Raw genomic sequence first — 54755 nt, 5'->3', positions numbered from 1 at the left:
CCAGGCCGGGGACGCGACGGGCGTCGGCACGGGCCACTGCCGGTCGCAGCAGGGCCTTGCTGGGTTCGCAGGCCCAGAAAGAGCACTCCCCGCCGAGCAGTTCACGCTCCACGATCACGGTGGTCAGTCCTGCGGCACGGGTGCGTTCGGCCACGTTCTCGCCGACCGGTCCAGCTCCCACGACGACCACGTCGTAGGTGCGGGAGGTCTCCTCCATCACTGCTCCTGTCACTCCGTCGGTTGTGCTGCGCTCTGGGGGACCGTCCCGCAGGGCCCGCTGCTCGGCCGTCTCTTCCGGCTGCTGGTTCTCAGCGGCCGGGGAGGCGCGTGGTGATCTCCTGGAGGACCCAGCCGTTGCCGTCGGGGTCGTGGAAGGCGGCGAAGGAGCCGTAGCTCGCGCGTTCGGGGTGGGGGCCGCTGACTCGGCCCTCTTCCGTGCCGCGGTGGAAGACGCCGCCGGCGTCGTGGAAGATCTCGCCGATGTCGATGCCGCGGGCGGCGATGTCGGCGTGGGCGGCCTCGATGTCGGAGACGATGAGGTGCAGCCCCTGTACGGAGCCCGGTGCGGCCGTGGTGACGCCGGTGCCGAAGAGGATGGAGCACTGGGAGCCGGGCGGTGTCAGGTGTACGACGCGGTAGGTGTCGTCGGCGACGTAGTCGACGTCGAGGCGGAATCCCAGGTTCTCGTAGAAGGCCTTGGCGCGGTCGACGTCGGAGACGGGCAGCACCACGACTTCGAGTTTCAGATCCATCTGTGCTTTCACTCTCATGGGCGGAGGCGCCGCACCATCAATGCGGTCACCTGTTCAACTTGTGACGAAATGCTGTCAGCGAAGCGCGTCACCTGTCAAGGTGGTGACGCATCACGGGAAACGGCATGCCCGTGCACCGGGGTGCACGGGCATGCCGATCGGTGTCAGGCCGCTGCCTGCTCGGTCCAGGCCAGCTCCAGCGCCCGGGTGAACATCTCCGCCGACTGGACACCGCTGACTCCGTAGCGCCGGTCCAGCACGAAGAAGGGGACCCCGCCGGCTCCCAGTTCGGCGGCGAGGCGCTCATCGGCCCGCACCTGTTCGGCGTACGCCTCCGGATCGTCGAGCACCTCGCGTGCCTCCTCCGCGTCGAGCCCTGCCTCGGCGGCGACGTCCAGCAGGGTCTGCCGGTCGTAGATCGAACGCTCCTGTGCGAAGTTCGCCCGGAAGGCGAGGTCCAGCAGCCGGTCCTGAAGGCCGTGGGTCCTGGCGAAGTGGATCAGGCGGTGGACGTCGAAGGTGTTGCCGAAGACACGACCTCCGATGCGGAAGTCCAGTCCCACGGAGGCCGCCATGGCCGCGGCCTGCTCCTCCCTGGCGACCTGCTGCTCGCGGGTGCGCCCGTACTGGGCCGCGACCGCGTCGATGATCGGCACGTTGCCGTTCTCGGCCTGCGGGTTGAGTTCGTAAGACCGGTGGACCACCTCCACCTGATCGCGGTGCGCGAAGGCGGCGAGCCCCCGGTCGAAGCGTGCTCTGCCGACGTAGCACCACGGGCAGGCGATGTTGGCCCAGATCTCGACTCGCATATCGGTGTCTCCCTTGTGAGGGCCGTACGCGGTGAGTCCGCGGCACGGCGATGGGGGCGCCCGTCCCGGCTCGATTCGGCTGGGCTGGGCCGGTGGCATGTTATCGCAAATAGGCGACCGGTCGGCTAGAGTAAACGTCGACCGTCCGGGCGTCCACCCGCCAGGAGCCCTGGCGTCCGGTGGGGGCGACGCGCTGTACGCGGCGGAAATGCCCTGACCGAGGGCGATGCCCCACCGAGGATGGCCCCACAGTCCGATCGATGAGGAAGTCCATGCCGAAGACCGCGAAACCGGCCGCTCCCACCCCCGTCGACTTCTGGTTCGACCCGGTGTGCCCTTGGGCCTGGATGGCATCCAGATGGGTGCTGGAAGTGCAGAAGGTGCGGAACATCGAGATCCGCTGGCACATCATGAGCCTGGCAGTGCTCAACGAGTCACGAATGGACCAACTGCCCGAGAACTACCGGGAACTCATGGGCAAGGCCTGGGCCCCGGTGCAGGTGGTGACCGCCGCCTGGCAGAAGCACGGCCCCGAAGTCCTCGGCCGCCTCTACACGGCGCTCGGCACCCGTATCCACAACCGCGGCGAGGGTCCGACGCGTGAGGTCATCGCCGTCGCGCTGGAGGAAGCGGGTCTGCCCGCGGAGCTGATCGCGTACGCCGACCAGGAGCAGTTCGAGTTCGACGCCGCGTTGCGCGCCTCCCACAAGGAGGGCATCGACAAGGTCGGCCAGGACGTCGGCACCCCGGTCATCGCGCTGCCCTCCCCGGAGGGCGGGCAGATCGCCTTCTTCGGCCCCGTCGTCACCCCCTCGCCCCAGGGGGAGGACGCGGTACGCCTGTGGGACGGGATCTTCGCCATCGCGTCGACGCCCGGCTTCTACGAGCTGAAGCGCACCCGCATGGTCGGTCCGGACTTCAGCAACCTGTCGTAGCCGCGAACGGTGCCCGCCGCCGCAGTGCGAGTTCGGCGGCAGGCGCGCGCGGACAGGTGGGACTCCACAGACGCTTACCTCGCCCGCGATTCAACCGCGAACCAGAGCATCGGTCCCGAGTTACGTGCGACAATGCAATACGGCCGGCTGACGATCGAAGACCAGGAGGAAAGGGTGAGCGACATCCCACTCCCGGCGCCAGGTGAGGGCACCGAGCCCTCCCTGTTGCTGGACGACCAGCTCTGTTTCACGCTGTATGCCGCCTCGCGGGCGGTGACCAGCGTCTATCGCCCCCTTCTGGACGCCGTCGGCCTGACCTATCCCCAGTACCTGGTCATGCTCGTGCTCTGGCAGCACCGCACGGTCGCCGTCAAGGACCTGGTCGCCATGCTGCACCTGGACTACGGAACGCTCACGCCTCTCATCAAGCGCCTGGAGGCGAACGGCCTGCTCGAACGGCGGCGTCGCCAGGACGATGAGCGGGTGGTCGAAGTGACCCTGACGCCCCAGGGTGTCGCACTGCGCGACCGGATTCGCGACGTCCCCCTGGCGATCGGGGAGGCCATGGGGCTGACTGTCGACGAGATCGACACCGCGCGGGATCTGTTGCGTCGGCTCACCGTCAACGTAGCCGCCTTCGTGGATGGATCCGCCCGAACGAACACCGAGCTCTGAGCCCCCGACGGGGGACGCGCCGCCGCGGCGCCCTCTTGTGTGTCGCGGGGGCTGGACCGAGGGGCGGGACCGCTGGACGTGGTCCCGCCCCTCGGCCGTCATGACGCCTTTCCCCGGCTCACAGGCGAACGCGCCGGCCTCCGGGGCGCTGGGCCGCCGGAGTTGCGGCAAGCCGGTGGTGGTGCCGAGGGTGAGAAGAGACGACCTGAGCGTGCGCCGCACCGCGGCCGTGGTCGGCGGGCGGTCCCTGGGGTGTGACGAGCATGGTGGTGCGGAGACATGGTGATCGATCTCTGCCGGCGTGTTCGTGCGGCCCTTAAATAGTCGACCGGTTGACTAGTAGTCGATCGGCTAGTAGCTTCCAGCACTGAACCCCCACCCCCACTGTGGAGATCAGCATGAGCATTCAGAAGGTCGCAGTAGTCACCGGCGCATCGCAGGGCCTGGGCGCCGCCATCGTCGACGCCTATCGCAAGGCCGGCCACGCCGTCGTTGCCACCTCGCGCAATATCGCCCCCGCCGACGACTCCGGCATCCTCACCGTCCAGGGGGACATCGCCGACCCCGCCACCGCCGAGCGCGTCATCGCCGCCGCTGTGGACCGGTTCGGCCGCGTCGACACTCTGGTCAACAACGCCGGCATCTTCGTGGCCAAGCCCTTCACCGAGTACACCCTCGAGGACTACGCGGCGGTCGTCGGTGTGAACCTCGACGGGTTCTTCCGTATCACCCAGCTCGCCGTCGAGCAGATGCTCTCCCAGGGTGGCGGACACGTCGTCAACATCACCACCAGCCTCGTCGACAACGCCGACTCCCGGGTCCCGTCCGTGATGGCCTCGCTGACCAAGGGTGGTCTGCAGTCCGCCACCAAGTCCCTGGCCATCGAGTACGCGACGCGCGGCATCCGCGTCAACGCCGTCTCGCCCGGCACCATCAGGACGCCCATGCATCACGAAGACACCCATGAGTTCCTCGCCGGTCTGCACCCCGTCGGCCGACTGGGCGAGCCGAGTGACGTCGCGGACGCGGTGATCTACCTGGAGAACGCCCCGTTCGTCACCGGCGAGATCCTCCATGTCGACGGCGGCATGAGCGCCGGCCACTGACACACGGTTGCACGGAAGCCCTTACGCAGGCCGCCCGCTTGCGTAAGGGCTTCCGTGCAACCGTCACGGGGGGGCCCGACCATCGGGCCGCGAACTCGACCACCTCGGACCAGCTCTCATCTCCGAGGTCGTGCGGCCACCTGGGCGCCGGCCGTGCCTGTTCAGTCCGTCAGGACGCCGTGCAGCAGCAGGTCGATGAGTGCTGTGGCGAGGCCGCGTCGCCGCTCGGTGTCGGTCATCACGCTGACACCGCCGAGCGCCATGAGTACGTCCTGCGCCTGCACCCGCGGCCGGACGACGCCCTCCCCCTGACCGGCGGCGAGAAGATGCCGCACCGCCTCGACGAGGTCCGCGCGGGTCTGCAGCCGCTCGCCGTCATCGGTCAGCACGACGCGCAGCGCGTCGGCCATGCCGTGCTTGGCCGCCATGAAGTCGATGAAGCGCTCCATCCAGGTCCGCAGCGCTTCCCCGGCAGGCCGGTCCGCCGACAGCTGCGGCGCCGCCTCGCACAGCAGCCGTACTTCCTGCCGGTACGCCGCCTCGATCAGCAGCTCCTTGGAGGGGAACCGGCGGTAGAGCGTGCCGACGCCTACGCCGGCGGCGCGGGCGATCTCCTTGACCGAGGCGTCCGTGCCTTCCCGGGCGAAGGCCTCCGCCGCGGCCTTCAGCAGCCTGTCCTCGTTGCGTTGCGCGTCCGCGCGCAGCGGCCTGTCCTGCCGCCCGTCGCCGTCCCGGTCCTTGCCGGCCAAGTTCTGTCTCCCTTCCGGCGAGCTTGTAACCGGAACCAGTTCCGGTTATCGTCTCAAGCGGAACTGGTTCCGGTTGAAAGGCTACCCCGACGACGGCTCCGCGAGCGGTCGTTGCACCGGTCGTCCGTCAGCGGCCTGCTCACGGCGCCCGAAGCCACATGACGAAGGCCGACCCGCACCGCGTGCCCTCGGCTTCCACATCCTGCGGCCCCGAAGCCGCGTCCACCGCACGGAGAGGCGACGACACATGTCCGCACGACTGAAGAACACGGTGGCTCTGGTGACCGGAGCGAGCAGCGGCATCGGCGAGGCGACCGCGCGCGGCCTCGCGGCGGAAGGCGCTGTCGTCGCCGTCCTCGGACGGCGACGCGAGCGGCTGGAAGCGCTCGCGGACACGATCCGGGCGGATGGCGGCACGGCCCTCGTGGCGCAGGCCGACGTCACCGACCGGCACCAGGCGGAAGCCGCGGTGGAGAGTGTGGTGGCCGAGTTCGGCCGCCTGGACACGGTCGTCAACAATGCCGGATACATGGGCGCCGGACAGGCGGTCGATTCACCGCTGGAGGAGTGGGACCGCATGCTCGAGGTCAATGTCCACGGAGTCCTGTACGTCACGCACGCCGCGCTGCCGTTCCTCCTGCGCGCCGCCCAGGACTCGCCGCGGGGCGTGGCGGATCTGGTCAACATCAGCAGCACCGGGGGCCGGGTCGCCCGTCCCGGAACAGCCGTCTACAACCTGACGAAGTTCGGCGTCAACGGCTTCACCGAAGCACTGCGGCAGGAGGTGAGCCAGAAGCGCGTACGGGTGAGCGTGGTCGAGCCCGGCACGGTGCAGACCGAGCTGAGCACGCACCTGCGCGACGGCATACGCCAGGCCATCGAGCGGCAGATCGCGGACATCGAACTCCTGCGGCCCGAGGACATCGCCGACGCCGTCTCCTACATCGTGACGCGGGACCGGCGGGTCGCCGTCAACGAGATCCTCGTGCGCGCCGGCGAGCAGACCTGGTGAAGGCCCGCGGCGCGAGCGCCCGCGGATCCCGGCAGCGGGCGTGACAGGGAAGAGGGGGCGGGCGTACGGGTTGCTCAGGTGGCGACCTTCTGGAAGGCGATGGCGAGCTCTCTGAGGTCCAGGCCCGCCAAGTGGTCGAGAAAGTACCTGCGAACGGCGGACAGATTGGTCGGCCACGCTTCCTGGAGGCGGGTGAGGCCCGCGTCGGTGAGGTGCGCGTGCCAGCTGCGGCCGTCGCGCTCGCACTGGCTGCGCCGGACGAAGCCCTCGGTTTCCAGCCGGCCCACGACCCGGGTCATGCCGCTGAGCGACATCTCGCAGGCGCTCGCGAGGTCTCCCATGTGCAGCCGCCGTGCGGGCGCCTCCGACAGGTGCATCAGAGTCAGGTACTCGGTGTTGGACAGCCGCTGCTCACGCGTCATGTCGGCGTCGATGGCGCGGGGCAGGGCGTAGATGAGACCGGGCAGAGACCGGACGACGGCTTCTTCGTCCGCTGTGAGCGGTCGCACGGGGTCTTCCTTGGCCGACATGGGCTTCGGGGTCATGGCGACACAACCTCACTTCGCACCGTTCTCGGGTCGCTCCGAGGTCTGTGGATTGCTTGCCCAAGCAACCGTATAGGACGTAGGTGGCCGAGGCCACCTGTGTCGCCCTCGGAGCACCACACCGGCCGGCGCGCGGGCAGGCGTGCCGACCGCTTGGGCGAGGTGTTCCGGTCGCCGCAGGGCGAGGCGACGCGTCGCCCCTGCGGTCGTGCCCGGCCGGCCGTCGTCGGGCCCCCGGGCCCCCGGATCGCGAAACCTCGGATCGCGCCAGGTGAACCGGTGGTCAACTCCTGCTCGGGCAAGGCGCGGGACGGTTACCGCTCGTGTCGTGACCCCTCGCGGGCGGCCGGTTCCCGGCACTTACACTGTGCCCATGGCGGACCCCACGACGATCAAGCCTCTCAGCCGTGACGAGGAGGCTTTCCTGCGCGCTCTTGGCAGGGTGATCACGCAACTGTCCCGCGTCGTCGACGCCGACATGCTCAAGGAGCAGTCGATCACCAGCGGTGAGTACATGGTCCTGGTCCACCTCTCGGAAGCACCCGACAACCAACTGCGCATGAGTGAGCTGGCCCAGGCCTGCGGGCTCTCTCTCAGTGGCATGACCCGAGTGGTCAACCGTCTGGAGAAGCGATCGCTCGTGCTCCGGCAGAAGTCTCCCGATGACGGACGGGCCTGGCTCGTGTCCCTCACCAGTTCCGGCTGGACCCAGCTGAAGCAGGCCTGGCCCACGAATCTCGCGAGCGTGCGACGTCACATCTTCTCCCGCCTGGAGGGTTGTGACATCCCCGCGGCCACGCAGGTGCTCGAGCGCATAGCGCTTGGCTAGGAGCTCTGATGCGGATCAAGCAGCGCCCTCGGCTGCCCGGCGTGACCCTCTGCGTGTGCGCGGCGACACCTTTTTGAAGGGTGAGGTACGTGCCGTCGAGGTGACGGACTTCCCGTAGGGCGCGCTGGGGGTCTGCTTCTTGTCGTGTCGTTCGTCACCTGTCAGAATGGTGACATGATGCATTCCTTCAAGTGTGGTGCCCCGGTGCTGGACTTCGTGGGCACCCTGCGCGCGCGGCGCAACGCGGTGCCCACCGAGATGCTCACCTCTCCGGAGAGCCTCGAGGTCTGGTTCCGTGAGTCGGGTCTTGTCGACGTGGACGTGTCGTGCACTCCGGCGGACCTGGAGCAGGCGATCGCCCTCCGTGAGGCGGTCTATCTGCTCGTCGCGGCCACGTTGGCGGACGACGCCTACGACGCCCATGCTCTGGCGCTGGTCAACGACGCGGCGCGGATGCCGTCCGCCGTTCCGCAGCTCACCCGGCGCGGGAGCCGTCGGGTGGAGGCGACGCCACAGCAGGCGTTGTCGTCGATCGCCCGGCAGGCCGTGGAACTGCTCGGCGGACCCGACGCGGCGTTGCTGAAGGAGTGCAGCAGGGGCGAGTGCACGCAGGTCTATCTCGACCGATCGCACGGCAGCCGCCGGGAGTGGTGTGCCATGGACCCGTGCGGAAACCGGATCAAGGCCGCTGCCTATCGGGCGCGCAAGCGGACGCAGGCGCGGTCGGCCTCGCCGGTACGCTCGGGCCGGTAGACGCTGACGCGGGCCGCGCCGTACACGGCGCGCGACCGCTCCGGACGCTGGAGGCGTCACGTCGCCGAGGCCGGCGCGGCCCGCGCGAACGGCTGCCCGGTCGACGGGGCGTCCGGCCGGCGGACGGCGGCATCGGTGGTTGGTGGTGAGCCTCAGACCTGAGCCGGCATCTGGGCGCCCAGCAGGGCCAGGCAGTTGGCCCACAGGCTGCCGAGCAGGGAGGTGTTGTTGTAGAGCTTCGCGAACAGCACCTGGCCCTCGAGCTGGGCGACGACCGACTGGGCGGCCGCGCGCGTATCCGTCACAGCCACCTCCCCGCGGGCCTGCGCCTCGGCGATGACCTTGCCCACCATCTCTGCCTGGGCCTCGAAGATCTCCTGGAGCCGTTCCCGTACGGCCTCGGTCTGATTGCTCATCTCCAGGGAGAGATTGCCGAACAGGCAGCCGGAAATCGCTCCGCAGCTCTCCTGGCCGGCCCGCTGAGTGGCCTCCGTGGCCTCGAACAGCTGCCGCAGCCGCTCAAGCGGCTCGGCATCCCCGTCGAGGATTCGAGCCCACGCGCGTCGCTCCTCGGCCCAGTGTTCGTCGATGACCGCGAGGGCGAGGGCCTCCTTCGACTCGAAGAAGTAGTAGAAGCTGCCCTTGGGCACGCCCGCCGCCTTGCAGATCTCGGCCACGCCCAGAGCGGAGTAGCCGCGCTGCTCGATCAGTGAGTGCGCAGCGGTCAGAATCTTTTCCTTCGCATCACTTGTCCTGCCCATGCCTGCAGTATATGACCGATCGACTATCGCCGGTAGGGGGGGCATCATCCCTGCTGACGTGACGGTCGCCGACTCTAGGAGGCGGAGCCTCCCAGCAGGAAGGAAGCCGGTCGTGGCGGAGGCGGGGGGCTCGGAGGCACCCTGGGCACGTGGTGATCAGGGTGAGCGCTGCGTCCGGGACCGCCCGTGACCGTGCGGCTGCCCGGACCGGGCCGTCGTGCCCGCGCCGACGCCCGCGACGCACGGCCTCACGCGTCCTGCCGCAGCAGATGACCCGGCGGCGCCGCGAAGCCGCGCCGGGCCAGCGGCGCATGCACCCTGCGCCGTCACTGACGCTTCGAGGATCGCAGAGGTACACCGCGTGACCGCAACGCCGTCCCCAGGCCTTCCGCACGCCGCGAGCCGGCCGCCGCGTTCGCCGTGGCTCCACGTCGCCCAGGCCGCCGCGGCGCTGGCGGCCGGCATGGGCGTCGGCCGCTTCGTGTACACCCCGATCCTGCCGCTGATGCACGTCCAGGCGGGCCTGTCGGCCGGGGCCGGAGCCAACCTGGCGACCGCCAACTACGCGGGGTACTTGATCGGGGCCCTGGCCGGGACGCTGCTGCCGGCCCTGGTGCGTTCCACAGCCGTGCTGCGTGGCTGCATGGTCGCGCTCGTCGCCTCTCTCGCGGCGATGCCCCTGACACGCACCCCTGTCGTGTGGCTCCTCCTGCGCCTGGGGGCCGGAGCCTTCAGCGCGCTGATCTTCGTGATCGCCGTCAGCTCACTGCTCAGTCATCTGCGCGACCACCCGGCCCAGCTGCCCGGCTGGGCGTTCGGCGGGGTCGGCGCCGGTATCGCCCTGTCGGGCGTGCTCGTCCTGATACTGCGTACGGTCGGCGACTGGCAGACGGCGTGGTGGGCCTCCGCGGCCCTGGCGGTCGCGCTGACCGCGGCGGCCTGGCAGCTGCGGCCCGAGCCGAGCGCACGGCCGGCCGGTTCCGCGCCCGTCTCCGGAGCACCGCACCGGGCGGCCGGTCCGCGTACCCGTCGCTGGTTCGGCGCCCTGTTCGCCTCCTACACCCTGGAGGGCGTCGGCTACATCATCGCCGGCACCTTCCTGGTCGCGGCCGTCGAACAGACCTCACCCGGCTGGATCGGCAGCGGCTCATGGGTGCTGGTGGGGCTGGCGGCCATCCCGTCCTCCGCGCTCTGGGCGGCGCTGGGGCGCCGCTGGTCCCGCCCGGATCTGCTGCTGGCCGCGCTGGCCGTGCAGGCCGTGGGCATCGCGCTGCCGGCGCTGGTCGGCGGGGTGGCGTCCGCACTGATCTCCGCGGCGCTCTTCGGCGGCACCTTCATCGGCGTCAGCACGCTGGCTCTCGGAGCGGGCGCGCACCTGCGGTTCCCCCGTGCCGTGGCGCTCCTGACCGCCGGCTACTCGGTCGGGCAGATCCTGGGCCCGCTCGCCGCCGCCCCACTGCTCCACCACGGCTATCATCAGGCGCTCCTCCTGGCCGCTGTCGTCGTCCTGGCCGCTGCTCTCGCCGCCTTCGTCCTGCGTATCGGATTCCCCCACCACCTGCCCGGCCCGGGACGACAGGGAGTGCAGCGGGAACCGGCCCCTGGACATCAGCTCGCCTCTGTGGATGCCCGCGAGGCCCGGTCGGCCGAGTGACCGCGCCGGGCCGGTCGGCCACTCGGCGACTTCGGGGCGGCTCGCGGCAGGAAGTGACGTACCGTCAGGTCGTGCCGTGTCGACGCCCTCAAGTGATCACATTCACAGGGAGTTCCCGGCCGTCACGGAATGAGCCGACGTCGACGGTGGTTGTCCCAAAGCACCTGCGCCCCACCTGGCCGTACGGCGTGCCGTGTCCGCCGCCGGGGGGTATCACACGTCGACACCTCCACGGGAGAAGTCATGAAGCGACGCCAGTCCGACGACGAGTCCCCTCGACTGCGCCGCATCCGTCTTCCCGGTACGGTCATGCGTCTTCCCGGTACGGTCATGCCGGCCCCGCCGACAACTGCCCGGCCACCGCGAGACGACAAGGACACGGGTCCCTGCCTGTCGCGCACGGCCGGGTCCGTCGCGGACTGACGTCCTCGGGCCCCGAGCCGGCGCCCGGCCGCCGGCTCAGGGCCGGGTGATGGGCATGTTCACCGACACCGTCTTGCCCATGCCGTTGGGGGAGCTGTTCCACATGTCGGCCAGAGTCTCGACGATGAGCAGGCCGCGGCCGTGTTCCGCTTCCGCGTTCTCCTCCTCGGCCAGTGCCAGGGGCGACGGAACCGGTGGGTTGCTGTCCGAATCGCGTACCTCCAGGCGTATGTGATCCGCGAACACCCGAAGACGTACGTCGACGTCGCTGCCGGCGTGCACGAGCGCGTTGGTGACGGTCTCCGAGACGACCAACTCCAGCGCGTCCGACATGCTCTCCAGCCCCCATGAACTCAGGCGGTCGTGCACGAACCTGCGTGCGGTCCTGACCCCGCGCAGGTCGTGGCGCTGAATGCGCATGCACCCCACCTGAGGCTCGCCCTGGTCCCTCGCTCCCTGGTACAGGGCCAGCAGCAGGACGGCGTCATCGCGTCGCTGCCAGGCGGCGGACACCTCGGAGATGACCAGGTCCGCCAGCCGCTCGAGATCGGGAGCGGACCCCGGCGCGCCCGCGCCGAGCAGCGCCCGGCCGCGGGCGTCGGCATCGGCCGGGTCCCAGCCGACGAGACCGTTGGTGTACAGCATCAGGAGCGCACCCGACTCCAGGGTGTGCTCACGTCCTTGGAAAGCGCGCCCCGAGCACACGCCCAGAGGAACGTTGGCCGGCGCGTCCAGGACGCCGATCCTCCCGTCGGGTCCCCGCACCAGGGGCGGCGGATGCCCGGCGAGAGCCACCTCGGCGGTGCCGTCCGTGGTGTCCAGGGCGACGACGCAGCAGGTCACCGTCAGATCCGTATGCAGTCGCCCGAGCAGTCTGCCGGTGCGCTCGATCACCGCGGCCGGGCGGTGCCCCTCGGTGGCGTACGAAGCCGTGGCGGTGCGCACCTGCCCCATCACGGCGGCGCTCTCCATGGCGTGGCCCTCCACGTCACCGACGACCAGCACCGCCCGGCCGTTCGCCACCTTGATCACGTCGTACCAGTCGCCCCCCACCTTGGACGTGACCGTGGCGGGCTGGTACCGGGCCGTGGTGATCAGGCGCGGCAGATCGGGGAGCACGGGAGGCAGGAGAGTCCTCTGCAGACATTCGGCGACGGCGTGCTGCCGCGCGCTCAGTTGGACGCGGTCCACCGCCCCGCCCAGCAGGCCCGCCATCATGTCGAGGACGGCCCTTTCCTCGGGCGGGAAGTCGCGCGGGGCGTCGAAGGCCAGACAGCAGATGCCGACAACCTGCGGTTTGCCGGCCCCGGGCAGATCGACGAGGCGGCCGTCGCCCCTCAGCGGCACGTACGCCACGGTGTGGGGCTCCCCGGCGGAGAGGCTGCCGGCGGTCGGCAGAGGGTCTTCGGAGACGAACAGCGGCCGCCCGCGGAACGCCTCGGTCGCCGGTGTGTGCTCACTCATACGAAGGCCATGGAGGCCGCGGACGATGTCCGAGGAGGCCCCGCAGTGGCCCAGCACCCACAGACGGCCCTCGGCGGCGGAGGCCAGCACCAGGGCCTGGGCGCGCAGCGGGGCCATGACGCAGTATTGGGCCGCCGCGACGACCTCGTCCATGGTCATGGCCCGGTTGACCAGATCGGCCAGACGCCGCAACGGGTACATCATGCTCGTCCCCGAGGAACCCGGCGTGCCGTGCACGCCCCAGCCGGGCGTGCACACGCTCGTGTCGATGCGGGACTCCGGGGGGATCAACAGGGGCGTCGGGCCTGCCGCCACCGTGACGCCGTCCTCGACGAGCGCGGCGAGGGCGGCTGCCAGTTCGTCGCCGATGTCCCTGAGACCGTCCTGCTCGGTGGTCGAGAAGGTGCCGAGGTCCTCCGAGCGCAGCACGGTCAGGGCACCGAAGCGCCGGTCACCGGCGATGACCGGCGCTGACATCGCTATGTACGGATAGGGCTTGACATGTTTCTGGTCCGGCTCGGCGGGATCCGGGTCGACGAGAACGGCCGTGGTCCCCGACTCGACGGCGCGCACCGTGGCACGGGGTGCGCCCAGCATCATCCGTCCGGCGAAGGTGAAGAGCGACGGCGGACTTCCGGCGGCCAGGGCCAGCCGGAGTTCGCCACGGCGTTCGTCGAGCAGGTAGACCGCCGCCGTGACGGCGTTCAACCGGTGCATGGCCCTCCGGACGGCGCTGTGGAGCACCTCCGCGAGATCCGCGCCGCCAATCACAGGGCCGCCGCTGCGATTCCGGCCTGGCACTGGTTCGGTGCTGGTCACGAGAGAACTGCCTCCAGCGCGAAGAGGTGGTGTCGGGAGGGGATCTGCCCCGTTTCTCGCGTTCAGGCGACGAGCAATCATCTGCCGGCTGGTCCGGCTCCAATCCTGCACCGTCGGCTGGTGTCACACCACTCGCCGTCCGGCGCCCACCATCGGCTCGCGACGGTCGCCGTCCGGTTCGGTGCGCCTCCCTCCACAAGCGGCCGGAACCCTTTCCGGGAGCCAGGCACGACGGGAGCACCAGGCGGGCCGAGGGCTGCGGCAGCATGTGTGGCCGACAGTGTCGTGTCAGTCGTCCCACAAGGGGCCCGATCGGACCGCATCGCCGGCGACAGAGACGCCCTGCCCCGGTGCCGGTCGTACCGAGAAGCCCCTACTGGCCGCTGACGCGTCCCTCCGCGAACGCCACGGCGTCCTGGTGGCCGAACAGCCCCGGCAGCCCTCCGGTGTGGAGGAACACGGTCTTCTCCCCGGGCCTGATGTTCCCGTCGCGCACGGCGGAGACGAGCCCCGCCATCGCGCGGCCGGTGTAGACGGGATCGAGGATGAGCCCCTCGGTCCGCGCGGCGAGCGACAGGGCGGCAGCCACCTCGTCGGTGAACACGCCGTACCCCTCACCGATGTGGTCGTGACGAATCCTGAGCAGCTCGGGGGTGAGGTCCGCCGAGGCCAGCGGGGCGGCGAACGCGCACACCGCGTCCGCGATCCCCGTACGGGCCCCGGTGTCCACCCCCAGCACGCGGTCCGCTCCGAGACCCGCCACGAGTCCCGCCATCGTGCCGCCGGAGCCCGCGGCCACCACGGTGTGCCGCAGCCCGGGCACCTCGGCCTCGAGCTCCTCGGCGCATCGCAGGTATCCGCGCGCGCCGAGGGTGCTCGAGCCCCCGAACGGAATCAAGGCGGGCCGCTTCCCCGCACGGCGCAGCTGTTCGGCGACGACGGCCGCCTCCTCCGACAGAGCGGCGGCGTCGACGTCGCCGGCCCAGACGACACGCGCACCCAGCAGACCGTCGAGCACCAGGTTGCCCGAGTGCGACGTGCGTGCGGACCCCGGGAAGACCAGCACGCACTCAAGGCCCAGACGGGCGGCCGCCGCGGCGGTCAGGCGAGCATGGTTGCTCTGCGCGGCACCCGTGGTCACCAGCGTGTCGGCCCCCTCGGCACGGGCGGCCCCCACGGTCCATTCGAGCTTGCGGATCTTGTTTCCGCCGCCGCCGAGTCCGGTCAGATCGTCCCGCTTGACCCACAGGTCATCGGGGTGCAGGCCGATGGCGGTGGCCAGACGGGGGAGCGGCTCGACAGGGGTGGGAAAGGTGCCGAGGCCGACACGTGGGGGAGGGAGGGTGGTCACCGCTGCTCCTTGTGGGTGGGTGTGTCAGGGATGTGTCCGGCGCACCGGACGGCGTTCCGCCCGCCCGAGCATCCGGAAGACGTCGATGTGCGGAACCATCAGGGGCGAAGGTTCCTGCGTCGTGCCGTGCGGGCGGACCCTGTGATGGCGGCGCACCCGGGGTCGGTCACCGGCGGGCGGCGCAGCCCAGCAGATGCCTACCGCTTGTTCGGGTCGTCCTCGGGCAGCCACGCCTCGGGGGCATGGATGCCCAGGTCCGCGAGGTGGTCCGTCAGCGCGTCGACCGTGCTCAGGACGGCGGTGCGGGTCTCGTCGCGCCGCCATACCAGGGACCAGGTCCAGTAGACCTGCGGGTCCACCACGGGGCGTGCGACCAGATCGGGCGGGAGCGGGGTGGTCTGAGACTTCGGCGAGTTGAGGATCGGTCGGGCCGATCGGCGCACATGGTCGAAGAACGCCGGCCCGGTGACGCCGCCGTCGGAAATGTGCACCGCACGGGCGCCTGTGTCCCGAACCAGTCGCTCCGCGTAGGCGTTCCAGGAAGGCCAGGCAGTGGCGTCGTCGTCCAGCAGCACCGCGATGTCCTGGGCACGGACGGCGGAGGCGTCATGGCCGGCGCAGACCGCGTACAGTCGATCGGCGCCGAGGAGCCGGGAGTCGAGCCGCCGTGCGGCCAGGTCCTCCCGGCGGATCCAGCACACCGCGAGGTCGAGGCTGCCGTCCGCGACCCGGGCGGCCTGTGTGTGCGAAGGAGCGACCCAGGCGTCGACATGTACACGTGCCACGGCCGAGGTCCGCGCGGTGAGGTCCGGGGGCAGCCAGCTGACGTGGCCGAGCCGGACCGGCTCGGAACCGGCGATCCTCGCCGCGAGGGAACGCAGCTCGTCGGCGCTGTCCACCAGCGCACGCGTACGCGGGAGGAGCGCGGCTCCGGCCGGTGTCAGGCTGACCGAGCGGCGATCCCGGTCGAACAGTCGCACCCCGAGATCGCGTTCCAGCGCCTTGATCTGCTGGGACAAGGACGGCCCGGCGATCAGGAGCCGGCTCGCGGCGCGGCCGAAGTTCAGCTCCTCGGCGACCGCGAGGAAATACCGCAACTGGCGCAGTTCCACGGGATCATGGTACGTGTGCCGAGAGGACGCCCTGTCGGCGGAGGCGCTCGGCTCCGGGGGTGCGCGCCGAGGCTCTGCGTCCCTCACACCAGGCAGGCCAGGTTCTGCAGGATCCGAGCGGCTGGCTCCGCCGTCGCGTGACGATGGCCCGTCCCCGCCCACAGATTGATCCGCTCCGGATCGCCGGCCGCCGCCGCGGCGCTGCGCAGCGGGCTCGTCAGGTGGTGCAGGGCGGGGTAACCGTCCGGGGCCAGGGCGCTGAACCGGTCGGTGAAGTCGTTGCCCAGTGCGCGTGCCGGGCGGCCGGTGAACGCCCGCGTCACCACGGTCCCACGGCCTTGCGGGTCGGCAAGCGCCTTCCGGTACGGCTCCGACGTCCCGGCTTCGTCGGCGCGCAGCAGGACGGTGTCCACCATGACCGCGGAGGCCCCGGCCGCGAGCGCCTCGGCCACGGCGTGCGGTGTGCCGATGCCGCCCGCGGCGACGAGCGGCACGGACACCTCCTTGCGCACCGCCTGCAGCAGGTCGGGCAGGGGCACGGCGGGCGGCGTGCGCTGCGGGGTCCACGTGCCCGAGTGGCCGCCCGCGGCCGAAGCCTGTACGGCCAGTACGTCGACGCCCGCTTCCGCGGCCGCGCGCGCCTCCACCGGCGAGGTGACCGTCTGGACCACGAGTGTTCCGACCCTCCGGAAGGCGGTGACGACCGAGGCCTCCGGAAGGCCGAAGGTGAAGCTGACGACCGGTACGGGGGAGGAGAGCAGAAGATCGAGCTTGTCCGCCCAGTGGTCGTCGTCCTCGACGGGCCGGGTGTGCGCAGGGTCCAGACCGTAGGAGCGGAACTCCGGTGCGATCGCGTCGGCGAAGGCCCGGAAGGCCCCGGGATCCACCGGTACGCGGTTCGGAGTGAACAGGTTCACCCCGAAGCCGACGCCCGCGGAGCGGACGCGGGCGATCTGTCCGCGCAGCGCCTCAGCGGTCTTGTAGCCGGCGGCGATGAAGCCGAGGCCGCCGGCACCGGCCGCCGCGACGACCAGTTCGGGCGTGGTCGGACTGCCTGCCATCGGTGCCGCCAGAACCGGCGTCTCGAGTCCGAGATCGGTGAGCGATGAAGCCATCGGGGATCTCCTGCTCCTTCCCATGAAGAACGGCGCGACGGCCGCGGTCCGTGTTCGCCGGCCCGCGCGGCGGCGGGAGGCGACCCCGGCGCGACGGGCTTCCCGGCACTTGGGAGGCAGGTGTTGTCACGCCGTTGAGGTCACCATGCGCCACCCATCGAGGTCTTTCCATGACGTGCTTTCTCTCCACTGAGAGGTTCGGGCTCCTACCGCAGGTGGCGGACACGGACGGGCCCGTCCTCGGGCTTTTCCACGGGAGGGCACCTAACGGGTCGGGTCGCGTCGGTCTCCGTCAGCGGCGTGGTCGGCGGACCCGGCAGTGCTCTGGGTGCCGAGCATGTCGAGGAGGACCATGGCGTCGTGGTCCGCGCTCCCCGCCTCGGCGTAGTAGGCGACGAGCCGGTGTCCGGGAGTGCCGTCGAGCTGCATCGACTGGTAGCCGAGGGTCAGGCCGCCGACCTTCGGGTGGTGGAAGTGCTTGGTGCCGGGGCGGTGGGGCCTGACGTCGTAGCGCTCCCACAGGCGGGCGAAGTCGGCGCTCTTCAGCAGCAACTCGCCGACGAGCCGGGCGAGGTCGGGGGCATCGGGGTCGGTGCCCGCCAGGGCTCGAAGCCGTGCGACGCAGCCGCGGATCCGGGTGTCCCACTCGGGGAACACATCGCGGGCGGCGGGGTGGAGGAAGTAGTAGCGGGCGAGCTTGCGCTGCCTCGCCGGCCAGTCGTCGATGCCGGCGTAGAGCTGTAGCCCGCCGGGGTTGGCGGCGAGTATGTCCGACGTCTACGGCCCCTACCCCAACGAGGAACTCGTGGGCCGGGCTCTGGCCGGCCGCCGCGACCGTGCGGTGATCGCCACCAAGGTCGGATTGGAGGCAATCGACGCTACCGCCGACGCCGGTGGTTCTCCACTGGTCAGGCCGCACGGGAGGCCCCAGCACGTGCGTGCGGCCATCGACGCCGGTCTGCGCCGCCTGGGCACCGACCATGTCGACCTCTACCAGCTCCACCGCGTCGACCCCGAGGTCCCGATCGAGGAGACCTGGGGTGCCCTGGCGGAGGCCGTCACGGCCGGCAGGGCGCGCTACCTGGGCCTGTCCGAGGTCGACGTCGAGCAGATCCGGCGCGCCGAGGCCGTGCGCCCGGTCACCACCGCGCAGTCCGAGTTCTCCTTGTGGACCCGCGACGTCCAGGCCGAGGTCCTGCCCTACTGCGTCCAGCGGGGCATCGGGTTGCTGTCGTACTCGCCTCTGGGCCGTGGCTTCCTCGCCGGCCGCTTCGCCTCCTTCGACGAACTGCCGGACAAGGACCAGCGGCGACGTCTGCCGCGTTTCCAGCAGGACAACCTGCGAGCCAATCTCGACATCGCGGCCGGGGTCCGCGGTGTCGCCGACCGGATCGGCGCCACCCCGGCACAGGTGGCCCTGGCCTGGCTGGTCGCCCAGGGCCCGCACATCGTGCCGATCCCCGGCACCAAGACACCGAGGTACCTCGCCGACAACGCGGCCGCCGCGGACCTCCGGCTGTCTCCCGACGACCTTGCCGACCTCGACGCCGTCCCGGCACCCGTCGGCGCCCGCTACTGACCGGCCGGACCGTGTACCAGCCCGCGAGTGGAGCCTTGGCCGGTCACGGCGCGCACCCGTGCCGTCCGTCTCCCACCACCTCGGACGGGCGGCGCGTGCCGCCGAAGCCTGTAACGGTCCGTCCGCGTGGGCCACTTCTGACGGCCGGCGCGGACGGCTGGGCGGCGACCGGCGGCGGTCGGTCACTTGACGACTTCGAACAGCCGGTCCGCGAGAACGGCCGCTGAATGAGGGTTCTGCCCGGTGATCAGGTTCCGGTCCTCCACCATGTACGGCTCCCAGATCGGGCCGCGGCTGAAGTCGATGCCGACCTTGTCCTTGAGCTCGGTCTCCAACAGCCATGGCGCCCTGGGAGCCAGTCCGACGGCCTCTTCCTCCTCGTCGGTGAAACAGGTGACCCGGTAGCCCTTGAAGGGTGACTCGCCGTGGATCCGCGTGGAGAGGATCGCCGCAGGCGCATGGCACACGATGGCCAGTGGCTTGCCCGAAGCGAGCTGCGCCGTCAGCAGGCGGCCGGCATCGGCGTCGAACGCCAGGTCCGCCATCGGGCCGTGACCACCGGGCAGATAGACGGCGTCATAGTCCTCCAGGCGGACGTCCGACAGCTTGAGCGGACGCCGCAGCACCTCGGCGGAGCGGATGATGCCCTCCAGTTCCAGGGCTCCCTCCTCACCGCCCGCCATGGAGGGACGCAGGCTCATCATGTCGACGTTCGGGACGGCGCCGCCGGGGGTTGCGACCACGACCTCGTGACCGGCCTCCGTGATCTTCTTGTACGGCAGCGCGAACTCTTCGGCCCAGTAACCCGTCGCGTACCTGGAGCCGTCCTTGAGCACCCAGTACGTCGCGCCGCTCACGATGAAGAGGACTTTCGCCATGGCAACTACCTCCTGGCCGCCCAACAGCGCGCGAACACGGGTGTGGCGGGGAATCGGCTCACCTGCGCTGAGCCGGGGATGTGAGGAGCTTTTCACTCATTCCACGCCCGGCGTCACGGTGCGGCAAGTCGGTCCGCAGCCCTTCCACCGCGCCGCATCCGGCCCGTCTCCCGGCCGGGGAGGGACCGCGACTCCGTACCGGACGATCAGTGGGCCGCCCCGGCGGGTGCGGCCGCGGCGGCGGACCGGGCCGCGACGACCGCCCGGCCGCGCTCCGACGCGGGGACGAACTGCCCCGCCGCGCGCCGGTAGAGGTCGACGTAGGGGGCGAAACGCCCGGCCGAGCCGCTGATCACGGCCAGCATGAGCGGAAGTCCGTAGTGGGCCGTGCGGATCACCGACTGGGGTGAGCCGCCGACACCGACCCACGTGGTCAGGCGTCCGGACTCGGTGGTGGGAAAGACCTCGGCGTTGTGCAGAGGGGCCCGCACGGTGCCCTTCCAGGTGACCGGCTTCTCCTCCAGCAGCCGGACGAAGAGGTCGAGCTTCTCCTCGACCAGCGTGTCGTAGTCGCTCAGGTCGTAGCCGAACAAGGGGAACGACTCCGTGGAGGAGCCGCGGCCGAGGATGACCTCGGCCCGGCCGCCGGAAAGCGCGTCGACCGTCGCGAAGCGCTGGTACACCCGGACGGGATCGTCCGAGCTCAGGACGGTCACACCGGAGGAGAGCCGGATGCGTCGGGTGCGGGTGGCGATGCCGGCCAGCACGGTCTCGGGGGTGGAGACGGCGTATTCGGGGCGGTGGTGCTCGCCGAGCGCGAGGACGTCCACGCCGAGGTCGTCCGCGAACACGGCCTCGTCGACGAGCTGCCGGATCGCCCGCGCGTGGGAGACGAGGACGCCGGAGTCGTCCTCGGGCACTTCACCGAACGTGTCCAGACCGAACACGGGATCAGACATGGGTGGACTCCTTGGTGAGCAGTTCCCGTACGCGCGGGGCGACTTCGTGGCCCAGCAGTTCGATGGTGCGGGCGCGGGTCCGGCGCGGCAGGTGCATGATGTCGTACTTGAAGTCCGTGGCGGGCGGCACGCAGCACGGAGTGCGGACTGCCGCTCACCCCGATCCAGGTGGGCCCTACGGGGATGCATCGAGGACGCCGACATCAACCGCGACGGCGCGGCCGCCGCCCTGCGCGAAGGCCCCCTGCATCGCACACCGTGCGCCGGTGTGCGATGCAGGGGGCCCGTACGTTCCGGCCTGAGGCCGGAACACGTGTCAGGTGGCCGGAGAGGTGTCGCGGGATGAGCGTCGCGCCAGCTGGGCGGTGACCGTCTCCAGGAGTTCGTCGGAGAACTGCCGGTCCTCCACCGCCCGGGACATGAGCACGGCGCCGACCAGGGCGCTGAGCGTGACCATCGCCTCCGCCCGGGCGTCCTCGGCGTCGCCGTCCAGGCCGGCGATCAGGTCCAGGTAGGTGCGGACCTGCTTCTCGTACGCCTGCTTGAAATGCTGGTCGCCGCGACCGGCGGCGGCACCGAGGGAGACCAGCGCGCAACCCGTGGCCGGTGCGTCCCGATGCCGCTTGGCGAGGTAGGCGTCGATGAGGCCCGCTCGCGGGTCGTCCTCGTTCTTCCGTGCGGACCGCTCCATCTTCGCGGTGCCTTCCGCGAGGGCGAACGCCGCGGCCTGGAGGATCAGATCGTCCCGCGACCGGAAGTGTTTGTAGAAACCGCCGTGGGTCAGTCCCGCCTCGTTCATGAGCTCCGCGACGCCGGGGCGGGTCACGCCCTCGGCACGGATCTTGCGTGAGGCGATCCGCAGCACCCGTTCGCGGGTCGCCGCCTTCTCCGCCTGCGAATGGCCCATCTCGACCTGCCGTTCGTGGGGGTGGCGCAGTGCGGCCACCGTACAACTGGATGACATACATCATACGTCGACTCCCTGGGAAACGGGATTTCCCCATCCGTCATTTGACTTTCAGGATGACGACCGTAATCTGAAATCAGGATGTTGCTCATCATCCAGATCGGAGCAGAACCGTGACCACCACGACCTACGACCCCCGGCGCACGGCCGTCTTGCTGGTCGACCCCTTCAACGACTTCCTCTCGGAGGGCGGCAAGATCTGGCCGCGTCTGGAGCCGGTGGCGCGGGAGGTGGGGCTGCTGGAGCACCTGCGCCGCGTGGTCGCCTCCGCCCGCGAGAGCGGCGTCCGAGTGGTGTTCGTCCCGCACCGCCGTTGGGAGCCGGGTGACTACGAGACATGGGAGCACCCCAACCCGACCCAGCTCGGCATCATGGAACGCCACAGCTTCGCCCGCGGCACCTGGGGCGGCGAGTTCCACCCGGACTTCCAGCCGCAACCGGGCGAGGCCGTCGTCCAGGAGCACTGGGCGCAGAGCGGGTTCGCCAACACGGATCTGGACTTCCGGCTCAAGCAGCACGGCATCAGCCACGTCGTGCTCGTGGGCCTGCTGGCGAACACCTGCATCGAGTCCACCGGCCGTTTCGCCATGGAGCTCGGCTACCACGTGACGCTGGTGCGCGACGCCACCGCGGCGTATCTCCCCGAGATGATGCGCGCGGCGCACGAGCTGAACGGGCCCACCTACGCCCACGCCATCACGACCACCGAAGAGCTCACCACCGCTTTCAAGGGAGCACGCGCATGACCACCCTCACCGGAGACCTGCTGATCGGGGCGTCCCGGGTGCCCGCGACCGCGGGAACCATGAAGGCGTTCGACCCCGCCACCGCAGAGTTCGCCGAGCCGGAGTTCGCCTTCGGCGGCGCGTCCGAGGTCGACCGTGCGGTCCGCCTCGCCGACGAGGCGTTCGACAGCTACAGCCACACCGGGCTCGCCGAGCGGGCGGCGTTCCTCGATCTCATCGCCGACAAGCTCGAGGCGGCCAAGGACGAACTGGCCGCACGTCTGGCCCTGGAAACAGGCCTGCCCGCAGCCCAGTTCGAGGGTGAGGCCGTCCGTTCCGCCGGTGTCTTCCGCAAGTTCGCCACCGTCGTCCGGCAGGGCCGGTTCCTGCAGACGACCATCGATCCGGCACAGCCGGAGCGGCAGCCCGCGCCGCGCCTGGACCACCGGCTGCAGAAGGTGGCCCTCGGCCCCGTGGTGGTCTTCGGCGCGAGCAACTTCCCGATCTCCTACTCGGTGGCGGGCGGCGACACCGCTTCCGCCCTGGCGGCCGGATGCCCCGTCATCGTCAAGGCCCACAACGCTCACCCGGGCGCCTCCGAGATCGAGGGCAGGGTCATCCAGGAGGCCGTAGCCGAGGCGGGGCTGCACGAAGGCGTCTTCTCCCTCCTGCGTGGCGCGGGCAACGAGATCGGTGAGGCACTCGTGGACCACCCCCTGGTACGGGCGGTCACCTTCACCGGATCCGAGGCCGGCGGCATGGCCCTCTACCGCCGGGCCCAGCAGCGCCCGGACCCGATCCCCGTGTTCACCGAGATGACCAGCGTCAACCCCACGTTCGTCCTGCCCGGCGCTCTCGCGGCGCGTGGCGCGGAGATCGGCGCCGGCCTCGTGCAGCGCGCCATGTACAACGTCGGACAGGCCTGCCTGAAGCCCGCCGTCCTCCTCGCCGTCGACGGTCCCGGCTTCGGCGAACTGCGCGGCGCGGCGGGCGCCGAGATCGAGAAGGTGAGCGCGCGGACCATGCTCACGCCCGGCATCCACGACGCGTACACCCGAGGCGCGCAGCGCCTGGAGAACGGCGGCGCGACCCGCGTCGCCGCGGGGCCGGCCCCGGCCGCCGCCTGCGACGGCCAGTCCCTGCTGTACGAGGTCAGCGGGGAGCGGCTGCTGGCCGAACCCGCGCTGCGCGAGGAGGTCTTCGGACCCGCCGTCCTGCTCGTCAGGCTGACCGGGCCGGAGCAGTTGATCGAGGCCGCGCGGGCCTTCCGTGGACAGCTGTCGGCCACCCTGCACGCGGAGGCGGCCGATCGCGCCACCGCCGAGCAGCTGCTGCCGATCCTGGAGCGCCGCACGGGCCGCATCGTGTTCAACGCCTTCTCGATACCGCAGGAGGTCTCCTACGCCTCCACGCACGGCGGCCCGTTCCCGGCCACGTCCGACAGCCGGTTCACCTCCGTGGGCATGGGCGCCATCGAGCGCTTCGTGCGGCCGGTCACGTACCAGAACTTCCCCGACGAGCTGCTGCCGGAGCCGCTGCGCGAGGCCAACCCGCTGCACCTGTGGCGGGTCGTCGACGGCGAACTCACCCAGGACTGACCGGATCGCCCCGGCCCCGTCCGCTCGCCGGGCGGGGCCGGGGCATCGGCGAGAAGAAAGGAATCCTTCCGTGACCGTCACCGACCTGGCAGCCGACAGCAACGAGTCCAAGGCCCGCAACGAGGTCCGCATGAGGCTGCTCGGCGCCTGGCAACTCGTGTCGTACACCGCCGCCGACGCCGGCGGAGAGGTCGTCCAGCCGCTCGGGCCGGCCCCGTACGGCCTGATCATCTACACCCCCGAGGGATACATGTCCGCTCAGCTCGGGCGAGATGACCGGCCGCACCTGAGCTCGGGGCGCCTGGAGGACGCGGCGAGCGACGAACTCGCCCTGGCGGCGGTCGGCTACGTCGCCTACGGCGGCCCGTACGAGGTGGTCGATGCCGACACGGTGGAGCACCACGTCACGACCAGCCTCTTCCCGAACTGGATCGGCCGGTCCCAGGTTCGGAAGGTGCAGTTCGCCGGGTCGTTCCTGCAGCTCAGCGTGGCCACTCCCACCCGCATCTGGGGTGCCGAGCGCACGGCCGTCCTCGTCTGGAACAGGCTGGCCTGACCACGGCCCGCACCCGGTCGTCCCGCAGCCGGCGACGGGCCCCGAGGCTTCCGGGTGCCGACATGCTCGGGGACCCGTATGGTGTTCAGAACTTGGCGTACCGGTGGAGCGCGGGCTTTTCGTAGCGCACACGCGCCGGCAAGGGACCGGGTCGATCCCCTGCCGGCGCAGGCACTCGCAGGGGGGCGCACAAGGCAGGACCGTCATGACTTCTCGAGTGGAGCCACGCGACGGAGAGGTCGTCCGGCAGGCACACTTCACACTCCGCGTGAACGGGCAAGAGCATCCGGTAGACATCGACACACGCACGACCCTGCTGGACGCCCTGCGGGACAGGCTGGGCCTCACCGGTACCAAGAAGGGCTGCGACGCCGGCACCTGCGGTGCGTGCACCGTTCACGTGAACCGCAGACGCGTCCTGTCCTGCCTGACTCTCGCGGCGCAGTGCCATGACCGCGAGGTCACCACCATCGAGGGGATCGGCGACGGCGCGACGCCGCATCCGCTGCAGGACGCGTTCCTCAGGCACGACGCCTTCCAGTGCGGCTACTGCACCCCCGGACAGATCGTGTCCGCTCTCGCGCTGATGGCCGAGCGCAGGACGGGATCCGCAGCGGAGATCCGCGAGTACATGAGCGGGAACATCTGCCGCTGCGGCGCGTACCAGAACATCGTCTCCGCCATACAGGAGGTGGCTGGTGGTCATGGTCCGGCCGTTTGAGTACACGTGGACCGACGACATCCCCACAGCGCTGGCCGAAGCGGGGGCCGACGGTTCCGCCGCCTACCTCGCCGGCGGGACGACCCAGCTCGATCTGATGAAGGACGGCGTACTGCGCCCCAGCCGCTTGATCGACATCACCCGCCTCCCGCTGCACGAGATCGAGCGAAGGGGCGAGAACCTCTTCATCGGCTCTCTGACCACGATGGAGGAACTCGCGGCTCATCCGGTCGTCGCGCAGCGCCTGCCCTTCGTACGGGAAGCCCTGCTGCGCAGCGCCTCGGTCCAGCTGCGCAACATGGCCACCATCGGCGGCAATCTCCTCCAGCGCACACGGTGCAGGTATTTCCGCGACGACACCGTGGCGCAGTGCAACAAGCGCGCGCCGGGGACCGGGTGCGCGGCGATCACGGGATTCCACCGTACGAGCGCCGTACTCGGGACGAGCGAGCACTGCATCGCCACCCACGCCTCCGACCTCGCGGTCGCGCTGATCGCCATGGACGCCGTCGTCCACACCAGGCACGTGGACGGTGGCCGTACGGTCCCGGTCACCCGCTTCTACCGGACCCCGTCGGACACGCCGCACCTGGAGAACGCCCTGCGCCCCGGTGAGCTGATCACCGCCGTCGAGGTGCCGCTTCTGCCGGTGGGGGCCCGCTCCGACTACCTCAAGGTGCGCGACCGCATGAGCTACGAGTTCGCGCTCGCCTCGGCAGCGGTGGCCGTGGTACTCGACGGCGACGTCATCCACTCGGCCCGGGTGGCCCTGGGAGGAGTGGCCACGGTCCCCTGGCGGGCGCTCGAGGCGGAGCACGTGCTGACGGGAGCCACGGCACGCACCGAGGTGTTCCGGGCCGCGGCGCAGGCGGCGCTGGCCGGGGCCGAGCCCCGGCCGCTGAACGGGTTCAAGGTGCCCCTCGCGCAACGCACCCTGGTGCGCGCGCTGCGAACCGTCACAGGAGTCAGCTCATGACGACGCTCTTCCGCCCTCCCCTCCTCGGCAGCGGCCGCAACCGCGTCGAGGGGCAGCTGAAAGTGTCCGGCAGGGCGCCGTACCCCAACGACTTCTGCTACCCCGGCATGGCCCACGCCGTCCTCCTGAGCAGCACGGTGGGTGCCGGCCGGATCAGGGGCCTCGACACCGGGGCAGCCGAGCGGGCCCCCGGGGTCATCGGCGTCATCACGCATCTGAACGCCGGTCCGCTCCAGCGGGCCCCTGACACGCCTCTGGGTGTCTCGCCACCCGCTCCGCTCCAGGACGAGATGATATTCCACTACGGCCAGCACGTGGCCGTGGTCGTGGCGGAGACCTTCGAGGAGGCCACCGAGGCGGCCGGTCTGATCCGGGTGGACTATGAGCCGGCGCCGACCGTCCTGGAGGTGGACGACCCTCGCGCGACGCACAGGACGAATCCCTGGGGCCGGGACGCGGAACGGGGCGACGTCTCCCGGGCGCTGGCCTCCGCCGACGTGGTGGTCGACCAGACCTATCTCACGTGCGACAACACGAACAACCCGATGGGGCTCCTGACCACCGTGGCCCGGTGGCAAGGGGACACCCTGCTGGTCGACAACTCGACTCAATGGGTTTCCCTGGACCAGACGTCCCTGGCCGCGGCCTTCGGCATCCCGGAGGACCGCGTCCGGGTGTCGGCGCCCTACGTGGGCGGAGGATTCGGCGCCGGTCTGCGGGTCTGGCCGCACGTCGTTCTGGCGGCGCTGGCCGCACGGAAGACCGGCCGGCCGGTCAAACTGGTCCTCACCCGGCCGCAGATGTTCACGGCCGTCGGGCACCGGCCCAAGGGGCGGCAGAGAGTTCGTCTCGGCGCGAGGCGGGACGGGCGACTGCTCGCCGTCGACCACGAGGCGCTGACGGCCACGGCGATCGACGACGACAACTTCGAGCCCACGGCAGCCGTGTCCGCCGCCGCCTACTCCTGCCCCAACGCCTCCACGAGAGACATCCAGGCCCGGCTGAACATCCCGGTGCCCAACTCGATGAGGGCGCCGGGAACGGCGACAGGCAATTACGCGCTGGAATGCGCCATGGACGAACTGGCCTACGCACTCGGCATGGATCCGCTGGCTCTGCGCCTGCGCAACGACGCCACCGTGCATCCGCAGCTGGGGCTGCCCTGGAGCAGCCGCGCCATGAAGGAGTGCCTCCTGCACGGCGCGGAACTCTTCGGATGGTCGCGGCGGACCCCGGAGCCCGGCTCGATGTGCCAGGGCGACGTGCTGATCGGCTACGGTCTGGCAGCCGTCGCATACCCGTGGTTCCGGGCCCGCTGCGGCGCACGCGCGACGGTGCGGCGGGACGAGACCGCCTACGTGTGCAGCGCCGGTACGGAGATCGGCAACGGCGCGTACACCGTCTTCTCCCAGTTGTCCGCCGAGCTGCTGGGACTGGACGTCGACCGGGTCACGTTCGGCCTGGGCGACTCGTCGATGCCCCGCGCCCCGCAGACAGGGGGCTCCGGACTGACCAGTTCCGTCGGCAGCGCGGTGTACGAGGCGTGCCGCCGGCTCATCGCCGACTTCCTGGCGCTGGTCGCGGACGACGCCGACTCGCCGTTGCGCGGGTGCTCGGTCGACGATGTGGAGGTCGACCGGGGTGTCATCCACCGGGGCGACGACCCGGCCCGTGGGGAGTCGTACGGCGACATCCTCACGCGGCACGGCCTGGCGGAGCTGACCGCGGAGGGCGAGAGCGTCCCCAAGCAGGCGAAGGAACTGGGCATGGCGCCGGCGGGGGCGTTCGGGGCCAAGTACGTCGAGGTGCACGTGGACCGTGAACTCGGGCGGTTGCGGGTGGCCCGCGCGGTCTCGGTCGTCGACGGCGGCCGCATCCTCAACGAGAAGACGTCGGTGAGCCAGATCATCGGCGGCACCGTGGGCGGCATCGGCATGGCGTTGCTCGAGGAGACCGTCAGCGATGCGCCGTCGGGCCGCGTCGCCAACGCCACGCTCGGTGACTATCTGGTGCCCGTCAACGCCGATGTCCCGGAGATGCAGGTCGCCTTCGTGGGTTCCCCCGATCCCGCCAACCCGATCGGCACCAAGGGCATCGGGGAGGTCGGCCTGGTCGGCATCGCTCCCGCGATCGCCAACGCGGTGTTCCACGCCACGGGCCGCCGCATCCGTTCGCTGCCCGTCACGATCGAGAAAGTGCTGTGAGAGGCGGAAGGCGGACGACATGACACCGGGCGAACCGCATGCCGCCGCAGCGGGAACGGGGCGCCTGGTCGCCCGCGAAGCCGAGCGCGTGGACGGCGGGGTGGTCGTCCGCCCCCGCCCGTGCACAGCCGGGTCCTGTACGCAGCACTTGCCGGAGGGCTGCCATGACTGAGACGTATGACCCCCACCGCACGGCGATCTGCCTGGTCGACCCGTACAACGACTTCCTCTCCGAGGGCGGCAAGGTGTGGCCCTTGGTGAGGCACGTCGCCCTCGAGGTGGGGCTGCTCGACCATCTGCGTGCCGTCGTCGCCGGGGGACGCGAGAAGAACCTGCACCTCTTCTTCGTGCCCCACCGCCGCTGGCGGCAGGGCGACTACGAGGACTGGGCCCACCCGAACCCCACCCAGCTCGGTGTCATGGAACGCCACACCTTCGCCGACGGGACGTGGGGCGGCGAGTTCCATCCCGACTTCCAGCCCGCCGACCGTGACGTGGTCATCAAGGAGCACTGGGCGCAGAGCGGCTTCGCCAACACGGACCTGGATTTCCAGCTCAAACAGCACGGCGTCACGCATGTGATCCTCATCGGGCTGCTCGCCAACACCTGTCTCGAATCGACGGGCCGCTTCGCCATGGAGCTGGGCTACCACGTCACCCTGGTGCGGGACGCCACCGCCGCCTTCAAGCCGGAGATGATGCATTCGGCCCATGAGCTGAACGGGCCCACCTTCGCCCACAGCATCACGACGACGAAGGAACTCCTGCAGGCGTTCGACGGCGGCGCTGGGGCCGGGGTCCGTCCGGTGGAGCAGGGGGCGGGCGCGTAGCCGCGCCGATCACGGCAGGTGAGCCGGGGCTGGTGTGTCTGTATGCAGGGCGTGCGGGCCCCGCGCCCGCGCCGCGAGCCGCCGGACAGGGTCCGGCCGTGCCGGCCGGACCGCCCCGTCCGGGTCCCGAGCGCCTTCTCACGCGGTGGGTGTGCGGTCCGTGAGCGGAGCGGCGTCGAGCAGCGCGGCAGCGGCGGCTCGGGCGGTCGTGGCGGCGGAGGGATCACGGTCCATGCGCGCCGACTGTCCCGCGCCGTCGTACAGCAGGTGCAGCTGACGGGCCAGTGCCTCCGGTTCGGCGTAGCCGGACGCCGCGGCCAGTTCCGTGAACAGGTCGCGCAGCCAGAAGCGGTACTGGTCCGCGGCGCGCCGGACGGCACTGTCCTCCGGTGTCTCCGCGGTGGCCCGCACGAACGCGCAGCCGTTGTACTCGGGATCCGTGAACGCCTCGCCCAGCGCGTCGAAGACACCGAGCATCTTCTCCCGGGGGGTGCGGAAACGTGTCAGGGTGCGGGTGATCCGGTCGCGTGATCGCGCGTAACGGAGGTCGAGATAGGCGCAGACAAGGGCCTCCTTGCTCCCGAAGGTGTTGTACAGGGACGCCTTGGCGACACCCGCGTGTTCGATGACACGGTCGATGCCGACGGACTGCACACCTTCGCTGTAGAAGAGTTCGTTCGCCGCTTCGAGCAGGCGCTCGCGCGCGGACGTTCTGGCCGCGGTCCGGGTCGCCATGACCATCACCCCTTCAGACAGGTCTGTCCATTGTAGTGCGCCTTCCGGCCGTCACGACCGGGAGCTGTGCGCGAGAGCCGGATCGGCGCACGACGTCTCTCCCCGGATCACGGCCACCCGCTCCGCGCGCCGGCCGTGCAGCAGCAGGCCGGTCAGAGCCGCGAGCGCCAGGACGACGACGGCGGCGCCGTACTCCCTGGCCGTCTGGACCAAGCCCCCGCCGTGCACGACCAGGACGCCGCCGATCACGGCGGGCACGCCCAGGCCCACGTAGCAGATGACGTACAGCAGGGAGAGGACGCCGGCTCGCTCGTGCGCCTCCACCTGGGGCACGACCAGCCGGATGCCGCCTTGGAAGCCGCTGCCGAAGCCGAATCCGGATATCGCGCCGCCCACGAAGAACCCGATCACCGAAGCGGTGCCGCCGGCCCCCGAGGCGATGGACACCACGGTGATCACCACACCGCCGACCAGGCTGCCGATGCCGATCAGCATGACGCGTCGCGTCGCCGTGCGGCGCAGCACCATGACGGACAGGCCGGCGAAACCGGCGAGCACGAACAGCGGCAGCCCTCCCCACACCACGGAGGTCGAGTGCACCAGAGTCCGGGTCAGGGCGGGTCCCAGCGCTCCGTAAAGACCGGTCAGCGCCCACACGGCGAACATCACCGGGGCGGCGATGGCCACCGAAGCCCGTGCGGACTTCGGCAGCTTGAACTCGGGGGCCATGCTGGCCAGAGCGCCGGGCTTGCGGCTCACCGTCTCCTTCAGCGCGAGCACGGCCAGCGCCTGCAGCACGAACACCGCGAGCAGCACGATGTAGACGAGGCGGGTGGGAGCCGGCAGGTACTGCACGATCAGGCCGGAGACCAGGGCGCCGCTCGCGGTGCCGATCGTGGGCGCGAAGGAGTTCAGGAAGCCCCCTCGGCGGGCGTCCAGGTCGAGCATGCCGGCGCCGAGCGCGCCCACCGCCGCACCGGTGCTCAGCCCCTGGACGACACGGGCCGCCAGCAGGGCGTCCACGCCACCGGCGGTGAGGAAGACCACCATGGCCAGTGCCTGCGCGATCAGAGCCGCCAGCAGCACAGGTCGCCGGCCGACATGGTCGGAGACCTTTCCGAACACCAGGAGCGAGGCGAGCACGGCCACCGCGTACACACCGAACACGACGGTGACGGTAATCGGTGAGAAACCCCATTGCTGCTGGTAGAGCGCATACAGCGGGGTCGGCGCGCTGGAGGCCGCCAGCAACGACACGACGATCGAGGCGAGCAGGCCCAGGGAGGCCGTGGGTCCCAGTGCCCGGCGTCGCGGCGCCGCATGCGCGGCGGACCGCTTGACCGGGGCGCCCGTGGCGGGGGAGGTAGTGACTTGCATGACTCACTCTCGGACGGAGGGACAGCGACCACCCCATCTTAGACAGACCTGTCTACCCAATGTGGCGGTCGCGGACGTGAGACACGTCGCACCGCTTCTGCCGCACGGCATCCGTCATGCCTGTGCGTCGCGGACCCACGGCTTCCCGCGGACCCACGACGCACAGGCCCTCGTTCCTGTCGCGGTGGCCGGGAGCGGTCGGCTCGGCTGCTCGTCGCCCCGCGCCCGACCGCGGTCCTCGTGTCACTCCCCGCCGAGCATCCGCTCGAACGGCACGGGGTCCTCGTACGGATCGTCGAGGGCCGGCGTCTCCCGCCGTTCGACCTCGGCGGCGAGCTCGCGAGCCGCGCGCCCGACCCGCTCGCGGAGGGGCCCCTGGGAGCCGTCTCCGCCGCCCCATTCCTCCGTCGCGGCGAACACCGCGGTGGGCATGACCACGGCCCGCAAGTAGGCGAACATCGGTCGCAGGGCGTGTTCCAGGACCAGCGAGTGCCGTCCCGTGCCGCCGGTCGCCGCGATCAGTACCGGCTTGTCCACCAGCGCGGTGTCCTCGATGCAGTCGAAGAACGTCTTGAACAATCCGCTGTACGAAGCCGTGAAGGTGGGTGTGACCGTGATCAGGCCGTCCGCCGCGGCGACGTCCTCGAACGCCCGCCGCAGTTCCGGGGACGGGTAGCCCGCCATCAGATGGTTGACCAGGTCGTGCGCATGGTCGCGGACCTCGATGACGTTCACGTCGACCGTGCAATCCCGCCGTTCGAGCTCTTCCCCGGCCGCGTGGGCGAGCCGGTCGGCCAGCATCCGGGTGGAGGACGGCAGCCGCAGCCCGGCCGAGACCACGGTGAGTGTGCGTTTCACCGCCGGCCCTCCTCGTCCCGCCCGTCCTGTGCCTCCGTGGTCCGGTAAGGGTGCGTGGGAGCCCCCGGAACGTGGGCGGGACGGTTCGTGGCGAACTCCTTGCGCAGGACGGGCACGATCTCGCCGAGGAACTCGATCTGCTCGAGCACGGTCGTGTGCGGCACTCCGATGCCGTCCACGTTGAACAGCTGGCGCTGAAAGTCGCCGGCCGCGTGTTCGCGGTAGGCCAGGACGCGCTCGATCACCTCCTGCGGACTTCCGGCGATCAGCGCGGTCCGGCCCATGGTCTCCTCCAGGGACGGGCCGCCGCCGTACACGGAGTTGTCGTAGTAGGGCCGGAACTCGCGGACGGCCTCCTGCGAGCTCCGGCGCACGAAGATGTGTGCGGCGAGCCCGACGACGGCCTGGTCGGCCCGACCGTGTCCGTAGTGCTCGAAGCGGCGCCGGTAGAGATCGACCAGTCGCCGCACATGCTCCTTGGGCCAGAAGAGGTTGTTGTGGAAGAAGCCGTCGCCGTAGTAGGCGGCCTGCTCGGCGATCTCCGGGGAGCGGATGGAGGCGTGCCACACGAAGGGAGGCACACCGCCGAGGGGGCGCGGGGTGGCGGTGAAGCCCTGCAGAGGGGTGCGGAACTTCCCTTCCCAGTCGACGACGTCCTCGCGCCACAGCCGGCGCAGCAGGGCGTAGTTCTCCACCGCCAGGGCGATGCCGTCGCGGATGTCCTTGCCGAACCAGGGGTAGACCGGACCGGTGTTGCCGCGGCCCATCATGAGATCCACCCGGCCGTCCGCGAGGTGTTGCAGCGTCGCGTAGTCCTCGGCGATCTTCACCGGGTCGTTGGTGGTGACGAGGGTGGTCGACGTGGACAACAGGATCCGTCGCGTCCGCGCCGCTATGTATCCGAGCAGCGTGGTGGGCGAGGACGGAATGAACGGAGGGTTGTGGTGCTCACCGATGGCGAAGACGTCCAGGCCGACGTCTTCGGCCAGTTTCGCGTACTCGACCAGTGCTTTGATGCGGTCGTGCTCCGTGGGTGTGCGGCCGGAGAGAGGGTCGCGTGCCACGTCTCCCACACCGAAGATCCCGAACTGCATGTGTTGATCCCGTCTGTCGTGTCGATCGTCTTGTTCGCCGTTCACCTCCGGGGGAGGGGCGGCGCACCGCACCGGCACCGGCTTCGGCCGAGCACGGTGCCGCGCCCGCTGTCCCGGTACAGGGGTTCCGGGGATACCAGGGGCGGTGACCCCCGTCACCCCGGAGGAACGGGGTGCCTCAGTCCGAGGTGTGCGTCCGATGGGCCGCGTCGCCGCCGCTTCGGGTGAAGTCGGCTGGTGGCACCAGCGGAGTGCGGGCCGTTCTGCGGTGCCGTCCGTGTCCGGTGAGGTCGCTGCCGGGGAAGCAGCGCTCCTCGTCGGCGTGACCGCCCCGGTGCCGGCCGGTCCCCGCTGCCGCAAGGACACTGTCCGGCCAGGCACGGTCGGATCGGATGAGGGTGACGGGGGGAGTCATGATCGTCCTTTCCAGGATGTGTGCTCTGTTCACGCGGTGCGGACCGGTTCCTCTACCAGGTCAACGGACCGGACCTTGGCCATGGCGACGGTGTGTCCGGCCGTCAGGTCCCGCAGGTCCTCACAGAAGAGGCGGTCGGCGCGCCCGCGGCCGGGCCGAGGACCGGCCCGTACCGAGGGCGGCGTCCTCAGGCGCGCCACGATCCGCCGGCCCCGTGCGGCGACATGCGCACATAATTGCTACGCGTAGCAAATATAACCACAGGCCTGCGCGGCCCTCCAGGCGAGCGCTCTGAGGGGTGTGTCACGGCGCGACCGAGTGACCGACAGCCACGGTCGATGCGGCAGGAACGTCGGGCGCTGGGTCCGTTCCGCACGTCCCGTTCCCGCGCGCAGGCCGGGGCGCCTCCAGGCGGAGGCCGGGGGAGGCGCAGTCGCAACGGCCCTTGGCCGTGGGTGGGTGTGTTCCGCTCACGAGGCCTGCGGCCGCAGGACGGTGGCCGCCGGTCTCATCCGGCGACCTTCTGGAGGGCGGCGGCGAGCTTCGCGAGATCGATGCCCTCCAAGTGGTCGAGGAAGTGCCGCCGTACGGCAGCGAGGTTGGTCGGCCACGCCTCTTCCAGCCGGGCCAGGCCGGCGTCGGTGAGAGCGGCGTGCCAACTCCGGCCGTCCCGGTCGCACCGCACCCGCCGGATGAACCCCTCGCTCTCCAGTCGCTGTACGACGCGCGTGGTGCCGCTGAGCGACATCTCGCAGGCATGGGCGAGTTCGCCCATGCGCAACTGCCGACCTGGTGCTTCGGAGAGGTGCATCATGGTCAGGTACTCGGTGTTGGACAGTCGTTGCTCACGCGTCATGTCAGCGTCGATCGCACGCGGAAGGGCGTAGACGAGGCACGGCAGGGACCGGACCACCGCCTCCTCCTCCGCCGTGAGCGGGCGCACCGCGTCCGTGGCCGTTTCGGCCCTTGGTGTCATGGGGGCTGACCTCACATTCGCACGATGAAAACTGCTCCGGCCGACCGGCGGCCGGACTTCCGGAGCGGGCCGCGGGCGAGCTCTGCCGTCCCTCCGTGTCGGTGACCGAACGGCGTGGGCGCAGGATCTTCTCGCTTCAGTCGTTCCTTCTCCGGCTGTCGACCGGACCGCGTGGACCCGCCAGGACTCGGGATCCGCCGGGACTCGGGATCCGGCCGCTGGCGGGGGCATGACGCACGAGCCGATTTACTTGACGAGACAACTTCCTTTGGCCTAAATTACTTGTTGCGACAAGTATATCTCGGGCCGCGCACCGAGGCACTCCTCACGAAGGGTTCCGCATGACCAAGACCAGATTCGCCCTCGGCGGTACCCGCCCGGCCGTGACTGCCCGCGTCGTCGGCCTGGCCGGATCCTTGGCGGGTCAAGTAACATCAGGCCATGCCACGTGACGCACGGCAACAGGACCCCTCCGGGAAGGAGCTCAAGCCCCTCACCGCGGAGGAGGAGGCTGTCGTGCGGTCGCTCGGTCGGGTCATCTACGCCTTGCCACGGGCCGTGGACGCCGACATGCTGCGGGAGCAACGTCTGTCCCTCATCGAGTACCTGGCTCTGTCGAATCTCTCCGAGGCGCCGGGCCGGCAGATGCGGATGAGTGACCTCGCCTCCGCGATCGAGATGTCGATCAGCGGCGTGACGCGCCTGGCCAACCGGCTGGAGAGCCAGGGGCTCATCGAGAGGGTCAGGTCGACGCAGGACGCCCGGAGCTTCAACGCGCTTCTCACCGATGCAGGCGTCGCCCGTCTGGAACAAGCCTGGCCCACCAACCTGGCCTCCGTCCGCCGCCACTTCCTGGACCACCTGGCGGGCCTGGACCTTCGCAAGCTCGCGGCGGCACTGCGCAACATCGGCACCTGAACCGGGCCGCTCGCGCCCTTCGTTTCGCCCCGACCGCACGCCGCCCCGTCGCCGTGCCCTCGCATCGCGCTGGGGACGGCCGGGACATCCCCACACGCATGCTTTCTTACTCCTCGACAAGGACCGTCGTGTACATCGCTGCTGTCATTTTCAGTGTTCTTCTCGCTCTCGTCCTCTTCGGCGCCGGCACGCCCAAGGCACAACTGAAGGGCAACGTGCCGGAAGGCCTCATGGCGAAGGGGCTGACCGCCGGACTGGTCCGCTTCATCGGCCTCGCCGAACTGGCCGCCGCGGTGGGTCTCGTGGTGGGCATCTGGTGGCAGCCGCTGGGCATCGCCGCCGCCATCGGCGTCGCCGTCCTGCTCCTCGGCGCTGTCGCGTACCACGTGAAGTGGGGCGACTACGGAGACACCGCCTCCCGTGGCGCCGCCGTGGCGCCGGTGCTGTTCTTCTTCGTCGCGGTGGCCGCGACCCTGACCCTGGCCGCCTCTCAGTAGGCAGTGCCGGGCCGGCCGGCACGCGCAGCCGACGGTCACCGCTTCGCGACTCCCCGGCGTGCGCAGCGCTGTCGGCAGGCCGACCGTCGACATCTCGTACGACGACGGGAAGACCTGGCAGCGTGCCGACCTCGACCATGACGGACGGGGTGAGGGCTTGCGCACCTCGTTGCGCGCACCCAAGGCCGCGCAGTTCCTCAGCCTCCGGGTCGTCGCGCGGGGTCACGACGGAGACAGGGTGACGCAGACGCTCACCCGGGTCTTCGGCCTGCGCTGACGCCGGGCGCTCGCACCACAGGGGCGGGACCGCGGCCGGCGGCCCCGCCCTTCGTCGTACGTGCCCAGCCGGTTTCCCACACGTGGCCTGACGAAACATCACATGACCGTGGCAGTCCCAACTCGTGCTGAAGTAGCGCGACATGGTCGGATGTCAATATCATTGACTCGTCAAGCAATTGGATGATGTGTCCCCCTGTCCGGTCGGACACCGTGATGTGACCACCTCCGCATACGTATCTCGAAGGAGTGCACGCAACGAGCATGCGCAAGCGCAGGTTTCTCGGTGGTGCCGCCGTCGCCCTCTCCGGAAGCGCCCTGCTGGTGGGCGCGGCCCTGGCGCAGCCGGCCGCTGCCGTAGAACTTCCCTGGGGCGAGGCCAACTTCTACACCGGAAGGGATCTGACCGGGACCGTGCTCCCTGTCAAGGCAACTGACACCGAGTGCACGAAGCTGCCCGAGCCGGCGCTCTCCGTGGCCAACTTCGCCTTCGCCGGCGTGGTGGCATACGCGGACGAGAACTGCACCGACCTCGTCGCGAACGTCCCCGGCCTGCACTGGGGCGACCCCTACACGTCCGCCCGCAACTACCGGGTCATCCCCACGTATTCGCCGGCGTCCACCGGCTGACGGTTCGAACGAGCGTCGGCGGCGATGCGGGGCGTGAGCGAGGCACGGGCCGACAGATCCGTGCCGTAGGGGCGGCCCGGCCGCTACCAGGCGCTCGCGCCCCCGTCGACCGCGTAGTTGGCGCCCGTGATGTACGACGCCCGGTCCGAGGCGAGGAACGCCGCCAACTCGACGATCTCCTCGGGCCGGGCGAAGCGCTTGAGGAGGGTCTTGCTGGTGACGGCGTCACGAAGCGCCTGGTTGTCCCCGAGGTCGCGGTCGCTGGCCGGGGTCAGGACCGGGCCGGGGCTGATGGCGACGGCGCGGATCCGGTGAGGGGCGCCTTCCAGTGCGAGCTGCCGCGTCATTCCGATGACGCCCGCGTTGGCCGCGGTGTGCGCGACCATCGGGGGGTTGGAACCGGCGATCATGCCGGCCTCCGAAGCGACGTTGATGATGACACCGCCACCGCGCCGGAGCAGATGCGGCCAGGTGAACTTCGATACGAAGAAGGGAATGTCGAGTTCGCCGGCCTCGGTCGCCCGCCAGTCCTCGACGGAGAAGTCCGGCATCGGACCGAAGCGCTGCATGGCGGCGTTGTTGTAGATCACGTCGAGTCCGCCGTAGGCCTGGGCGGCGGCGTCGGCCATCTGCTGCACCTGATCGGGGTCGGTGAGGTCCACGGGGGCGATGCCCGTCATCTCACCTCCGGCACGTCGTACGAGGTCTACCGTCTCCTCGTTCTCCTCCGCGTGAATGTCGCAGCCGATGACCTTCGCGCCTTCCCTGGCGAAGATCAGTGACGCGACGCGGCCCATACCTCCGCCGGTGCCGGTGATGAGCGCGACCTTGTTCTCGAGGATGCCCATGGGTTCTCCCAGATGTGGGTATGGCTGTCCCTGGCAAGCAACTATTTGCTTGACGCGACAAGCATTACTCCGGGGTCCGGCAACGTCAAGCGTCGAAGCTGGGTGTGGTGAGGCACACCTCGGCGAGGTGTCGGCATGTGTCGAGTCCCGGCGTCGCGGATCCGGGTCACCGGGTTCGCCGTGCACACATACGTCCGGCGGGCGCTGCGGGCGGGTGTGTCGGTGGAATTCTGCAAGGGCGACGCGCCGGATCCGCGATCCGCCGGATCTCGGTCCTCCGCGGGCTTCGCCTGTGGCCGGCGCCCCGCGCTACCCCGCGAGTCGTGGGGAGTCCGTGTCGACGGGCGCGGCCAGGTCGACGTCGTCGAGCGGCGTCTCCGTGCCGTCCTCGTCGACGAAGGCGACATGCAGGTTGCGGCCGCTGGTCCTGCTGCCCCGGCGGACCGCCGGGCCGTCCGGGTGGGGGCAGTGCGCGTCGCCCCACTGCTGCAGTGCGCCGAAGACCACCATGAGTTCACGGCCCGCGGGCGTCAGGTGGTAGGCCATCCGTGACCGGGCGCCCGCCTCGCGGTAGGGGCGCTTGTCCAGCACTCCGCCGTCCACCAGGGTTCCGAGCCGCTGGGTGAGGACATCGCTCGCCACGGACAGACGGTCCCGGAACTCCGAGAAGCGGGTCGCCCCGTTCAGCGCCTCACGCAAGATCAACAGACTCCAGCGGTCGCCGAGTATCTCCAGGGCGCGACCGATGGAGCACCGTGTCTCGTTCGCGGGGCCTGCATGGCTTCTGTGTGGCATGTCACCAGTCTACGTCTGGATTGGTTATCCGAATTCAGATGCTAGATTGGAAAACAGGTTTCAGATCGGATTCCCGGAGGCCATCGTCAACGCACATCAGCGCCTCGTGATCGACACGACCGATCCCCGGATGTGGCGGATCACGTTCGACCATCCACCGCTCAATCTCATCGACGGCCGCACCATCAGTGAGCTCGCCGCCGCCCTGGACGTCCTGGAGCAGGACCCCGAGGTGCGCGTCGTGGTCTTCGACAGTGCGGTCCCCGACTTCTTCCTGGCCCACTACGACGTCGCGGCCGCACCCGCACCGGATGCGCCGAAGGCCGGCCCCACGGGGCTTTCTCCGTGGCTGGACGTGCTCGCACGCATCGCGGAGGGTCCGTTCGTGTCGCTCGCCAAGATCCGGGGCCGTGCCCGCGGTGCGGGCAGCGAGTTCGTCCTCGCGTGCGACCTGCGGTACGCCAGTCGGGAGCGGACGGTGCTCGCCCAGCCCGAGATCGGCCTCGGCCTCGTCGCGGGCGGCGCCCCCACCCATCGTCTGCCCTTCCTCACCGGGCGCGGGCGCGCACTGGAGATCATGCTGACCGGCCAGGACTACGACGCCGATCTCGCTGAGCGCTACGGCTACGTCGACCGGGCGGTGCCGGACTCGGGCCTGGACGGGTTTGTCGACGACGTCGCGCAGAGGATCGCCTCGTTCGACAAGGCCGCGCTCGTCGAGGTGAAGGACTTCGTCGGTGAGGTTTCGCTTCCTGCCCGCGATCTGCAGGCCCGGACCACCCGGGCCTTCTGGGCCTCGGCGGCCCGTCCGGCGGGCCGGCGGCGGCTCGCCGCCGCCCAGGAACAGGGTCTGGGCAGGCCGGGCGACTTCGAGATGCGCATGGGACGGTATCTGCCCGATCTCGACGACGCGGCCGGCGCCTGAAGCCTTCCTCTTGTGACCACACCCCATGGCCGAGCCGCCGCTCGGCCGTGCACGCAACGCAGAAAGAGCCCCATGAGCACTCACGCCCAGTTCGCCGTCGACGAGGTCAGCCCCTCCTACTGGAGAGTGACCTTCTCCAACGGGGAGATCAACCTGATCGACCCCGACACCATCGAGCAACTGGCCGAGCTGATCACGCGTATCGAGCAGGCGCCCGACCTGACCGCCGTCGTCTTCCGCAGCGCCAACCCGGACTTCTTCATGGCGCACTGGGACATGCTGTCCGACCGGTCGCGCGTCGCCGCGATGAAGCCGGCGCCCTCCGGCCTTCATCCGTACGCCGACAACCTGTTCCGGCTCGCCAAGGTGCCCGCCGTCACCATCAGCGAGATCGACGGCCGCGCCCGCGGCGCCGGCAGCGAGTTCGTCCTCGCCACGGACATCCGCTTCGCCGGACCCCGTGCCATTCTCGGGCAGTTCGAGGTGGGTGTCGGATCGGTACCCGGCGGCAACCCCACCGGCAGGCTGCCCCGGCTTCTGGGCCGGGGGCGTGCCCTGGAGATCCTGCTCGGTGCCGACGACTTCCCCGCGGAGCTGGCCGCGGCCTACGGCTATGTCAACCGCGTGGTGCCCGAGGGTGAGCTGGCCCGGTTCGTCGACGCCTTCGCCCGCCGCGTCGCGAGCTTCGACAAGACCGCCGTCGCCCGGACGAAGGCCCTCGTGGACGCCGAGTCGCTGCCGACCGGGGAGTCCTACGGCGCGAGCCTGCAGGCCTTCTTCCAGACGTCCGGGCGCCCCGAGAACGCCCACCGCGTCCGTTCCCTGTTCGAGCGCGGCCTCCAGCGCCCCGACGGGGTCGAACTCGACCTCGGCCGGCATGTGGCCGGCTGAGCCACACGCGGGCGAAGCGGCGCAGCGAGCCGCAGAACCTCGGCGCCACGGGCGAGAGCCCGTGGCGCCGGTACGCGTACACGCCCACTTGTCGGTCCTTCGGTCCTTGAGCGGTTGCGAGGAGCCCGTGTCGTCCTGCTCGGTGGAACTCGAGGGACGGACGGCCTGGGGACGCGGTGCCTGCACAGATCCGGCTTTGCGACTGGTGAGCGTGCATGCCGCGGTGTCGCGTATTCCTCGGTGACGCGGCTCGAGGGTCACGGGTGGTCGTCGGGGGCTTATCGGTTCCCAGTCTTCGAGGCAGACTCAAGGCTGTGGTTGATACGACGGCAGTGTTCAGCATGATCAGCGGCCTCGGCGGGGCGGCCTTGGGGGCGCTTGCCGGAGTGTACGGACCGGCCTTGCTGGAGAGACGTCGAGATAGCACACAGCAAAGCAGCGACGCCCATACGACGGTGGCCAGGGCACGGCAGGCCGGGCACGCGTGGCTCCGCGTGGTGGACCGCGCCATTCAGGATGTTCGGGCAGGTCGGGCAGTCGACATCGCTGACTTCGATCAGGCCACCGAGGCGGCCATGGAGACGGTGACCGCCGCGGTGACCGATCTTGCGCGGCCTGGCGTCCAGCTTTACCGCGTGCCTTCCGGCGCCGCGGACTTGAGCGGTCCGGCCATCGCAAGAATGTGGGAGATCACCCGTCAACTGCGCAAAGTCATGACGGGCTTGGCGGATGCGCGTTGGCTCGACACGATCGAGGCCCAAGCGCAGAAAACCCGTGATGCACTTGGGTACTTTCTTCAGAGCGAGATCGAAGCACGGACCGGCCATCCACTGCACGGAGTTGCATCCCAACAGTCCATCTACGACTACCCACCGCCATACCGTTCTGCAACGTCCCCCAATGTCACTCAGCCGCCCGCTGGCCCATCCATCTACTACAACCCGCCTGCGTCACCGCCGAATGTTCCCCCGCCGCCCGGTGACAGCTCGGCGGCGAACGAGCCGTAGACCGGTGCTCGCATGTCGAGGTGTCGCGTATTCGTGAGACCGCAGGTCGGCGAAGGGCTCCGGCAGTGGGGACGGCGGGTCTCCCAACTGGACGGTGACGGTGGTCTCGTGGTCGGTGACGTCATCGAGTGTGAGGCGGACGATGCGCCTGACGGGGTGACTGGCACCGGTGGGACCACCGGTACAGCCGTACGCGCCAAGCGCTTGATCCTCGTCGCGTGGCACGCATGATCGGCCCGGCGGGGAGGCGGATGCGGCGCTGCGAGGCGATCTGGAAAGCCGCCGAAGACGCCGGAGGGCGAGTAGTTCTTGCCGGACCGGCAAGAGCAATTGCTTCCTCTGCCCGAGCGCCGCACCGTGTGCCGCATGGACGACGAACTGGACTCTGGCGTTTTCGATGTAGTCGTGATCGGCGGCGGTGTGGCCGGTCTGTCAGGGGCGCTGACCCTGTCGCGGGCGCGGCGTTCGGTGCTGGTGCTGGATGCGGGGGAGCCCCGCAACGCCCCCGCCGCTGCGGCTCACGGCCTGCTCTCGCGGGACGGTGTGGCGCCGCTGGACCTGCTGGGTACTGGGCGAGCCGAGGTGAGCCGGTACGGCGGGCAGGTGCTCTCCGACCGTGCCACACACGCCATGCGCGGGGAAGAACTTTTTGTCGTCGCCACGGAGAGCGGCGCAAGCTTCCGTGCGCGGCGGCTGCTGGTGACCACGGGCCTGGTGGACGAGTTGCCGCACGTGCCGGGGCTACGCGAACGGTGGGGGAGGGACGTGCTGCACTGCCCCTACTGCCATGGATGGGAAGTGCGGGACACACCGATCGGCGTGCTCGGCACAGGTGCAGCCTCAGTGCACCAGGCGCTGTTGTTTCGTCAGTGGTCCAGCCAGGTGACGCTCTTCCTGCACACGGCGCCGGAGCCCGAAGCGGAGCAGTGGGAGCGCCTGGCGGCCCGCGGCATCGAGGTCGTGCGGGGAGAGGTGACAGGCCTGGAGGTCGTGGACGACACGCTCAGAGGCGTCCGACTCTCCTCGAAGCCGGTGGTCCCCGTGCATGCTCTGGTGGTGGCCCCGCAGTTCCTCGCGCAGAGCGAAGTCCTGGCCGGCCTCGGCGTAGGCCCGGTGCCGCACCCGATGGGCGTCGGCACCTATGTGCCGTCCGGTCCGGGCGGCGCGACAGATGTCCCCGGCGTATGGGTGGCCGGCAATGTCACCGATGTGATGGCCGGGCTCGCCCAGGCGCAGGCAGGCGGGGTGACCGCCGCGGCGGCCATCAACGCCGACCTCGTCGAGGCCGACACCGACGAGGCCCTTGAGCGCCGGCGCGCTGCCCCGCGGGAAAACTTCAGCGCCGCGATCGAGGCCCAGGTCACCGAGCGTGTGCTGGGCGAACGGCGGCACGGCCTGGACTCCCTGCTGTCCGGTACGGAGTGACCGCGATGCGGTCAGGCGGGGCGGGCCCTGAGATGGGCCCGCTCGCCCTGTTTGCCGAAGATGACCAGCAGCTCCACCGGCTGATCGTCGGCGGCTCCCAGCCAGTGCGGAACATGGGTGTCGAATTCCGCCACTTCACCTGGTGCGAGGAGCAGGGAGCGCTCGCCGAGCAGCAGGCGCAGCCGGCCGTCCAGCACGTAGATCCACTCGTAGCCCTCGTGAACGTTCAGCTCAGGCCGGCCACTGCTGGGGCTGATGACGAGTTTGTGGGCATGCAGCCCGCCGGGGCGGCGGCTCAGTGGCACATACGTCATGCCGTCGCGGGTGACGGGCCGCAGATGCACACGCGGATCGCCGGTCTCGGGCGCCCCGACCAGCTCGTCCAGGGGGACCCGGTAGACGTGGGCCAGGGGGAGCAGGAGTTCCAGATTCGCTTTGCGGCCACCGCTCTCCAACCGAGAGAGCGTGCTTTCGGAGATCCCCGTGATCTGCGAGAGAGCGGCCAGCGTGATACCGCGCTGCACACGCAGCGTCCGCAGTCTCGGTCCGATCGCCGTCAGGACTCGATCAAACTTCGTCATGGTGCCCAGCTTGCCAAAAGAGCATGAGACTTTGCACTTTCGGCAGGACTTGCTCCAGCCTCCGGGCCATGCGACGGCGCACGCCGCCTTGTCGCCTTGTCTGCGGTTCCGGCTCAGGAGAGATTTCAATGACCAGCCTTGCCCGCCGCGCCCGAAGGGCGCCCGGCCCCACCACGCCGGATCCCCGTCGGTGGATGACACTCATCGTGGCGTCCGTTGCGACCCTGATGGTCGTCCTCGACGTGTCCATCGTGAACATCGCCTTGCCCCAGGCCCAGAGCGATCTCGGGATGAGTGACGCCGGCCGCCAGTGGATGATCACCGCCTATGCACTGGCCTTCGGCGGCCTGCTCCTGCTCGGCGGCCGCGTCGCCGACTTCGCCGGCCGCAGGAAGAGCCTCCTCATCGGCCTGCTCGGCTTCGCCGCCGCCTCCATGCTCGGCGGCCTCGCCCCCGACGCGGGCATCCTGTTCGCAGCCCGCGCCCTGCAGGGAATCTTTGCCGCCCTTCTGGCCCCGGCCGCTCTCTCCCTGATCACCGTGGCTTTCACCGACCCCAAGGAACGCGCGAAGGCTTTCGGTGTCTTCGGCGCGTTCCAGGGCGGGGGCGGTGCCGTCGGGCTGCTGCTGGGCGGTGTGCTGACGCAATACGCGGGCTGGCGCTGGTGCATGTACATCAACGTCCCCATCGCCCTGGCGGCAGCCCTCGCCGCTCGCCCCTGCATCCGTGAAAGCCGCGCCGCGGGTGACCGCCACTATGACGTCCCCGGGGCCGTGCTGGTGACCGGTGGACTCGTCGCCCTCGTCCACGGCTTCGCCCAGGCCGCCGACGGCGGTGGCTGGACCGCCCCGGCAACACTGCTGCTCCTGGCCGCCGCCGTGGTTCTTCTGACCGCGTTCGTCGTCGTCGAGGACCGCAGCGCCCACCCGCTCCTCCCGCTGCGCGTGATCCTCGACCGCTCCCGTGCCGGTGTGTTCCTGGCCAACCTCCTCGTCGGTGCCGGCATGTTCGGCATGAACCTCTTCATGACCTACTTCCTGCAGGTCAACCTGCACTACACACCCCTGCGGGCCGGTTGCGCCTTCCTGCCCTTCAGTGTCGGCATCATCGCCACCACCACCCTCGGCGCCCCGCTGGTCACCCGCCTCGGCCCCAAGACCCTGATGGCGGCCGGAACCATGCTGGCCACGGCGGGACTGCTCTGGCTCACCCGACTCGACACGGCGTCCGGCTACGCGGGCGAAGTTCTCCCGACCCAGATTCTCGTCAGTGTCGGCGTCGGCCTGTTCTTCCTGGCCGGCCCCAACGTGGCCCTGTCCGGCGTTGATCCACGCGACGCCGGTATCGCCAGCGCCACCCTGAGCACCAGCCAGCAGATCGGCGCTGCCCTGGGCCCCGCCCTGCTCAACACCCTCTACGTCGCCGCCGTCACCGGCTACCTCACCGCCCGCAGCGAACACCCCGGGCAGGCCTTCCAGGCCGTGCAGATGGAGGCCCGTCTCCACGGCTACCGCATCGCGTTCATCGTGGCAGGCGCTCTCCTGGCCGCCGCTGTCGTCGCGCTACTCGCCCTGGTGAAGACGCCCAAGAGCACGGCCGGCGACACCGCCGCACCCGACCCGGGCCGCTGAGCTCATCCGAGCCCTGACCCCCATCCGCCCCGAAGTCATCCGAAGGAGAGGCACCCGCGATGGACGAGTGCATCCGCGAAATCCACGCCGCCGACAATGCTGCCAAGTTCTGGGAGCATCTGTACCGCGGCAAGGACGGCGTCTGGAAAGACACCGTGAACCCTCTGCTCGCCGAGACGGCCCGGCACCTCACACCCGGCCACGCCCTCGACCTGGGCTGCGGCGAAGGCGGAGACACCCTCTGGCTCGCCACCCACGAATGGCACGTCACCGCAGTCGATATCGCCCCCACCGCCCTGCGGCGCACCAGCCGGCTCGCCGCCCGACACGGCCTCGAGGACCGTGTACGCACCGAACAGCACGACCTCGCGGAGACCTTCCCCGCCGGCACTTTCGACCTCATCTCGGCCCAGTATCTGCAGAGCCCCTACGCCTTCCCGCGCGCCGACGTGCTGCGCCGCGCCGCACACGCGCTCACTCCCCGCGGGCTCCTCCTGATCGTCGACCACGGCTCGGTACGCCCCTGGGCCTGGAACACCGATCCCGACACCCACTTTCCCAGCCCGGAAGACATCTACGACGAACTCGCTCTCGACCCGGCGCGGTGGATACCTCAGCGCCTGGCCACCCCGCAACGGGTGGCCACCGGCCCCGGCGGACAGACCGCGACCGTCACCGACACGGTCATTGCCGTACGCCGCCTCGCCTGACCCTCCGACCCCCACACACTGCACAACCCTGCTTCAGGAGTCACCTTCATGACTGACCTCTTCGCGCCCGTCACGGTAGGCAAGTGGACGCTGAACAACCGCATCGTCATGGCCCCCATGACCCGCAACCGGGCCACCCCCGACGGCGTCCCCACCAGCCTCATGGCGACCTACTACGCCCAGCGGGCCACCGCCGGTCTGATCGTCACCGAAGGGGTGCAGCCCAGCGCGGTCGGACAGGGTTACATGAACTCGCCCGGCCTGCACACCCCCGAACAGATCGAAGGCTGGCGCACCGTCGCCGCCGGCGTGCACCGGGCAGGCGGCCGCATCGTGGCCCAGCTCATGCACGCCGGACGTATCTCCCACCCCGACAACAAGCGCCAGGCCGAGACCATCGCCCCCAGCGCCATCGCCGCACCGGGCGAGATGTTCACCGCCGCCGGCCCCCAGCCCCACCCCACACCGCGCGCCCTGACCACCGGCGAGATCCCGGCTGTCATCGACGAACATGTCCGCGCCGCCCGCGCCGCCATCGACGCCGGCCTGGACGGCATCGAACTGCACAGCGCCAACGGCTACCTCCTGCACCAGTTCCTCGCCCCCTCCACCAACCGGCGCACGGACGACTACGGCGGTTCGCCCCAGGCCCGGGCCCGCTTCGTCATCGAAGTGGCACAGGCTGTCAGCGACGCCATCGGCAGCGAACGCGTCGGAATCCGTATGTCCCCCGCCGTCGACCTCCACGGCGCGCTGGAGACCGACCCCCACCTCACCGCGGCCACGTACCGCACTCTCGTCGACGCGCTGTCCGGGATGGGCCTGGCTTATCTGCACACCATCGGCGACCCGGCCGCCCCGCTGCTCACCGAGCTCGCGGAGCGCTTCGGCGGTTCCCACATCGTCAGCAACGGCTGGGATCCCGTCACCGACGTCGCCGCCGCACAGGAACTGGTCAGCACCGGACGGGCCGACCTTGTCGCTGTCGGGCGTGCCTTCATCGCCAACCCCGACCTGGTACAGCGCTGGCGGACCGGAGCCCCGCTCAACCAGCCCGACCGCACCACCTTCTACGGCGGCGACCACCGTGGCTACACCGACTACCCACACTTGGCGTAGGGTGCCGACCTCCTAGCCATCTAGGGTGAGCGCAGATGCTCAGGCATCCGGCACCGCCAGGCATCCGGCGGTGCCGGTCCGGGGATCCGCGGCCCCCGGACGGCCGGGAGGAACCGAGAGTATGCCGCGGTCCACCGCCGAGGGCGATACCTCCCGCCGACGCCGTCCGGGCGAGCAGCCGGTACGTGTGGGTTCGGTGTGCAGAGCCGTCTGTCTGAACCCGGCACCCGCGTTCGAGCGTTGACGGAGAGGTGGCCCCGCGTACGGCGGCACCCGTCCCGGCCTGGTGACGCCGGCGTGGAACCAGGTCGCGGACACTCGGTACGAGCGTGAAGAAGTGAATGCGTCATGGTCATGGACACGACCGCCCGACAGGTCGTCATCATCGGTGGAGGGTATGCGGGGGTTCGCCTCGCGCGAGAATTGGACGCGGATGCCGACGTCACGATGATCGACCTCAAGGAAGCGTTCTTCCACCGTGTCGCCTCCCTGCGGGCGAGCGTCGACGAGCAGTGGACGTACGCCCCCTTCATCCCCTACGACTCGCTCCTGGCCAACGGTCGCGTCGTACACGACAAAGCCGTCGGCATAGCGACCGCCGAGCGCCAGGTGGTCCTCGCCACCGGGCGCCGGGTGCCCTACGACGTGCTGGTGATCGCCACCGGTGCCGACTATCAGGAACCGGCGCGCTTCACGGGGCACACCGTCGGGTCGGCGGCGGCGTCCTTCCGCGGTCATCAGCGTCGTGTCGCGGCCGCCCGCAGCATCCTCGTGATCGGCGGGGGGCCGTCCGGCGTGGAGTTGGCGGCGGAAGCGCGGCGGGTCAACCCCGGCGCGTCGGTGACCCTCGCGCACTCCGGCTCCGGCCTGCTCTCCCACAGCGGCAACGGGCGCATGGCCCGTCAGGCCAGGGAATGGCTGGAGCAGCACGACGTGCGGGTCCAGGTCGACACGTTGGTCTCGTCCGCCGGTGGCACCGGCGCCGCGCTCCGCGACCAGGCAGGCGGCCCGCTGGGTGCCGACGTGGTGTTCTGGACCACGGGAACCACGCCGAACACGCTGTGGCTCCGGCTCGCGGGACTCGGCACGTGGCTCGACGGCAAGGGCCGCGTCCGGGTCGACACACACCTCAGGGTGCTCGGGCAGCGGGACGTCTTCGCGATCGGCGACGTCAACGACGTGTCGGAAGCGAAGCTCAGCCCGACGGCGGTCGCGCAGGGAGAAGCCGCGGCCCACAACATCCGCGCGTTGCTGGGGCACGGCAAGCACGGCGGCAACCCGCGCCCCTACAAGCCGGCTCCGGCACGGATCTTCTCCGTGCCGTTCGGACCCGACGGAGGCACCACCTTGCTGCCGGCGTTCGGTCGCGACGTCGTCGTACTGGGCAACAAGGCGACGTCGGTCCTCAAGAGCAGGAATCTGGCGCTACCGGCGATGCACAGGCTGCTCGGCCGCTCCACGGCATGACGGTCGTCCCCGTGCCGGAGGACGTCCGGACAGGTGCCCGGCACCGGCGCCGGCGCGGCTGCCGGGCGACCGGCCGGTGCGGTGCTGCTGAAGGACGTGCAGACTCCAGGTGTCGGCCTCGGGACTGCGCCGGTAAATGACGTTCGGTTGAAACCGGGTCACATGTCACCAGCAGAATGTCTCCCTGGCCGAGCACGACCGTCCGCTCGACGTGTGTGGAGCGTCGCTTGCGGGTCCGAAGGGTCTCAAGCCGCAGCAAGTGCGGGCCTGGGGGCGTCCAGGTGGGTGGCCGGGAGTGCCGTTCCCGTCGGCGAACCGGCTGCGGATGCCGCGTTCCCGGGCTGGACGGAGCGGTGGACGCCGCGCTTGAGCCACTTCTGCGTGAGCTCGGCGAACCACCGCTCCACGATTCTCGGGCAGGACCGACTCGTCGGTGTGATGTGGAGAGGGAGCACCGGACCTCCGGACCTCGTCGACCGCGTTTTCGTCGCCGGCGCGCCGAGTGCCGGCGGGTAGCCGGTGTGAGCCGTGGCCTCACGTTCTCCGGCGTCGGCTACGTCGCGTTCATCGTGGACGTCGTCTTCGGTCGGAGTGCCGTGTCATGGCCGTCGGCATGAGCGTCCTGTGACGCCGAGAGTTGTTCCTCCGCCCAGATGATCTTTCCGTTGCCGTCGTAGCGTGTTCCCCAGCGCCGGGTGAGCTGAGCGACGATGAACAGTCCCCGTCCGCTCTCGTCGAAGGTGCGGGCTCGCCCAAGATGCGGTGAAGTGGTGCTGCCGTCGGAGACTTCGCAGGTCAGTCCTGTGCCGTGCAGGATCAGGCGCAGCCGGACCGGTGGGCGGGCATGGCGCAGGGCGTTGGTGACGAGCTCGCTCGCGATGAGCTGTGTGGTGGGTACGGTGTCCTCGAGGCCCCATTCGGCCAGTGTCTGCGAAACGTGTTCACGGGCCTCCGAGACGGCGGCGAAGTCGGCTCCCAGGTCCCAGAATGCGACATTGCTGCCGGAGAACGTGTGAGTGCGGGCGGCGAGCACGTCGGCGTGGGTGTAACGCCCTGCGGCCAGCAGCGCATCGAGGTCGGACCGGCAGATGGCGTCCAGGCAGGGCGGAGACCCGAATCCCGCCCCGGTCGGCACCGTCTTGTCGGTCCCGGCTTCCGGGTCGGGTGTGCCGGGGGTGTGTCCGTGCAGCAGGAGCACGCTGCCTTCGTCGAGTTCGACCTCGGTGGCCTCTGCCGGCGGTTGCGCCTGCCCCAGTGGCGGACCGGTGGGAACCGCGACAGCGGTGACCCCGCCGTCGGGCCTGACGACGGTCGGCGCGGGATACCCGGCGCTGGCGAGGATGCAACGGGCGGAGACGGGGTCGTACACCGCGTACAGGCAGCGTGCGGTGACCTGGGACGCACCCGTGCCGTGCGGGTTTGAGCCGTTGGTGGGCCGTAGCCGGTTCAGGACATGTTCCAGGTGGGTGAGCAGTTCCACCGGTTGCAGGTCGATGTCGGCCAACGTGCGTACGGCGGCGCGGAGTTCGGCGGTCAGTGCGGGTGCCGTGTTCCCGTCCGGGGCCAGGGAGCCCGCGACGAGCGCAATGCGGGCGCTTGACAGTGGTATGACATCGAGCCAATGCGTCTTGGGCCGTGCCGGGCCGTCGGCGGTCGAGCCGCGAGCGGCGAGGTCCACCGCCGCGGGCTGCGGGAGCGGGTCCAAGGGCGCATGACTGACCGAGGACGCGGGAGTGTCGCGGGATGCGGTGTCCAGGGCCCGCGTCACGTCCGAGTCGAACTGCGTGGCGCCGATGTGGTGCACGGGCCGCGCCGCGGCGGTGCAGGTCCGGCGTTGCGGACGTGCGCGCGACCGGCAGATGACGAGGCTCAGACCGAAGGACAGCGCCGCCGCGGCGATCACGACCGTGCGGCCTCCGTCGGACACCCCGCGGATCGCGAAGCCGTAGACGGCCACGCTGGCCAGCACCGTCGCGGCCCCGATCGCCACTGTCCGTGCGAAGGGGAGCAGGGCAGCGGCCACGACGGGAACCAGGACCGAGTAGTCGGACCAGCGCACCAGACCACCCGTGGATGTGCTCAGTTGCACCGCGCACACCGCGCTCAGATAGACGGCGAGCAGCGAACTCGGCCGGCGCAGCAGGCTTCGTACGGTGGTCATCCTTATCACTGTCCCTTCGTGGCCGGTGTGCTGAACGGCGGGCGGGGCCGGCGTGCCGGCGTATCGGGTCGGGCTGTGGTGTCGGAGAAGTCCTGGAATCGCGGGGGAGAGGCCGTGGCCTTACGGGCAGGGCAGTGCACGGCCACCATGGCGAGGTCGTCGTCGAGGCGCGGACCCGCATGGCTTTCGAGGTCTTGGCTGATGTCCCGCAGAAGGCCGTCCGGGCACCGCCAGGCCCAGGTGGCGGCTCGTTCGAGAACGGGGTAGAAGGCACCGGCGGCGTTGCGGGCCTCCACGAGACCGTCGGTGTAGAGCAGCAGCGTGTCGCCGGGTGCGAACGCGAAGGTGTCGAGGTGGAATGCCTCCGCCGTGCTTCCGGCCAGTCCAAGGGGCGGGGCGGGGCGCTCCGCACTCAGGACGGTCACTCGGTCGCCTTGCTTCAGCAGAGGCGGGGGATGGCCGCAGCTGACGACCCGGACGGTTTCTTCTCCGTCGTGAAACTCGACCAGGAGCGCGGTGATGAAACGCTCGGCGCTGTCGGGGTCCCTCTCGGCGACCTCGGTCAGGTGCCTGTGCAGGCTGCGCTGCAGGGCGGCTGCCAGGTCCGGGAGGGCTCCGTGTTCATGCGCGGCCTCGCGGAAGGCGCCGAGCAGGGCGGAGGTGTCCTCGATGGCAGGCAGGCCCTTGCCGCGGACGTCGCCGATGAGAATGCGGGTCGTGTGTCCGGTGCGGGCGGCGGCGTACAGGTCGCCGCCCACCAGAGCGTGTGCGGTGGCGGCCCGGTACATCGACGCGATGCGCAAAGGTCCCAGGGTGCGCGGAATGGGCCGCAGCAGCACCCGCTGGGCCACTTCGGACACGTACCGCACCTGTGTGAGTTCCCGCAGGTCGCGGTCGTGCAGGGCGCGAGCGACGATCACGCAGGCGGAGACCGCCAGCAGAGCGCCGATGTGAATCGGCAGGAGAGGCGAATGCAGCAGGCCGTCATGCGAGTCGACGAGGAGCACCGCCGCACTGGCGGCCAGGGCTATGACGATCGTGAACCGAGTACCCGCCACTGCTGCGGTGAAGGTGGGGGCGGCCACGCAGAGGGGCGAGAGGTGAATGGCCAGGGGAGCGAAGGACGCCGCGAGAGTGATCGCTGCGATGAGCAGGAGGGGAAGCGCCACCTGCGCCCGGGTTCCGTCGGTCGGCAGTCGACTGCCACCTGCGAGGCCGAGTGGGAAGCGACCTCCCCGTCTCCGTGTCCGCTGGGCTTCGCGGCCGTCGGGACGCGGCATCGAGATACGGTTGGCAAGGAATTTCATGGGTGGTCCTGCGAAGGAGGGTGAACGCCACCAAGGGGGAGCGCACGCTCTTGTGCACTCGAGTGCCGGCGCGCTGTGGCGGACCTCGTCCGGCCCGGACTTCGCGGAGTCCGCGGTGGATCACGACTACGGCGCCCTTACCGTATCCTTGGCGTTTTCTTGTCGTATCGCGATATTTCATTTCCGCTGTGCGGAACTTCAATATCCTGCACCCACGGACCTCAGTCAAGCGCTCCAGGCCCGATTTTGCACATTACGGAAATTGGACGTCGCTCCCGCCTCCGGACACCGGACCGCCCAGCGGCCCGGCAGGAGGGCGGGTGACGCGTGGAAATGCAGCCAGCAGGAATGCCGGCGGGAGTGCCGGCCTGAGACGCTGGAGACATGCTGACCTGCCTGATCGTCGATGACAGCCCTCGCTTCGCCGAGGCCGTTCGCCGTCTGCTGGAGAGCGAGGGCATCGCGGTGGTGGCGGTGGCATCCGACACCGCGCAGGCGTTGCGGCAGGCTGAGCGCCTCAGGCCGGAGGCGGCGCTGGTGGACATCGATCTGGGCATCGAGAGCGGGCTGACTCTGGCCCGTCGATTGCAGCGCGAGACCGGACCTCCCCCTCCTCGGATCATTTTGATCTCCAATTACGCGGAGGACGAATACGCCGATGTGATCGCGGAGAGCCCGACGGTGGGTTTCCTGGGGAAAGTCGATTTGTCGGGCGACGCCATTCGTGATCTCCTCGCCGAGCAGAACCGCGACAGCCGGCACGGCTCGGTCACCCGGCTTCGAGAAACGTGATGACGGCCCGCACCCGACGGTGATCGTCGTCGGTCTCGGAGAGGTTCAGCTTCGCCAGGAGGCTGCGCACAAGTTTCTGGCATACGCCGACAGCACCAGGGTTCCCGTGTCGGGGAGCTCCTCCTGGATGGTCAGGGCTGGGTCGAGCCCTTCGGTGCCCTGCCCGGGCGGCATCCTGATGTCGGTCAGCACCAGCTCCGGCCTCATCCTCCGGACGACGTCGAGCAACTGGCGGGCGTCGCAGGCCCGGCCCGCCACCGTGCAGCCCACACCTTGCAGTAGGCTGGCCAGTCCCTCCCGAAGCCGGACGTCGTCTTCGGCGAGGACGATCCGCAGATGCGGCACGGCCGGCTCTTCGCCGGCACGCGACGTCGGGCTTCCTGGCGTCATACCCACCATTGTCGTTGGGCCTCCTCCGATGGGCACCCCGTCCAAGGCCCGCACGTCACCTGTCTCTCCGACAGGGAGGAATCCGTGCGTCTGCTCGCCTTCCGCGCCAGGGGAACCGGCGCACACGGCGGCCTCGTGCGCCGCGTGATCGTCGCCAGTGGGCTCCTCCTGATCTTGATCAGCTCGGCCTTCGCCGTCCTGTTCCACTCGATCGTCGGCCTGCGCAGAGCCCAACGGCTGGCGCAACGGTCCGAAGAACTGCTCAGAACGGCCGATCAGGTGGAACACCGAGTCCTCGGCCTCGGCGCGGACTCGCGCGGCCATGAACTCACTGGACAGCGGCAGATCCTCAAACGCTGGCAGGCTGCTGAGGCGACCTTTCCCAAGGAGGCCGCCACGCTGACGCGCCTGACCCAATCCAGCCCTGAGTAGCGGGTCGGTGCGGAACGGATGACACAGGCCGTTGCCGCATTCATCACCAAGGAATACTCCGCGCTTCTGGTGAACGCCGCACATCACGACCTCACCAGGAGTGGACCGGCTGCCGCCGGTGGCGAAGGCAGCCGACGGGTCGAGGAAATCCAAAACGCGTTCCAACGCATCGCGACAACCGAGCGCGATCTTGCGGTGGTCCGAGAACAACGCGCCGCCGCCATCGCCAACCAGGCGGCCGTCGCAACCGTAGGAGGCCTGACGGGCTCAGCGCTCCTCATCATCGGCTTCGGAGGCTACGTCGTCCGAGCGATCGTGTATCCGGTGCGGCGAGCAGCCGCCATGGCCGTCCGACTCGGCGACGGCGACCTGGCGGCGCGCATGCCGGAAACCGGCGGGGGCGAGATCGGAGCGCTGGAGCACAGCTTCAACGGGATGGCCGACTCGCTGCAGGACAGCCATGCCGAACTGTCCGTCTCGCGATCCAGGATCCTCGCGGCCGCCGACCGGGCCCGGCGACGCATCGAACGGGACCTGCATGACGGCACCCAGCAACACCTGGTGGCCCTGGTGCTGGAACTGCGGGCCGCCCAGAGCGCGGTACCCGCGGATCAATCGGAGCTGAGGGACCACAGTGGCGCGGGCCACCGATTCGCTGCTGGCGGTGCTCGAGGAGCTGCGCGAACTCTCCCGCGGTATTCATCCGGCCGTCCTTTCCGAGGGCGGTCTGCCCCCCGCGCTCAAGGCTCTGGCGCGCCGCTCGCCGGTACCGGTCGAAGTCGATGTCGATGTGCCCCGGCGACTGCCCGAGCCGATCGAGGTGGCGGCCTACTATGTCGCTTCGGAGGCACTGGCCAATACCGCCAAGCATGCCTTCGCCTCCTTCGCCCACATCTCCGTCCGGGCCTGCGACGGCCTCCTGTGCCTGTCCGCACGCGACGACGGCGTCGGCGGGGCCGCCCTGGGGCGGGGCTCGGGTCTGGTCGGCCTCACCGACCGCGTACGGGCGCTGGGTGGAACCCTTACGCTCTACAGCCCCCACGGTCGGGGAACCACCCTGCATGCGTGTCTGCCTCTGACGCAGTCATGACCCACGCATTCGCGTTCCCGGCCTGGCTCGAGGCAGCCGAGCCGGTGCTCCCGGAACCGGGATCACCGGCTCCGGGACGCGACTCGAGGCGCAGGCGCCACGCAGAAGGCGCGCGGCGTCAAGTCTCCTCCGCCAGCGCGCGACAGCGGTGGTCGCAGCGGTGCACCGTGAGCGGGTACGCGGGGAGATGCCGGGGCACGACGGCGCAAGGGGGGTCGAGGGGCTCGTGGGCTCGAAGTGCTCCGCGCACGGTCGAAGCCACGGCCCCAGTACGCGTTCGCCGCAGCAAGCCCGGCCCCGTTCGGTGCGCTCGTGGGCCCGATCGGCGAACGACGTCCACGCCAGGAGGACGACCACTGCGCAGTCATTGCAGCCAGCCCCCACCCGATCCCCCCGTCAGCGGCACCGGGGAGTTCCTCCGCGGGAAGCACCGCCTGGTCACAGCACGACACCGTTCGCCACGGCTGCCACGCACAGCGGGCGGCGTCGGCCGCCGGCCCGCAGGATGGAAGAAGCCGGCCCCCGCTCCGTGCACCCCGAGCCGGAGCGGA

Annotated in this window: 55 protein-coding genes and 2 pseudogenes (1 of these 57 running past the window's edge); 30 read left to right on the top strand and 27 right to left on the bottom strand. The window is 70.2% G+C overall.

Annotation, left to right across the window (positions count from 1 at the left end):
• The 3 genes from ACWDUZ_RS32825 to ACWDUZ_RS32815 form a co-directional block, all read right to left on the bottom strand.
• Positions 1–217 carry the 5' portion of a dihydrolipoyl dehydrogenase family protein gene (locus ACWDUZ_RS32825; protein WP_451635449.1) on the bottom strand. It extends 1238 nt beyond the left edge of the window, so the window shows 217 of its 1455 coding nt (coding positions 1–217); it begins with the start codon at positions 215–217; its stop codon lies beyond the left edge, outside the window.
• A 91-nt stretch (positions 218–308) separates the two neighbouring features.
• Complete coding sequence (locus tag ACWDUZ_RS32820) at positions 309–752, bottom strand: VOC family protein (RefSeq protein ID WP_451635459.1); 444 nt, start codon at positions 750–752, stop codon at positions 309–311.
• Between the two features lie 164 nt (positions 753–916).
• Positions 917–1561: a DsbA family oxidoreductase gene (locus ACWDUZ_RS32815; RefSeq protein ID WP_451635448.1), complete on the bottom strand. Its 645-nt coding sequence runs from the start codon at positions 1559–1561 to the stop codon at positions 917–919.
• Positions 1562–1821: 260 nt separating this feature from the next.
• Here ACWDUZ_RS32815 and ACWDUZ_RS32810 point away from each other — a divergent pair, with 260 nt between their 5' ends.
• The 3 genes from ACWDUZ_RS32810 (at position 1822) to ACWDUZ_RS32800 (ending at position 4277) form a co-directional block, all read left to right on the top strand.
• On the top strand, positions 1822–2496 hold the full coding sequence (locus ACWDUZ_RS32810; RefSeq protein WP_451635447.1) for a mycothiol-dependent nitroreductase Rv2466c family protein: 675 nt from the start codon (positions 1822–1824) through the stop codon (positions 2494–2496).
• Between the two features lie 174 nt (positions 2497–2670).
• Complete coding sequence (locus ACWDUZ_RS32805) at positions 2671–3171, top strand: MarR family winged helix-turn-helix transcriptional regulator (protein ID WP_451635446.1); 501 nt, start codon at positions 2671–2673, stop codon at positions 3169–3171.
• 398 nt (positions 3172–3569) lie between these two features.
• Entirely contained in the window at positions 3570–4277 is a 708-nt protein-coding gene (locus ACWDUZ_RS32800; RefSeq protein ID WP_451635445.1) for an SDR family NAD(P)-dependent oxidoreductase, read from the top strand.
• 161 nt (positions 4278–4438) lie between these two features.
• Here ACWDUZ_RS32800 and ACWDUZ_RS32795 read toward each other — a convergent pair whose 3' ends face one another.
• Positions 4439–5026, bottom strand: a complete 588-nt coding sequence (locus tag ACWDUZ_RS32795; protein WP_451635444.1) for a TetR/AcrR family transcriptional regulator — start codon at positions 5024–5026, stop codon at positions 4439–4441.
• 247 nt (positions 5027–5273) lie between these two features.
• Here ACWDUZ_RS32795 and ACWDUZ_RS32790 point away from each other — a divergent pair, with 247 nt between their 5' ends.
• Complete coding sequence (locus ACWDUZ_RS32790) at positions 5274–6038, top strand: SDR family NAD(P)-dependent oxidoreductase (RefSeq protein ID WP_451635443.1); 765 nt, start codon at positions 5274–5276, stop codon at positions 6036–6038.
• Positions 6039–6112: 74 nt separating this feature from the next.
• Here ACWDUZ_RS32790 and ACWDUZ_RS32785 read toward each other — a convergent pair whose 3' ends face one another.
• Positions 6113–6547 carry a MarR family winged helix-turn-helix transcriptional regulator gene (locus tag ACWDUZ_RS32785; RefSeq protein WP_451635442.1) on the bottom strand — a complete coding sequence of 145 codons (435 nt, stop codon included), beginning with the start codon at positions 6545–6547 and terminating at the stop codon, positions 6113–6115.
• Positions 6548–6956: 409 nt separating this feature from the next.
• Between ACWDUZ_RS32785 and ACWDUZ_RS32780 the strand changes: the two genes are divergently transcribed.
• Positions 6957–7412, top strand: a complete 456-nt coding sequence (locus tag ACWDUZ_RS32780; RefSeq protein ID WP_451635441.1) for a MarR family winged helix-turn-helix transcriptional regulator — start codon at positions 6957–6959, stop codon at positions 7410–7412.
• A gap of 177 nt (positions 7413–7589) precedes the next feature.
• Complete coding sequence (locus ACWDUZ_RS32775; RefSeq protein ID WP_451635458.1) at positions 7590–8165, top strand: CGNR zinc finger domain-containing protein; 576 nt, start codon at positions 7590–7592, stop codon at positions 8163–8165.
• 152 nt (positions 8166–8317) lie between these two features.
• Here the strand turns inward: ACWDUZ_RS32775 and ACWDUZ_RS32770 are convergent, their stop codons facing one another.
• Positions 8318–8926 (bottom strand): TetR/AcrR family transcriptional regulator, encoded by a 609-nt coding sequence (locus ACWDUZ_RS32770; protein WP_451635440.1) that lies wholly within the window; start codon positions 8924–8926, stop codon positions 8318–8320.
• A 463-nt stretch (positions 8927–9389) separates the two neighbouring features.
• On the opposite strand from ACWDUZ_RS32770, the gene ACWDUZ_RS32765 reads away from it, so the two are divergent.
• The gene (locus ACWDUZ_RS32765) at positions 9390–10580 is read left to right on the top strand and encodes a YbfB/YjiJ family MFS transporter (protein ID WP_451635457.1); all 1191 of its coding nucleotides are present in this window, start codon (positions 9390–9392) and stop codon (positions 10578–10580) included.
• 459 nt (positions 10581–11039) lie between these two features.
• Here ACWDUZ_RS32765 and ACWDUZ_RS32760 read toward each other — a convergent pair whose 3' ends face one another.
• The 5 genes and pseudogenes from ACWDUZ_RS32760 to ACWDUZ_RS32740 form a co-directional block, all read right to left on the bottom strand.
• Entirely contained in the window at positions 11040–13238 is a 2199-nt protein-coding gene (locus ACWDUZ_RS32760) for a SpoIIE family protein phosphatase (protein ID WP_451635439.1), read from the bottom strand.
• Positions 13239–13659: 421 nt separating this feature from the next.
• On the bottom strand, positions 13660–14637 hold the full coding sequence (locus ACWDUZ_RS32755) for a D-cysteine desulfhydrase family protein (protein ID WP_451635438.1): 978 nt from the start codon (positions 14635–14637) through the stop codon (positions 13660–13662).
• A gap of 197 nt (positions 14638–14834) precedes the next feature.
• Positions 14835–15749 carry a LysR family transcriptional regulator gene (locus tag ACWDUZ_RS32750; RefSeq protein WP_451635437.1) on the bottom strand — a complete coding sequence of 305 codons (915 nt, stop codon included), beginning with the start codon at positions 15747–15749 and terminating at the stop codon, positions 14835–14837.
• Between the two features lie 83 nt (positions 15750–15832).
• The gene (locus tag ACWDUZ_RS32745; RefSeq protein WP_451635436.1) at positions 15833–16864 is read right to left on the bottom strand and encodes an NAD(P)H-dependent flavin oxidoreductase; all 1032 of its coding nucleotides are present in this window, start codon (positions 16862–16864) and stop codon (positions 15833–15835) included.
• Positions 16865–17128: 264 nt separating this feature from the next.
• A pseudogene (locus ACWDUZ_RS32740) lies at positions 17129–17635 on the bottom strand (MmyB family transcriptional regulator); the annotation flags it as partial.
• Between ACWDUZ_RS32740 and ACWDUZ_RS32735 the strand changes: the two are divergent.
• Positions 17631–18443 (top strand): aldo/keto reductase, encoded by an 813-nt coding sequence (locus ACWDUZ_RS32735; RefSeq protein WP_451635435.1) that lies wholly within the window; start codon positions 17631–17633, stop codon positions 18441–18443. The pseudogene ACWDUZ_RS32740 and the gene ACWDUZ_RS32735 overlap by 5 nt on opposite strands.
• A gap of 182 nt (positions 18444–18625) precedes the next feature.
• On the opposite strand, the gene ACWDUZ_RS32730 is transcribed toward ACWDUZ_RS32735, so the two are convergent.
• From ACWDUZ_RS32730 to ACWDUZ_RS32715, 4 genes are all read right to left on the bottom strand, one after another.
• The gene (locus tag ACWDUZ_RS32730) at positions 18626–19321 is read right to left on the bottom strand and encodes a type 1 glutamine amidotransferase domain-containing protein (RefSeq protein ID WP_451635434.1); all 696 of its coding nucleotides are present in this window, start codon (positions 19319–19321) and stop codon (positions 18626–18628) included.
• Positions 19322–19527: 206 nt separating this feature from the next.
• On the bottom strand, positions 19528–20280 hold the full coding sequence (locus tag ACWDUZ_RS32725) for an LLM class flavin-dependent oxidoreductase (RefSeq protein WP_451635433.1): 753 nt from the start codon (positions 20278–20280) through the stop codon (positions 19528–19530).
• Positions 20273–20410 carry a hypothetical protein gene (locus ACWDUZ_RS32720; protein WP_451635432.1) on the bottom strand — a complete coding sequence of 46 codons (138 nt, stop codon included), beginning with the start codon at positions 20408–20410 and terminating at the stop codon, positions 20273–20275. The genes ACWDUZ_RS32725 and ACWDUZ_RS32720 overlap by 8 nt, the downstream gene beginning before the upstream one ends.
• Before the next feature lie 186 nt (positions 20411–20596).
• Positions 20597–21244 (bottom strand): TetR/AcrR family transcriptional regulator, encoded by a 648-nt coding sequence (locus ACWDUZ_RS32715; RefSeq protein ID WP_451635431.1) that lies wholly within the window; start codon positions 21242–21244, stop codon positions 20597–20599.
• A 116-nt stretch (positions 21245–21360) separates the two neighbouring features.
• Between ACWDUZ_RS32715 and ACWDUZ_RS32710 the strand changes: the two genes are divergently transcribed.
• The 7 genes from ACWDUZ_RS32710 to ACWDUZ_RS32680 all read left to right on the top strand — a co-directional run bounded on the left by ACWDUZ_RS32710 (position 21361) and on the right by ACWDUZ_RS32680 (position 28857).
• Positions 21361–21993: an isochorismatase family cysteine hydrolase gene (locus ACWDUZ_RS32710; protein WP_451635430.1), complete on the top strand. Its 633-nt coding sequence runs from the start codon at positions 21361–21363 to the stop codon at positions 21991–21993.
• Positions 21990–23570 (top strand): aldehyde dehydrogenase (NADP(+)), encoded by a 1581-nt coding sequence (locus ACWDUZ_RS32705; protein WP_451635429.1) that lies wholly within the window; start codon positions 21990–21992, stop codon positions 23568–23570. Before ACWDUZ_RS32710 ends, ACWDUZ_RS32705 begins: the two co-directional genes overlap by 4 nt.
• A 70-nt stretch (positions 23571–23640) precedes the next feature.
• Positions 23641–24126 carry a lipocalin-like domain-containing protein gene (locus ACWDUZ_RS32700; RefSeq protein WP_451635428.1) on the top strand — a complete coding sequence of 162 codons (486 nt, stop codon included), beginning with the start codon at positions 23641–23643 and terminating at the stop codon, positions 24124–24126.
• A gap of 268 nt (positions 24127–24394) precedes the next feature.
• Positions 24395–24847 (top strand): (2Fe-2S)-binding protein, encoded by a 453-nt coding sequence (locus tag ACWDUZ_RS32695; protein ID WP_451635427.1) that lies wholly within the window; start codon positions 24395–24397, stop codon positions 24845–24847.
• Complete coding sequence (locus ACWDUZ_RS32690) at positions 24831–25823, top strand: FAD binding domain-containing protein (RefSeq protein WP_451635426.1); 993 nt, start codon at positions 24831–24833, stop codon at positions 25821–25823. Before ACWDUZ_RS32695 ends, ACWDUZ_RS32690 begins: the two co-directional genes overlap by 17 nt.
• Positions 25820–28027 (top strand): xanthine dehydrogenase family protein molybdopterin-binding subunit, encoded by a 2208-nt coding sequence (locus ACWDUZ_RS32685; protein ID WP_451635425.1) that lies wholly within the window; start codon positions 25820–25822, stop codon positions 28025–28027. Before ACWDUZ_RS32690 ends, ACWDUZ_RS32685 begins: the two co-directional genes overlap by 4 nt.
• Positions 28028–28191: 164 nt before the next feature.
• Positions 28192–28857, top strand: a complete 666-nt coding sequence (locus ACWDUZ_RS32680) for an isochorismatase family cysteine hydrolase (RefSeq protein WP_451635424.1) — start codon at positions 28192–28194, stop codon at positions 28855–28857.
• Positions 28858–28995: 138 nt separating this feature from the next.
• Here the strand turns inward: ACWDUZ_RS32680 and ACWDUZ_RS32675 are convergent, their stop codons facing one another.
• From ACWDUZ_RS32675 to ACWDUZ_RS32650, 6 genes are all read right to left on the bottom strand, one after another.
• Positions 28996–29592 carry a TetR/AcrR family transcriptional regulator gene (locus tag ACWDUZ_RS32675; protein ID WP_451635423.1) on the bottom strand — a complete coding sequence of 199 codons (597 nt, stop codon included), beginning with the start codon at positions 29590–29592 and terminating at the stop codon, positions 28996–28998.
• Between the two features lie 51 nt (positions 29593–29643).
• Positions 29644–30969 (bottom strand): MFS transporter, encoded by a 1326-nt coding sequence (locus ACWDUZ_RS32670; protein ID WP_451635422.1) that lies wholly within the window; start codon positions 30967–30969, stop codon positions 29644–29646.
• Positions 30970–31212: 243 nt separating this feature from the next.
• A complete protein-coding gene (locus ACWDUZ_RS32665) occupies positions 31213–31827 on the bottom strand; it encodes an FMN reductase (RefSeq protein ID WP_451635421.1) in 615 nt (204 codons plus the stop codon).
• Complete coding sequence (locus tag ACWDUZ_RS32660) at positions 31824–32921, bottom strand: CE1758 family FMN-dependent luciferase-like monooxygenase (RefSeq protein ID WP_451635420.1); 1098 nt, start codon at positions 32919–32921, stop codon at positions 31824–31826. The genes ACWDUZ_RS32665 and ACWDUZ_RS32660 overlap by 4 nt, the downstream gene beginning before the upstream one ends.
• Before the next feature lie 178 nt (positions 32922–33099).
• Positions 33100–33336, bottom strand: coding sequence for a hypothetical protein (locus tag ACWDUZ_RS32655; protein ID WP_451635419.1), 237 nt, complete (start codon positions 33334–33336; stop codon positions 33100–33102).
• Positions 33337–33844: 508 nt separating this feature from the next.
• A complete protein-coding gene (locus ACWDUZ_RS32650; RefSeq protein WP_451635418.1) occupies positions 33845–34312 on the bottom strand; it encodes a MarR family winged helix-turn-helix transcriptional regulator in 468 nt (155 codons plus the stop codon).
• 441 nt (positions 34313–34753) lie between these two features.
• On the opposite strand from ACWDUZ_RS32650, the gene ACWDUZ_RS32645 reads away from it, so the two are divergent.
• The 4 genes from ACWDUZ_RS32645 (at position 34754) to ACWDUZ_RS32630 (ending at position 36633) form a co-directional block, all read left to right on the top strand.
• Positions 34754–35230: a MarR family winged helix-turn-helix transcriptional regulator gene (locus ACWDUZ_RS32645; RefSeq protein ID WP_451635417.1), complete on the top strand. Its 477-nt coding sequence runs from the start codon at positions 34754–34756 to the stop codon at positions 35228–35230.
• 128 nt (positions 35231–35358) lie between these two features.
• Positions 35359–35727 (top strand): DoxX family protein, encoded by a 369-nt coding sequence (locus ACWDUZ_RS32640; protein WP_451635416.1) that lies wholly within the window; start codon positions 35359–35361, stop codon positions 35725–35727.
• A 58-nt stretch (positions 35728–35785) separates the two neighbouring features.
• Positions 35786–36004, top strand: coding sequence for a hypothetical protein (locus tag ACWDUZ_RS32635; protein ID WP_451635415.1), 219 nt, complete (start codon positions 35786–35788; stop codon positions 36002–36004).
• Between the two features lie 263 nt (positions 36005–36267).
• Positions 36268–36633 carry a hypothetical protein gene (locus ACWDUZ_RS32630; RefSeq protein ID WP_451635414.1) on the top strand — a complete coding sequence of 122 codons (366 nt, stop codon included), beginning with the start codon at positions 36268–36270 and terminating at the stop codon, positions 36631–36633.
• Positions 36634–36716: 83 nt separating this feature from the next.
• Here ACWDUZ_RS32630 and ACWDUZ_RS32625 read toward each other — a convergent pair whose 3' ends face one another.
• Both ACWDUZ_RS32625 and ACWDUZ_RS32620 read right to left on the bottom strand, forming a co-directional pair.
• Positions 36717–37481: an SDR family NAD(P)-dependent oxidoreductase gene (locus ACWDUZ_RS32625; protein ID WP_451635413.1), complete on the bottom strand. Its 765-nt coding sequence runs from the start codon at positions 37479–37481 to the stop codon at positions 36717–36719.
• Between the two features lie 309 nt (positions 37482–37790).
• Positions 37791–38276, bottom strand: a complete 486-nt coding sequence (locus ACWDUZ_RS32620; RefSeq protein ID WP_451635412.1) for a winged helix-turn-helix transcriptional regulator — start codon at positions 38274–38276, stop codon at positions 37791–37793.
• On the opposite strand from ACWDUZ_RS32620, the gene ACWDUZ_RS32615 reads away from it, so the two are divergent.
• The 4 genes from ACWDUZ_RS32615 (at position 38275) to ACWDUZ_RS32600 (ending at position 42524) form a co-directional block, all read left to right on the top strand.
• On the top strand, positions 38275–39201 hold the full coding sequence (locus ACWDUZ_RS32615) for an enoyl-CoA hydratase/isomerase family protein (RefSeq protein WP_451635411.1): 927 nt from the start codon (positions 38275–38277) through the stop codon (positions 39199–39201). The two genes, ACWDUZ_RS32620 and ACWDUZ_RS32615, sit on opposite strands and share 2 nt — an antisense overlap.
• A 72-nt stretch (positions 39202–39273) precedes the next feature.
• Positions 39274–40092, top strand: a complete 819-nt coding sequence (locus ACWDUZ_RS32610) for an enoyl-CoA hydratase/isomerase family protein (protein ID WP_451635410.1) — start codon at positions 39274–39276, stop codon at positions 40090–40092.
• Positions 40093–40406: 314 nt separating this feature from the next.
• Positions 40407–41099 (top strand): hypothetical protein, encoded by a 693-nt coding sequence (locus ACWDUZ_RS32605; RefSeq protein ID WP_451635409.1) that lies wholly within the window; start codon positions 40407–40409, stop codon positions 41097–41099.
• A gap of 366 nt (positions 41100–41465) precedes the next feature.
• Complete coding sequence (locus ACWDUZ_RS32600; RefSeq protein WP_451635408.1) at positions 41466–42524, top strand: NAD(P)/FAD-dependent oxidoreductase; 1059 nt, start codon at positions 41466–41468, stop codon at positions 42522–42524.
• A gap of 11 nt (positions 42525–42535) precedes the next feature.
• Here ACWDUZ_RS32600 and ACWDUZ_RS32595 read toward each other — a convergent pair whose 3' ends face one another.
• Positions 42536–43105, bottom strand: a complete 570-nt coding sequence (locus ACWDUZ_RS32595; RefSeq protein WP_451635407.1) for a cupin domain-containing protein — start codon at positions 43103–43105, stop codon at positions 42536–42538.
• 194 nt (positions 43106–43299) lie between these two features.
• Here ACWDUZ_RS32595 and ACWDUZ_RS32590 point away from each other — a divergent pair, with 194 nt between their 5' ends.
• From ACWDUZ_RS32590 to ACWDUZ_RS32575, 4 genes are all read left to right on the top strand, one after another.
• Positions 43300–44736 (top strand): MFS transporter, encoded by a 1437-nt coding sequence (locus ACWDUZ_RS32590; RefSeq protein ID WP_451635406.1) that lies wholly within the window; start codon positions 43300–43302, stop codon positions 44734–44736.
• Positions 44737–44795: 59 nt separating this feature from the next.
• Positions 44796–45446, top strand: a complete 651-nt coding sequence (locus tag ACWDUZ_RS32585; RefSeq protein ID WP_451635405.1) for an SAM-dependent methyltransferase — start codon at positions 44796–44798, stop codon at positions 45444–45446.
• Between the two features lie 48 nt (positions 45447–45494).
• On the top strand, positions 45495–46565 hold the full coding sequence (locus ACWDUZ_RS32580; RefSeq protein WP_451635404.1) for an alkene reductase: 1071 nt from the start codon (positions 45495–45497) through the stop codon (positions 46563–46565).
• A gap of 348 nt (positions 46566–46913) precedes the next feature.
• The gene (locus tag ACWDUZ_RS32575; RefSeq protein ID WP_451635403.1) at positions 46914–48032 is read left to right on the top strand and encodes an NAD(P)/FAD-dependent oxidoreductase; all 1119 of its coding nucleotides are present in this window, start codon (positions 46914–46916) and stop codon (positions 48030–48032) included.
• A 553-nt stretch (positions 48033–48585) separates the two neighbouring features.
• Here ACWDUZ_RS32575 and ACWDUZ_RS32570 read toward each other — a convergent pair.
• Positions 48586–50193 (bottom strand): SpoIIE family protein phosphatase, encoded by a 1608-nt coding sequence (locus tag ACWDUZ_RS32570; protein WP_451635402.1) that lies wholly within the window; start codon positions 50191–50193, stop codon positions 48586–48588.
• Positions 50194–50198: 5 nt separating this feature from the next.
• Positions 50199–51362 carry a PP2C family protein-serine/threonine phosphatase gene (locus ACWDUZ_RS32565; protein ID WP_451635401.1) on the bottom strand — a complete coding sequence of 388 codons (1164 nt, stop codon included), beginning with the start codon at positions 51360–51362 and terminating at the stop codon, positions 50199–50201.
• Between the two features lie 522 nt (positions 51363–51884).
• Here ACWDUZ_RS32565 and ACWDUZ_RS32560 point away from each other — a divergent pair.
• Complete coding sequence (locus ACWDUZ_RS32560; protein WP_451635400.1) at positions 51885–52292, top strand: LytR/AlgR family response regulator transcription factor; 408 nt, start codon at positions 51885–51887, stop codon at positions 52290–52292.
• A gap of 45 nt (positions 52293–52337) precedes the next feature.
• On the opposite strand, the gene ACWDUZ_RS32555 is transcribed toward ACWDUZ_RS32560, so the two are convergent.
• Entirely contained in the window at positions 52338–53324 is a 987-nt protein-coding gene (locus ACWDUZ_RS32555) for a response regulator (RefSeq protein ID WP_451635399.1), read from the bottom strand.
• A 132-nt stretch (positions 53325–53456) separates the two neighbouring features.
• On the opposite strand from ACWDUZ_RS32555, the pseudogene ACWDUZ_RS32550 reads away from it, so the two are divergent.
• Positions 53457–53690: pseudogene (locus ACWDUZ_RS32550) on the top strand (HAMP domain-containing protein); the annotation flags it as partial.
• Positions 53691–53748: 58 nt separating this feature from the next.
• Positions 53749–54204 (top strand): sensor histidine kinase, encoded by a 456-nt coding sequence (locus ACWDUZ_RS32545; RefSeq protein WP_451635398.1) that lies wholly within the window; start codon positions 53749–53751, stop codon positions 54202–54204.
• Positions 54205–54755: the final 551 nt, after the last annotated feature.

This window comes from Streptomyces sp. NPDC003393 (assembly GCF_053589015.1).
The sequence above is the reverse complement of the archived record's forward strand: the minus strand, read 5'-3'. Positions and strand labels throughout refer to the sequence as shown.

Excerpts from the sequence above, each read along its gene's own strand:
- ACWDUZ_RS32820 (WP_451635459.1), bottom strand. The coding sequence starts at position 752 with ATGGATCTGAAACTCGAAGTCGTGGTGCTGCCCGTCTCCGACGTCGAC.
- ACWDUZ_RS32815 (WP_451635448.1), bottom strand. The coding sequence starts at position 1,561 with ATGCGAGTCGAGATCTGGGCCAACATCGCCTGCCCGTGGTGCTACGTC.
- ACWDUZ_RS32810 (WP_451635447.1), top strand. The coding sequence starts at position 1,822 with ATGAGGAAGTCCATGCCGAAGACCGCGAAACCGGCCGCTCCCACCCCC.
- ACWDUZ_RS32800 (WP_451635445.1), top strand. The coding sequence starts at position 3,570 with ATGAGCATTCAGAAGGTCGCAGTAGTCACCGGCGCATCGCAGGGCCTG.
- ACWDUZ_RS32790 (WP_451635443.1), top strand. The coding sequence starts at position 5,274 with ATGTCCGCACGACTGAAGAACACGGTGGCTCTGGTGACCGGAGCGAGC.
- ACWDUZ_RS32780 (WP_451635441.1), top strand. The coding sequence starts at position 6,957 with ATGGCGGACCCCACGACGATCAAGCCTCTCAGCCGTGACGAGGAGGCT.
- ACWDUZ_RS32775 (WP_451635458.1), top strand. The coding sequence starts at position 7,590 with ATGCATTCCTTCAAGTGTGGTGCCCCGGTGCTGGACTTCGTGGGCACC.
- ACWDUZ_RS32770 (WP_451635440.1), bottom strand. The coding sequence starts at position 8,926 with ATGGGCAGGACAAGTGATGCGAAGGAAAAGATTCTGACCGCTGCGCAC.
- ACWDUZ_RS32765 (WP_451635457.1), top strand. The coding sequence starts at position 9,390 with ATGGGCGTCGGCCGCTTCGTGTACACCCCGATCCTGCCGCTGATGCAC.
- ACWDUZ_RS32745 (WP_451635436.1), bottom strand. The coding sequence starts at position 16,864 with ATGGCTTCATCGCTCACCGATCTCGGACTCGAGACGCCGGTTCTGGCG.
- ACWDUZ_RS32735 (WP_451635435.1), top strand. The coding sequence starts at position 17,631 with ATGTCCGACGTCTACGGCCCCTACCCCAACGAGGAACTCGTGGGCCGG.
- ACWDUZ_RS32730 (WP_451635434.1), bottom strand. The coding sequence starts at position 19,321 with ATGGCGAAAGTCCTCTTCATCGTGAGCGGCGCGACGTACTGGGTGCTC.
- ACWDUZ_RS32725 (WP_451635433.1), bottom strand. The coding sequence starts at position 20,280 with ATGTCTGATCCCGTGTTCGGTCTGGACACGTTCGGTGAAGTGCCCGAG.
- ACWDUZ_RS32715 (WP_451635431.1), bottom strand. The coding sequence starts at position 21,244 with ATGTCATCCAGTTGTACGGTGGCCGCACTGCGCCACCCCCACGAACGG.
- ACWDUZ_RS32705 (WP_451635429.1), top strand. The coding sequence starts at position 21,990 with ATGACCACCCTCACCGGAGACCTGCTGATCGGGGCGTCCCGGGTGCCC.
- ACWDUZ_RS32690 (WP_451635426.1), top strand. The coding sequence starts at position 24,831 with ATGGTCCGGCCGTTTGAGTACACGTGGACCGACGACATCCCCACAGCG.
- ACWDUZ_RS32685 (WP_451635425.1), top strand. The coding sequence starts at position 25,820 with ATGACGACGCTCTTCCGCCCTCCCCTCCTCGGCAGCGGCCGCAACCGC.
- ACWDUZ_RS32680 (WP_451635424.1), top strand. The coding sequence starts at position 28,192 with ATGACTGAGACGTATGACCCCCACCGCACGGCGATCTGCCTGGTCGAC.
- ACWDUZ_RS32675 (WP_451635423.1), bottom strand. The coding sequence starts at position 29,592 with ATGGCGACCCGGACCGCGGCCAGAACGTCCGCGCGCGAGCGCCTGCTC.
- ACWDUZ_RS32670 (WP_451635422.1), bottom strand. The coding sequence starts at position 30,969 with ATGCAAGTCACTACCTCCCCCGCCACGGGCGCCCCGGTCAAGCGGTCC.
- ACWDUZ_RS32660 (WP_451635420.1), bottom strand. The coding sequence starts at position 32,921 with ATGCAGTTCGGGATCTTCGGTGTGGGAGACGTGGCACGCGACCCTCTC.
- ACWDUZ_RS32655 (WP_451635419.1), bottom strand. The coding sequence starts at position 33,336 with ATGACTCCCCCCGTCACCCTCATCCGATCCGACCGTGCCTGGCCGGAC.
- ACWDUZ_RS32650 (WP_451635418.1), bottom strand. The coding sequence starts at position 34,312 with ATGACACCAAGGGCCGAAACGGCCACGGACGCGGTGCGCCCGCTCACG.
- ACWDUZ_RS32645 (WP_451635417.1), top strand. The coding sequence starts at position 34,754 with ATGCCACGTGACGCACGGCAACAGGACCCCTCCGGGAAGGAGCTCAAG.
- ACWDUZ_RS32630 (WP_451635414.1), top strand. The coding sequence starts at position 36,268 with ATGCGCAAGCGCAGGTTTCTCGGTGGTGCCGCCGTCGCCCTCTCCGGA.
- ACWDUZ_RS32625 (WP_451635413.1), bottom strand. The coding sequence starts at position 37,481 with ATGGGCATCCTCGAGAACAAGGTCGCGCTCATCACCGGCACCGGCGGA.
- ACWDUZ_RS32615 (WP_451635411.1), top strand. The coding sequence starts at position 38,275 with ATGTCACCAGTCTACGTCTGGATTGGTTATCCGAATTCAGATGCTAGA.
- ACWDUZ_RS32620 (WP_451635412.1), bottom strand. The coding sequence starts at position 38,276 with ATGCCACACAGAAGCCATGCAGGCCCCGCGAACGAGACACGGTGCTCC.
- ACWDUZ_RS32610 (WP_451635410.1), top strand. The coding sequence starts at position 39,274 with ATGAGCACTCACGCCCAGTTCGCCGTCGACGAGGTCAGCCCCTCCTAC.
- ACWDUZ_RS32600 (WP_451635408.1), top strand. The coding sequence starts at position 41,466 with ATGGACGACGAACTGGACTCTGGCGTTTTCGATGTAGTCGTGATCGGC.
- ACWDUZ_RS32595 (WP_451635407.1), bottom strand. The coding sequence starts at position 43,105 with ATGACGAAGTTTGATCGAGTCCTGACGGCGATCGGACCGAGACTGCGG.
- ACWDUZ_RS32590 (WP_451635406.1), top strand. The coding sequence starts at position 43,300 with ATGACACTCATCGTGGCGTCCGTTGCGACCCTGATGGTCGTCCTCGAC.
- ACWDUZ_RS32585 (WP_451635405.1), top strand. The coding sequence starts at position 44,796 with ATGGACGAGTGCATCCGCGAAATCCACGCCGCCGACAATGCTGCCAAG.
- ACWDUZ_RS32580 (WP_451635404.1), top strand. The coding sequence starts at position 45,495 with ATGACTGACCTCTTCGCGCCCGTCACGGTAGGCAAGTGGACGCTGAAC.
- ACWDUZ_RS32575 (WP_451635403.1), top strand. The coding sequence starts at position 46,914 with ATGGTCATGGACACGACCGCCCGACAGGTCGTCATCATCGGTGGAGGG.
- ACWDUZ_RS32570 (WP_451635402.1), bottom strand. The coding sequence starts at position 50,193 with ATGACCACCGTACGAAGCCTGCTGCGCCGGCCGAGTTCGCTGCTCGCC.
- ACWDUZ_RS32560 (WP_451635400.1), top strand. The coding sequence starts at position 51,885 with ATGCTGACCTGCCTGATCGTCGATGACAGCCCTCGCTTCGCCGAGGCC.